Source organism: Vibrio gallicus, assembly GCF_024346875.1.
In the GTDB taxonomy this organism is placed as follows: Bacteria; Pseudomonadota; Gammaproteobacteria; order Enterobacterales; family Vibrionaceae; genus Vibrio; species Vibrio gallicus.
This window is the reverse complement of the sequence record NZ_AP024871.1, coordinates 2,479,869-2,528,163: the sequence shown is the minus strand read 5'-3', so window position 1 is coordinate 2,528,163 and position 48,295 is coordinate 2,479,869. Positions and strand designations below refer to the sequence as shown.

General features: G+C 44.5%; 49 protein-coding genes (1 of these 49 running past the window's edge). 31 read left to right on the top strand and 18 right to left on the bottom strand.

Going from position 1 to position 48,295, the window contains the following annotated elements:
* Positions 1-337 precede the first annotated feature (337 nt).
* From OCU28_RS11855 to glmU, 23 genes are all read left to right on the top strand, one after another.
* Entirely contained in the window at positions 338-1,096 is a 759-nt protein-coding gene (locus tag OCU28_RS11855; RefSeq protein ID WP_261816348.1) for an amino acid ABC transporter substrate-binding protein, read from the top strand.
* Positions 1,097-1,233: 137 nt separating this feature from the next.
* Positions 1,234-1,905, top strand: a complete 672-nt coding sequence (locus tag OCU28_RS11850) for an amino acid ABC transporter permease (RefSeq protein WP_261816347.1) — start codon at positions 1,234-1,236, stop codon at positions 1,903-1,905.
* On the top strand, positions 1,902-2,639 hold the full coding sequence (locus OCU28_RS11845) for an amino acid ABC transporter ATP-binding protein (RefSeq protein ID WP_261816346.1): 738 nt from the start codon (positions 1,902-1,904) through the stop codon (positions 2,637-2,639). Before OCU28_RS11850 ends, OCU28_RS11845 begins: the two co-directional genes overlap by 4 nt.
* A gap of 245 nt (positions 2,640-2,884) precedes the next feature.
* A complete protein-coding gene (gene rpmH, locus OCU28_RS11840) occupies positions 2,885-3,019 on the top strand; it encodes a 50S ribosomal protein L34 (protein WP_261816345.1) in 135 nt (44 codons plus the stop codon).
* Positions 3,020-3,064: 45 nt separating this feature from the next.
* Positions 3,065-3,379, top strand: a complete 315-nt coding sequence (gene rnpA, locus OCU28_RS11835; RefSeq protein WP_261817490.1) for a ribonuclease P protein component — start codon at positions 3,065-3,067, stop codon at positions 3,377-3,379.
* Positions 3,355-3,615: a membrane protein insertion efficiency factor YidD gene (gene yidD / locus OCU28_RS11830; protein WP_261816344.1), complete on the top strand. Its 261-nt coding sequence runs from the start codon at positions 3,355-3,357 to the stop codon at positions 3,613-3,615. Before rnpA ends, yidD begins: the two co-directional genes overlap by 25 nt.
* A gap of 2 nt (positions 3,616-3,617) precedes the next feature.
* Positions 3,618-5,243, top strand: a complete 1,626-nt coding sequence (gene yidC, locus OCU28_RS11825) for a membrane protein insertase YidC (protein ID WP_261816343.1) — start codon at positions 3,618-3,620, stop codon at positions 5,241-5,243.
* Between the two features lie 125 nt (positions 5,244-5,368).
* Positions 5,369-6,730 (top strand): tRNA uridine-5-carboxymethylaminomethyl(34) synthesis GTPase MnmE, encoded by a 1,362-nt coding sequence (mnmE, locus tag OCU28_RS11820; RefSeq protein WP_261816342.1) that lies wholly within the window; start codon positions 5,369-5,371, stop codon positions 6,728-6,730.
* 9 nt (positions 6,731-6,739) lie between these two features.
* Positions 6,740-7,174 (top strand): FMN-binding protein MioC, encoded by a 435-nt coding sequence (mioC, locus tag OCU28_RS11815; protein ID WP_261816341.1) that lies wholly within the window; start codon positions 6,740-6,742, stop codon positions 7,172-7,174.
* A gap of 452 nt (positions 7,175-7,626) precedes the next feature.
* The gene (gene mnmG, locus OCU28_RS11810; protein ID WP_261816340.1) at positions 7,627-9,525 is read left to right on the top strand and encodes a tRNA uridine-5-carboxymethylaminomethyl(34) synthesis enzyme MnmG; all 1,899 of its coding nucleotides are present in this window, start codon (positions 7,627-7,629) and stop codon (positions 9,523-9,525) included.
* On the top strand, positions 9,525-10,166 hold the full coding sequence (rsmG, locus tag OCU28_RS11805) for a 16S rRNA (guanine(527)-N(7))-methyltransferase RsmG (RefSeq protein WP_390623780.1): 642 nt from the start codon (positions 9,525-9,527) through the stop codon (positions 10,164-10,166). The genes mnmG and rsmG overlap by 1 nt, the downstream gene beginning before the upstream one ends.
* 2 nt (positions 10,167-10,168) lie before the next feature.
* On the top strand, positions 10,169-10,942 hold the full coding sequence (locus tag OCU28_RS11800; RefSeq protein WP_261816339.1) for a ParA family protein: 774 nt from the start codon (positions 10,169-10,171) through the stop codon (positions 10,940-10,942).
* Between the two features lie 25 nt (positions 10,943-10,967).
* Entirely contained in the window at positions 10,968-11,858 is an 891-nt protein-coding gene (locus OCU28_RS11795; protein WP_261816338.1) for a ParB/RepB/Spo0J family partition protein, read from the top strand.
* A gap of 143 nt (positions 11,859-12,001) precedes the next feature.
* Positions 12,002-12,391: a F0F1 ATP synthase subunit I gene (locus OCU28_RS11790; protein WP_261816337.1), complete on the top strand. Its 390-nt coding sequence runs from the start codon at positions 12,002-12,004 to the stop codon at positions 12,389-12,391.
* 8 nt (positions 12,392-12,399) lie between these two features.
* Positions 12,400-13,203 carry a F0F1 ATP synthase subunit A gene (atpB, locus tag OCU28_RS11785; protein ID WP_261816336.1) on the top strand — a complete coding sequence of 268 codons (804 nt, stop codon included), beginning with the start codon at positions 12,400-12,402 and terminating at the stop codon, positions 13,201-13,203.
* 50 nt (positions 13,204-13,253) lie between these two features.
* On the top strand, positions 13,254-13,511 hold the full coding sequence (gene atpE / locus OCU28_RS11780) for a F0F1 ATP synthase subunit C (RefSeq protein ID WP_261816335.1): 258 nt from the start codon (positions 13,254-13,256) through the stop codon (positions 13,509-13,511).
* Between the two features lie 50 nt (positions 13,512-13,561).
* Positions 13,562-14,032 (top strand): F0F1 ATP synthase subunit B, encoded by a 471-nt coding sequence (gene atpF / locus OCU28_RS11775; protein ID WP_261816334.1) that lies wholly within the window; start codon positions 13,562-13,564, stop codon positions 14,030-14,032.
* Positions 14,033-14,046: 14 nt separating this feature from the next.
* Positions 14,047-14,580: a F0F1 ATP synthase subunit delta gene (gene atpH, locus OCU28_RS11770; RefSeq protein ID WP_261816333.1), complete on the top strand. Its 534-nt coding sequence runs from the start codon at positions 14,047-14,049 to the stop codon at positions 14,578-14,580.
* A 13-nt stretch (positions 14,581-14,593) separates the two neighbouring features.
* The gene (gene atpA, locus OCU28_RS11765; RefSeq protein ID WP_261816332.1) at positions 14,594-16,135 is read left to right on the top strand and encodes a F0F1 ATP synthase subunit alpha; all 1,542 of its coding nucleotides are present in this window, start codon (positions 14,594-14,596) and stop codon (positions 16,133-16,135) included.
* A 44-nt stretch (positions 16,136-16,179) separates the two neighbouring features.
* Entirely contained in the window at positions 16,180-17,046 is an 867-nt protein-coding gene (gene atpG, locus OCU28_RS11760) for a F0F1 ATP synthase subunit gamma (protein WP_261816331.1), read from the top strand.
* A gap of 35 nt (positions 17,047-17,081) precedes the next feature.
* Entirely contained in the window at positions 17,082-18,485 is a 1,404-nt protein-coding gene (gene atpD, locus OCU28_RS11755) for a F0F1 ATP synthase subunit beta (protein WP_261816330.1), read from the top strand.
* 18 nt (positions 18,486-18,503) lie between these two features.
* Entirely contained in the window at positions 18,504-18,926 is a 423-nt protein-coding gene (locus OCU28_RS11750) for a F0F1 ATP synthase subunit epsilon (RefSeq protein ID WP_261816329.1), read from the top strand.
* Between the two features lie 132 nt (positions 18,927-19,058).
* The gene (glmU, locus tag OCU28_RS11745) at positions 19,059-20,423 is read left to right on the top strand and encodes a bifunctional UDP-N-acetylglucosamine diphosphorylase/glucosamine-1-phosphate N-acetyltransferase GlmU (protein WP_261816328.1); all 1,365 of its coding nucleotides are present in this window, start codon (positions 19,059-19,061) and stop codon (positions 20,421-20,423) included.
* A gap of 47 nt (positions 20,424-20,470) precedes the next feature.
* Here the strand turns inward: glmU and OCU28_RS11740 are convergent, their stop codons facing one another.
* Complete coding sequence (locus OCU28_RS11740) at positions 20,471-21,214, bottom strand: amino acid ABC transporter permease (protein ID WP_261816327.1); 744 nt, start codon at positions 21,212-21,214, stop codon at positions 20,471-20,473.
* Between the two features lie 91 nt (positions 21,215-21,305).
* Between OCU28_RS11740 and OCU28_RS11735 the strand changes: the two genes are divergently transcribed.
* On the top strand, positions 21,306-22,082 hold the full coding sequence (locus OCU28_RS11735; RefSeq protein ID WP_261817488.1) for a transporter substrate-binding domain-containing protein: 777 nt from the start codon (positions 21,306-21,308) through the stop codon (positions 22,080-22,082).
* A 53-nt stretch (positions 22,083-22,135) separates the two neighbouring features.
* Here the strand turns inward: OCU28_RS11735 and punC are convergent, their stop codons facing one another.
* Positions 22,136-23,314 (bottom strand): purine nucleoside transporter PunC, encoded by a 1,179-nt coding sequence (gene punC, locus OCU28_RS11730; protein ID WP_261816326.1) that lies wholly within the window; start codon positions 23,312-23,314, stop codon positions 22,136-22,138.
* A gap of 106 nt (positions 23,315-23,420) precedes the next feature.
* On the opposite strand from punC, the gene punR reads away from it, so the two are divergent.
* Positions 23,421-24,326 (top strand): DNA-binding transcriptional activator PunR, encoded by a 906-nt coding sequence (gene punR / locus OCU28_RS11725; RefSeq protein ID WP_261816325.1) that lies wholly within the window; start codon positions 23,421-23,423, stop codon positions 24,324-24,326.
* 56 nt (positions 24,327-24,382) lie between these two features.
* Here the strand turns inward: punR and ilvA are convergent, their stop codons facing one another.
* The 5 genes from ilvA to ilvG are packed head-to-tail and all read right to left on the bottom strand — an operon-like array spanning position 24,383 to position 30,670.
* On the bottom strand, positions 24,383-25,915 hold the full coding sequence (gene ilvA, locus OCU28_RS11720; RefSeq protein ID WP_261816324.1) for a threonine ammonia-lyase, biosynthetic: 1,533 nt from the start codon (positions 25,913-25,915) through the stop codon (positions 24,383-24,385).
* Positions 25,916-25,919: 4 nt separating this feature from the next.
* Positions 25,920-27,761, bottom strand: coding sequence for a dihydroxy-acid dehydratase (gene ilvD, locus OCU28_RS11715; RefSeq protein ID WP_261816323.1), 1,842 nt, complete (start codon positions 27,759-27,761; stop codon positions 25,920-25,922).
* A gap of 9 nt (positions 27,762-27,770) precedes the next feature.
* A complete protein-coding gene (gene ilvE / locus OCU28_RS11710) occupies positions 27,771-28,715 on the bottom strand; it encodes a branched-chain-amino-acid transaminase (RefSeq protein WP_261816322.1) in 945 nt (314 codons plus the stop codon).
* Positions 28,716-28,727: 12 nt separating this feature from the next.
* A complete protein-coding gene (gene ilvM / locus OCU28_RS11705; protein WP_261816321.1) occupies positions 28,728-29,012 on the bottom strand; it encodes an acetolactate synthase 2 small subunit in 285 nt (94 codons plus the stop codon).
* Positions 29,013-29,023: 11 nt separating this feature from the next.
* On the bottom strand, positions 29,024-30,670 hold the full coding sequence (gene ilvG / locus OCU28_RS11700) for an acetolactate synthase 2 catalytic subunit (RefSeq protein ID WP_261816320.1): 1,647 nt from the start codon (positions 30,668-30,670) through the stop codon (positions 29,024-29,026).
* Between the two features lie 421 nt (positions 30,671-31,091).
* Here ilvG and OCU28_RS11695 point away from each other — a divergent pair, with 421 nt between their 5' ends.
* A complete protein-coding gene (locus OCU28_RS11695) occupies positions 31,092-32,618 on the top strand; it encodes a YifB family Mg chelatase-like AAA ATPase (protein WP_261816319.1) in 1,527 nt (508 codons plus the stop codon).
* Between the two features lie 42 nt (positions 32,619-32,660).
* Here the strand turns inward: OCU28_RS11695 and OCU28_RS11690 are convergent, their stop codons facing one another.
* The 4 genes from OCU28_RS11690 to OCU28_RS11675 all read right to left on the bottom strand — a co-directional run bounded on the left by OCU28_RS11690 (position 32,661) and on the right by OCU28_RS11675 (position 36,285).
* On the bottom strand, positions 32,661-33,263 hold the full coding sequence (locus tag OCU28_RS11690; RefSeq protein ID WP_261816318.1) for a thiol:disulfide interchange protein DsbA/DsbL: 603 nt from the start codon (positions 33,261-33,263) through the stop codon (positions 32,661-32,663).
* 61 nt (positions 33,264-33,324) lie between these two features.
* Entirely contained in the window at positions 33,325-34,311 is a 987-nt protein-coding gene (locus tag OCU28_RS11685; RefSeq protein ID WP_261816317.1) for a serine/threonine protein kinase, read from the bottom strand.
* Positions 34,312-34,446: 135 nt separating this feature from the next.
* On the bottom strand, positions 34,447-35,856 hold the full coding sequence (gene ccoG, locus OCU28_RS11680) for a cytochrome c oxidase accessory protein CcoG (RefSeq protein ID WP_261816316.1): 1,410 nt from the start codon (positions 35,854-35,856) through the stop codon (positions 34,447-34,449).
* 162 nt (positions 35,857-36,018) lie between these two features.
* Positions 36,019-36,285 (bottom strand): YihD family protein, encoded by a 267-nt coding sequence (locus tag OCU28_RS11675; RefSeq protein WP_261816315.1) that lies wholly within the window; start codon positions 36,283-36,285, stop codon positions 36,019-36,021.
* A gap of 484 nt (positions 36,286-36,769) precedes the next feature.
* Between OCU28_RS11675 and OCU28_RS11670 the strand changes: the two genes are divergently transcribed.
* Complete coding sequence (locus tag OCU28_RS11670; RefSeq protein ID WP_261816314.1) at positions 36,770-37,591, top strand: sporulation protein; 822 nt, start codon at positions 36,770-36,772, stop codon at positions 37,589-37,591.
* On the opposite strand, the gene OCU28_RS11665 is transcribed toward OCU28_RS11670, so the two are convergent.
* The gene (locus tag OCU28_RS11665) at positions 37,572-38,471 is read right to left on the bottom strand and encodes a DMT family transporter (RefSeq protein ID WP_261816313.1); all 900 of its coding nucleotides are present in this window, start codon (positions 38,469-38,471) and stop codon (positions 37,572-37,574) included. The two genes, OCU28_RS11670 and OCU28_RS11665, sit on opposite strands and share 20 nt — an antisense overlap.
* Before the next feature lie 261 nt (positions 38,472-38,732).
* On the opposite strand from OCU28_RS11665, the gene OCU28_RS11660 reads away from it, so the two are divergent.
* The gene (locus tag OCU28_RS11660) at positions 38,733-39,215 is read left to right on the top strand and encodes a MarR family winged helix-turn-helix transcriptional regulator (protein ID WP_261816312.1); all 483 of its coding nucleotides are present in this window, start codon (positions 38,733-38,735) and stop codon (positions 39,213-39,215) included.
* Positions 39,216-39,253: 38 nt separating this feature from the next.
* Here the strand turns inward: OCU28_RS11660 and OCU28_RS11655 are convergent, their stop codons facing one another.
* The 5 genes from OCU28_RS11655 to def are packed head-to-tail and all read right to left on the bottom strand — an operon-like array spanning position 39,254 to position 44,944.
* Positions 39,254-40,699 carry a TrkH family potassium uptake protein gene (locus OCU28_RS11655; RefSeq protein ID WP_261816311.1) on the bottom strand — a complete coding sequence of 482 codons (1,446 nt, stop codon included), beginning with the start codon at positions 40,697-40,699 and terminating at the stop codon, positions 39,254-39,256.
* 12 nt (positions 40,700-40,711) lie between these two features.
* Positions 40,712-42,088, bottom strand: a complete 1,377-nt coding sequence (trkA, locus tag OCU28_RS11650) for a Trk system potassium transporter TrkA (protein ID WP_261816310.1) — start codon at positions 42,086-42,088, stop codon at positions 40,712-40,714.
* 26 nt (positions 42,089-42,114) lie between these two features.
* The gene (gene rsmB, locus OCU28_RS11645; RefSeq protein WP_261816309.1) at positions 42,115-43,404 is read right to left on the bottom strand and encodes a 16S rRNA (cytosine(967)-C(5))-methyltransferase RsmB; all 1,290 of its coding nucleotides are present in this window, start codon (positions 43,402-43,404) and stop codon (positions 42,115-42,117) included.
* Between the two features lie 55 nt (positions 43,405-43,459).
* Positions 43,460-44,416 (bottom strand): methionyl-tRNA formyltransferase, encoded by a 957-nt coding sequence (gene fmt / locus OCU28_RS11640; protein ID WP_261816308.1) that lies wholly within the window; start codon positions 44,414-44,416, stop codon positions 43,460-43,462.
* An 18-nt stretch (positions 44,417-44,434) separates the two neighbouring features.
* The gene (gene def / locus OCU28_RS11635; protein WP_261816307.1) at positions 44,435-44,944 is read right to left on the bottom strand and encodes a peptide deformylase; all 510 of its coding nucleotides are present in this window, start codon (positions 44,942-44,944) and stop codon (positions 44,435-44,437) included.
* 108 nt (positions 44,945-45,052) lie between these two features.
* Here def and dprA point away from each other — a divergent pair, with 108 nt between their 5' ends.
* The 3 genes from dprA to OCU28_RS11620 are packed head-to-tail and all read left to right on the top strand — an operon-like array spanning position 45,053 to position 47,184.
* Positions 45,053-46,165 (top strand): DNA-processing protein DprA, encoded by a 1,113-nt coding sequence (gene dprA / locus OCU28_RS11630; RefSeq protein WP_261816306.1) that lies wholly within the window; start codon positions 45,053-45,055, stop codon positions 46,163-46,165.
* A 2-nt stretch (positions 46,166-46,167) separates the two neighbouring features.
* Positions 46,168-46,641 carry a DUF494 family protein gene (locus OCU28_RS11625; protein ID WP_261816305.1) on the top strand — a complete coding sequence of 158 codons (474 nt, stop codon included), beginning with the start codon at positions 46,168-46,170 and terminating at the stop codon, positions 46,639-46,641.
* A gap of 3 nt (positions 46,642-46,644) precedes the next feature.
* Positions 46,645-47,184: a DNA topoisomerase family protein gene (locus OCU28_RS11620; RefSeq protein ID WP_261816304.1), complete on the top strand. Its 540-nt coding sequence runs from the start codon at positions 46,645-46,647 to the stop codon at positions 47,182-47,184.
* Positions 47,185-47,224: 40 nt separating this feature from the next.
* On the opposite strand, the gene OCU28_RS11615 is transcribed toward OCU28_RS11620, so the two are convergent.
* Positions 47,225-48,295 carry the 3' portion of a 5-(carboxyamino)imidazole ribonucleotide synthase gene (locus OCU28_RS11615; RefSeq protein WP_261816303.1) on the bottom strand. Its footprint extends 45 nt past the window's final position, so 1,071 of the gene's 1,116 nt are visible here — the last part of the coding sequence; the start codon falls outside the window, past its right edge; the stop codon is at positions 47,225-47,227.

Genomic DNA, 48,295 nt, shown 5'->3' with positions numbered 1-48,295 from the left:
GACGACCCCACAGTGCATTTTAGAAAAATAAGAGAGTAATTTTACCCCCAGTTTATCAAGATCGCTAGCAAATGATCGCAGATCCAGTGCATAAGATCTAAGTTATTCACAATTTCACTCGTTTTTTACCTAGGATCGATGATATTACCCACAGAAATATCCCCTACAGTGAGATCAACAACTATAATCCCGCATTTATCCCCACAGTTTTTCACAGCCTAAAGCGCAAATAGTAACCATTATGCATATGAATAGTTATTAGTAATAACACTTAGTTATTAAGAGGCCGCAACAGTTCGCTGTACTATTCGCAGAATAATAATTAGGAGTTATTTTTATGAAAAACTGGATAAAAGGTTTGGTATGCGCTACTGCACTAATTGCTAGCCTAGGCCAAGCAGCTCAAGCTGCAACTGAAGTCAAAGTTGGAATGTCAGGCCGCTACTTCCCATTTACCTTTGTTGAAAAGGACAAACTTCAGGGGTTTGAGGTAGACATTTGGGACGAAATTGCCAAACGTAATGACTACGATGTCAAATTTGTAACTTCTAACTTCTCTGGTTTGTTCGGCATGTTAGAAACAGGTCGCATCGATACCATCTCAAACCAAGTTACCGTTACAGAAACTCGCAAAGCAAAATTCTTATTTTCTGATGCTTATGTAGTGGATGGCGCACAGATTACTGTTCGCAAAGGCAATGACTCAATCAAAAGCTTTGAAGACCTAAAAGGCAAAACCGTTGCGGTTAACCTAGGTTCGAACTTTGAGCAACTATTGCGCAGCCGCGATAAAGACAATCAAATCGATATCAAGACCTATGACACAGGTATTGAACACGATGTAGCGCTAGGCCGTGCTGATGCATTTGTTATGGATCGCCTTTCAGCTCTAGAGCTAATTAAAAAAACAGGTCTGCCTCTACAGTTAGCAGGGACTCCATTTGAAACAATAGAAAATGCGATGCCTTTCGTTAATAACGAGAAAGGTCAAAAGCTGCAAAAAGAGGTCAATACCGCTCTTTCTCAGATGCGTGAAGATGGCACCTTGGCTAAGATTTCGCAAAAGTGGTTTGAAGCCGATATAACTAAGAAATAGAGTGTGAGAATAGTCTTAGGTCACAGTGTACAGACTTAACCCTGTACGTGAATAAGTCTGCCTTAGACTAGAGATATAAAATTAACTCACTATTTCTAATGAAGTAGTGGGTTTGTTGTTTTTATAAGAGATGCATTATGGGCTTTGATTTTAATTACATGCTTGAGTTGCTGCCAATTCTGTTCAAGTACCTCAGTATAACCATGGAAATGGCTCTTTTAGGCGGGGTGTTTGCCCTAGTTTTGGCGGTAATCTTCGCCAATATTCGAGTTTTTGAAATACCAGTACTAAACCAGATAACACAGCTATACATTAGCTTCTTTCGTGGCACTCCACTACTGGTTCAATTGTTCTTGCTTTACTATGGCCTACCGCAAATTTTTCCTATCATGGTTGGTATTGATGCCTTCTCAGCCGCCGTCATCGGGTTAACATTGCACTTTGCTTCCTATATGACCGAAAGTATTCGAGCTGCAATTATCGGTATTGATCGCAGCCAAATGGAAGCAAGCGTTTCTATTGGTATGACAAAGCGCCAAGCTATGCAGCGAATCATTTTGCCACAAGCAACTCGTGTCGCCCTGCCTTCATTGATGAACTATTTCATAGATATGATCAAATCGACATCTCTTGCATTTACACTTGGCGTTGCCGAAATCATGGCAAAGGCACAAATGGAGGCGTCGTCAAGCTTTCGCTTCTTTGAGGCATTCTTAGCTGTAGCTCTTATTTATTGGGGAGTTGTTGTCATTCTTACTCGCATTCAAATAATTGCTGAGAACCGTCTAAATAAGGCTTACCAACGATGATTAAACTACAGAATATTCATAAACGATTCGGCGACTCAGAGATTCTCAAAGGCATTGATATTGAGATCGAAAAAGGCGAGATAATCGTCATTATCGGCTCTAGTGGAACAGGAAAATCAACCCTATTACGCTGTGTCAACTTCCTAGAGCACGCAGAGCAAGGCCAAATAGTAATAGATGATGCTAGTGTAGATTGTAGCAACCACACCAATAAAGAAGCGTTAGCTCTTAGACGAAAAACTGGCTTTGTATTTCAAAATTATGCCCTGTTTTCACATATGACTGCTCGGCAAAACATAGCTGAAGGGCTAATTACAGTTCGAGGCTGGAAAAAAGATAAAGCCCTTAGTAAGGCGCAGCAGATCCTAGATGACATCGGACTACAAGACAAGGGTGACAGCTATCCTGCAGCCCTTTCTGGTGGTCAACAACAACGTGTGGGTATAGGACGAGCCATGGCCCTTCAACCCGAGCTATTATTATTTGATGAACCTACCTCAGCCCTTGATCCAGAGTGGGTTGGCGAAGTGCTAAGCCTGATGAAAAAACTGGCTACGCAGCATCAGACTATGCTGGTGGTTACCCATGAAATGCAGTTTGCTAGAGAAGTCGCCGATAGAGTGATCTTCATGGCTGAAGGCAACATTGTAGAACAGGGAAAACCTGAGGATATCTTTGGAAACCCTCAAGATCCTCGCCTGAAAAAGTTCTTAAATCAGGTTGGGATCGAATAAGATCCTTGAGATTTTATAAACAAACCGTATAATCCGTCGACCGGAATTTAAGGTATTGCTTTTTATTTATTATAAAAGTCCTTACCTAGCTTAAACCAATCATTGACTAATTATGAGTCAATGATTACAATTCCGCCTCTTTGTTGAGAGACGTCGGATTTTCTCTCTATAAAGGAGAGAGAAACTAAAATCCACGTCGGGTTTAACAAGACCTAGAAAACTACTGATCAGTAAAGGTAAATACCATGAAACGCACTTTTCAACCTTCAGTTCTAAAGCGTAAACGTAGTCACGGCTTCCGTGCTCGTATGTCTACTAAGAACGGTCGTAAAGTAATTAACGCTCGTCGTGCTAAAGGCCGTGCTCGCCTTTCAAAATAATTCGCGATTATTTTGACTAAGTACGCGTTCTATCGGGAGTTACGTCTGTTAACTCCCGAACATTATCAAAATGTCTTTGAGAAAGCTCACCGAGCTGGCTCCCCTCACTTCACAATCATTGCTCGCAAAAATACTCTCCAACACCCACGCCTTGGGTTAGCCGTTCCAAAGAAACAGATTAAAACAGCAGTTGCTCGTAATCGTTTTAAACGAATAGCAAGAGAAAGCTTTCGCATTAATCAGCATAAACTCCCTAACAAAGATTTCGTTGTTATTGCAAAGAAAAGCGCACAAGACTTAAGCAATGATGATATGTTTAAACTCTTCGATAAATTATGGCAAAGACTTTCTCGCCGCTAGCGTGGATCGCCATAGGCCTAGTTTACTTTTATAGAGTAGGCATAAGTCCTCTTATTGGGCCGAGATGTCGCTATACTCCAACCTGTTCAGAATATGCGATCCATGCATTAAAAATACATGGATTTGTAAAAGGTTGTTGGTTATCCGGCAAACGTCTATTAAAATGCCACCCTTTGAATGATGGCGGTTACGACCCCGTACCACCTAAACATAACACGACAAACAGAGATAAATAACGATGGGTTCTCAACGTAATATCTTGGTTATTGCTCTAGCTATGGTTTCTTTTCTACTGTTCCAACAGTGGCAAAATCATAAGAATCCACAAGCTCCAGCAGCAACTCAAGCACAATCTAACAACGCATTGCCTGCGCCTACGTTTGCAGATGAAATGGCTGAAAATACCGCCACTCAAGCAAACAAGAATGCAAGCCTTGTAAACGTTAAAACGGATGTTCTCACTCTATCTATCGATGCTTTCGGTGGTGATGTGGTGTCTGCAGAACTAAACAAGTACGCAGCTGAGTACGGCTCAGAGCAGCATTTTGTTTTACTTGATAAAAAAGGCAGCGAGCAATATATCGCTCAGAGTGGTTTGATTGGTCCTCAAGGGATCGACTTGAGCAGTACTTCTCGCCCTAACTATCAGGTTTCAGCTGATTCATTCCAACTTGCTGACGGTCAAGATGAACTTCGTGTACCAATGACCTATAAAGCAAACGGTATTACATATACTAAGACCTTTATCTTAAAACGCGGTAGCTATGCTATTGACGTTGTATATGATGTAGCGAATAACTCAGCTAGCAATGCAACAGTAGGTATGTATGCCCACCTTCGCCAAAACCTGAAAAAATCAGGTGGCAGCTTAACTAAGCCAACTTATCGTGGCGGTGCGTATTCTTCAGAAGATACTCGTTATAAGAAATACACCTTCGATGACATGCAAGATCGCAACCTGCAAGTTAACCTACCAAATGGTAATGGTTGGGCGGGTATGCTTGAGCACTACTTTGCATCAGCATGGATTCCACGTGACGCACAAGGTTCTAGCATCTACACCCGTGTTGTGGGTGGCCTAGGTGATATTGGTGTTCGCTTACCAAACCAAACCATTGCTGCTGGACAATCAACTCAACTAAAAGCAACTCTATGGGTCGGTCCTAAGCTTCAAGACCAAATGGCGACAGTAGCTCCTAACCTAGACCTTTCTGTTGACTACGGTTGGTTATGGTTTATTGCTAAACCTCTACACGGATTACTTTCTATAATCCAAGGTATTACTATCAACTGGGGTCTAGCAATTATTGTACTTACCTTTATTGTTCGTGGTGCTATGTATCCACTAACTAAGGCTCAGTACACCTCAATGGCAAAAATGCGCATGCTTCAGCCTAAGCTACAAGCAATGCGTGAGCGTATTGGCGATGATCGTCAACGCATGAGCCAAGAAATGATGGAGCTATACAAGAAAGAGAAAGTAAACCCACTAGGTGGCTGTTTACCGCTCGTTCTACAAATGCCTATCTTCATTGCATTATACTGGGCATTGATGGAATCAGTTGAGCTTCGTCACTCACCATTCTTTGGTTGGATCACTGACCTTTCGGCTCAAGACCCGTACTACGTCCTTCCGCTATTGATGGGTGCAAGTATGTTCTTGATTCAAAGAATGAGCCCAACAACGGTTACAGATCCAATGCAACAGAAGATCATGACCTTCATGCCGGTTATGTTTACTTTCTTCTTCCTTTGGTTCCCATCTGGTCTAGTTCTATACTGGTTGGTATCGAACATCGTTACGCTGATTCAGCAAACGTTGATCTACAAAGGTCTAGAGAAAAAAGGCTTACACTCTAAATAGAGCTTAAGTTAGCCAATGTTAATAAAAGAAGGCGACCTTAGGGTCGCCTTTTTATTTTCTATAATTTGAGCAACTTACTGTTGTTTAAGTATACAATTTACCTAATTATCCCAATTGAGACCAACATGACTAACGATACTATTGTGGCCCAAGCCACAGCGCCAGGACGTGGCGGAGTAGGCATAATTCGAGTTTCAGGCCCGCAAGCAGATGACGTAGCCAAACACCTCGTCGGCAAGAGTTTGGCAGCACGCAAAGCCGAGTATCTTCCCTTTCTTGCAAGCGATGGTACACAGATAGATCAAGGCATTGCCCTATTCTTCCCTAACCCACATTCTTTTACTGGTGAAGATGTATTAGAGCTCCAAGGACACGGTGGTCCGGTAGTAATGGATATGTTGATTAAGCGTATTCTAGAATTGCCAAACATACGCCCAGCACAACCTGGAGAGTTCTCTGAGCGCGCATTCCTCAACGACAAGATGGATCTAACCCAAGCTGAGGCCATCGCTGACTTAATAGAAGCCTCCTCAGAACAAGCTGCGAAATCAGCACTCAAGTCATTACAGGGTGAATTTTCCAGCAAGATCGCAACCTTAGTCGAGTCGCTAATCCACCTGCGTATCTATGTTGAAGCCGCCATTGACTTCCCAGAAGAAGAAATCGATTTCCTTGCCGATGGAAAAGTCGGTGGTGATCTACAAACCATTATCGACAACTTGGAAGCAGTGCGTCTTGAAGCCAATCAAGGTGCAATCATGCGTGAAGGTATGAAAGTCGTAATCGCTGGTCGACCAAATGCCGGTAAATCAAGCTTGCTGAATGCCCTATCAGGTAAGCAAACTGCGATTGTGACAGAGATAGCAGGAACCACTCGTGACGTATTACGTGAGCACATCCATATCGATGGTATGCCGTTACATATCATAGACACAGCAGGCCTTAGAGAGGCCTCTGATGAGGTAGAAAGAATCGGTATAGAGAGAGCATGGGAAGAAATAGCTCACGCTGACCGTGTATTATTTATGGTCGATGGAACCACCACTACCGCAACTAACCCTCACGATATCTGGCCAGATTTTGTTGATCGATTACCACAAAACATCGGTATTACGGTCATTCGCAATAAAGCAGACCAAACTCAAGAGGCGCTGGGTATCTGTCATGTAAATGACCCTACATTAATTCGTCTAAGCGCTAAAACCGGCGAAGGCATTGAATCACTGCGCACTCACCTAAAGCAGTGTATGGGTTATGCGGGCAACAATGAAGGGGGCTTTATGGCTCGCCGTCGCCACCTAGAGGCGTTAAACAAAGCCGCTGAGCATCTACAAACTGGCCAGCAGCAACTTGAAGGCTTCATGGCTGGTGAGATCCTAGCTGAAGAACTGAGGATCACCCAACAATACCTAAATGAAATCACCGGTGAGTTTAGTTCAGACGATCTTCTAGGTCGTATATTCTCGTCATTCTGTATTGGCAAATAGAGGTAAATAATGATCCACTTAATTACAGGAAGTACCCTTGGTGGGGCTGAGTATGTAGCTGACCATTTGAGCGACCTTTTACAGCAAAACCAACGACAATCTGAGATTCACAATCAACCAAACCTAGCGGATATTCCAACCGAAGGCACTTGGTTAGTGGTCACCTCCACTCATGGAGCGGGTGACTATCCAGACAACATAAAAAGCTTTATCAGACAGCTACAACAGACCCCACCGAACACTCAAAAGCTAAGGTTTGTGGTCATCGCTATTGGGGATTCAAGCTATGACACCTTCTGCGCAGCTGGTCGTCACTGCCATGAACTACTGACAGATATAGGCGCAACTCCACTTAGTGAATGCTTTACTATCGATGTATTAAATCACTCAGTCCCAGAAGAAGCTGCTGAAGCTTGGTTCGAAGAACATAAACACCTTTTTTAATCTCTCATATGGTCGCTCGGTTGATTTATTAACTGGCGACCTTCTCTCTATTTGTTCATAATTTAGGCATTCAAACACTTTTTTTTTGTGGATAACTACAGGCTTTTCCAGTGATCAACTTATAGTTATTCAAGGATAACTTATTATGATCTTACCCCCTGTGTATAACTAGGCATTTAGATCCCAGCTAATACAGAGTTAGATCCTGTATAGATCACAGCAATTGATCGTCCCAAACCACTTGATCTTGTTGATCATTTATTAGTTATCCACACAAGATCGTCTCCTTAATAATAGATCTAATAAAAGATCTATATAAAGATCTTATATATATAAAGGAGCTCTCTAAATGTGGAAAAGATTTAAAAGCAATTTTCTAATGATCAGAAAGAAGGTAGAATACGCGTCCTTTTTGTTCACTTGTTTCACGATAGATAATTCGAGGCCAACTCATGCTTTATCACGAAAAATTTGATGTCATCGTCGTTGGCGGTGGTCATGCTGGCACGGAAGCAGCTCTTTCAGCAGCTAGAACAGGTCAAAAAACGTTATTGTTAACGCACAATATCGATACTTTAGGCCAGATGTCATGTAACCCAGCAATTGGTGGTATTGGTAAAGGTCATCTTGTGAAAGAAGTGGATGCTATGGGTGGTTTAATGGCTAGAGCTATTGATCACGCTGGTATTCAGTTTAGAACTCTAAACGCATCTAAAGGCCCAGCAGTTAGAGCGACACGCGCACAAGCAGATCGGGCTTTGTACAAAGCTTACGTACGCAACGAACTGGAAAATACACCCAATCTAACCCTGTTTCAGCAATCGGTAGATGATCTTATCGTTGAACAAGATCAAGTTCGTGGCGTTATTACCCAGATGGGGCTCAAATTCGAAGCCCGTGCGGTCGTATTGACCGTTGGCACCTTTTTAGGTGGCAAGATCCACATTGGTATGGAAAGTGCAGCAGGAGGCCGCGCAGGCGATCCTCCATCGATCTCTTTAGCGCATCGTTTACGAGAATTACCATTTAGGGTTGATCGTTTAAAAACAGGGACTCCTCCGCGAATCGATGCACGAAGCGTCGATTTTAGTCAGTTAGACGTACAGCACGGTGATAATCCGACGCCGGTATTCTCATTTATGGGCAGTCGTAGCCAGCATCCACAACAGGTGCCTTGTTATATCACCCACACCAATGAACAAACCCATGATGTTATTCGAAATAACCTCGATCGCAGCCCTATGTATGCCGGCGTTATTGAAGGGATTGGTCCTCGCTATTGCCCATCTATCGAAGATAAAGTGATGCGATTTGCGGACAAAAACAGCCATCAAATCTTTATTGAACCAGAAGGGCTAAGCACCCATGAGCTATACCCTAACGGTATATCAACCAGCTTGCCGTTCGATGTTCAAGTTCAGATTGTTCGTTCGATGAAAGGGTTTGAGAACGCGCATATCGTTCGTCCTGGCTATGCAATTGAATATGATTTCTTCGACCCACGCGACCTTAAGCAAACCTATGAGACCAAATTTATCCAAGGGCTATTTTTAGCTGGACAAATCAATGGTACAACAGGCTATGAAGAAGCTGCCGCTCAAGGCCTGATGGCGGGTTTGAACGCGAGTCTATACTCTCAAGATAAAGACGGTTGGTCTCCGCGTCGGGATCAAGCATACATGGGCGTATTAATTGATGATCTTTCAACAATTGGTACGAAAGAACCTTATCGTATGTTTACTTCACGTGCAGAATATCGATTGTTATTACGTGAAGACAATGCTGATATTCGATTGACTGAAAAGGCGCATGAATTAGGCTTAATTGATGAAGCTCGCTGGACGCGATTTAATCAAAAGTTAGAAGGCATAGCGAATGAGCGCCAGCGTTTAGCTGGGGCTTGGATAAACCCTAAATCTGAAGGGGTAAATGAGCTCAATCAGTTACTAAAAACACCACTTACTCGTGAAGCGAGTGGGGAAGATCTGCTACGTCGCCCAGAATTAACTTATGATAAATTAACTGAGTTGGTTAATTTTGCTCCGGCTATCGATGACCTTCAGGCTGCAGAGCAAGTTGAGATACAGGTTAAGTACGAAGGATATATTCAGCGCCAACAAGATGAGATATCTAAGTCCCTTCGTCATGAAAATACGAAATTACCAGCAGAGTTGGATTACACTGAAGTCTCCGGATTATCGAATGAGGTTGTCGCTAAGCTCACCGAAGCCAAGCCTGAAACCCTTGGTATCGCATCACGAATTTCAGGTATAACACCAGCAGCGATTAGTATTTTACTGGTGCATTTGAAGAAAAAAGGTTTACTAAAAAAGGGTGAGGAAGCCGCATAATGAGCTTACATCAACAGCTATCGGCCCTCGTTGCCAAGACTGAATTACAGGTTAATGAAACCCAATTAAATCAGCTTGTAGGTTATGTTGAGTTGTTACATAAATGGAACAAAGCGTATAACTTAACTTCGGTACGCAATCCTAGTGATATGCTAATTAAGCATATCATGGATAGCATCGTTGTTTCGCCACACCTACAAGGCTCACGTTTTATTGATGTTGGCACGGGACCGGGTCTACCGGGCATTCCATTAGCTATCATGAATCCAGATTGTGAGTTTGTATTGCTTGATAGTCTTGGTAAACGAATCCGTTTTATCAAACAAGTGTTGCACGAACTAAAAATCGATAATGTTTTGCCAATGCAGAGCCGTGTTGAAGAATTTCAACCGCAACAAAAATTTGATGCTGTTTTGAGCCGGGCATTTGCATCCATGACTGATATGGTTAATTGGTGCCGACACCTACCAAACAACGAGCAAGGTGTATTCTTAGCTCTCAAGGGACAGGTTTCTCAACAAGAGATAAATGAGCTTCCAAGCTGGTGTAGCGTGATCCAAGTCAAAGCTTTGACGGTTCCTGAGCTTGAAGGTGAAAGACATCTTGTAATCTTACAAGACCAAGATCAGGGAAGAGATTAAACGTGGGAAAAATAATATCGATAGCCAACCAGAAAGGTGGTGTGGGTAAGACGACTACATGTGTCAATCTTGCAGCATCAATGGCCGCAACTAAGCGTAATGTACTTGTTATTGACCTCGATCCGCAGGGCAATGCAACTATGGCCAGTGGGGTTGATAAATATCAGATAGAAACCACTGCCTATGATCTTTTAGTTGAAGAGGCTCCCTTTTCTGAGGTTGTTGTACCTTCACCAACTGGAGGTTATGACCTTATCGCTGCCAATGGAGATGTCACGGCTGCAGAAATTAAATTGATGGAAGTCTTCGCTAGAGAGGTTCGCTTAAAGAATGCCCTAGCGAGTGTAAAAGATGATTACGATTTTATCTTTATTGATTGTCCACCGTCTCTTAATCTACTTACCATCAATGCTATGGCGGCATCTGACTCTGTTTTAGTGCCGATGCAGTGTGAGTATTTTGCGCTTGAAGGCTTAACAGCACTCATGGATACCATCAGTAAACTAGCTGCGGTCGTCAACGAAAACCTTAAAATTGAAGGGTTGCTGCGAACTATGTTTGACCCTCGAAATCGTCTTTCAAATGAGGTTTCAGAGCAGTTGAAAAAGCACTTTGGGAGTAAGGTATATCGTACTGTTATCCCTCGTAACGTGCGTTTGGCTGAAGCTCCGAGTCACGGTAAACCTGCTATGTATTATGACAAAAACTCTACTGGCGCTAAGGCATACTTAGCTCTGGCTGGAGAGATGCTTCGTCGTGAAGAAATAACCGCTTAATTATAAATCTGTAAGGAAAATATCAATGTCAAAGCGTGGTTTAGGTAAAGGACTTGATGCACTACTTTCAACTAGTGCGATGGCAAGAGATAAACAGACGCCTTCTCAGGTTACCTCAGCTCCTAAATCAGAGAATGGTGAGCTAAAAGATATTGCTATTGATTGCTTACAGCCAGGTATCTATCAACCGCGTAAGGAGATGGATGCGGATGCCCTTAGCGAACTTAGTGCCTCAATTGAATCGCAAGGCATCATACAACCTATTGTTGTACGCCAACTATCGTCTAGTAGCTATGAAATCATAGCGGGCGAGCGTCGCTGGCGTGCAGCGACACAAGCGGGCCTTAAGAAGGTTCCTTGTGTTGTTAAAAAAGTTCAGGATAAAGCCGCTATTGCTATGGCGCTTATTGAAAATATTCAGCGAGAGAACCTGAACGCTGTAGAAGAAGCTCAAGCCCTTGAGCGCTTGCAGGCTGAATTTGAACTTACCCACCAACAGATTGCCGATGTTATCGGTAAATCCCGCACTGCAGTCAGTAATTTATTGCGTCTTAATCTGCTTCAAAGTGAAGTTAAAAAACTTGTCGAGCAACAAAAATTAGAGATGGGTCATGCCCGAGCTCTACTTAGTTTGCAAGATGAACAGCAAGTTGAGGTCGCAAATGAAGTCGCCAAACGTGGCTTAACCGTTCGTCAAACCGAACAATTAGTAAAAAAAGCACTGACTCCTACCGCAAAAATCGAACAAAAAAACAACGATCAGCAAGCTGAAATTTGGTCTGAAAAGCTGTCAAAAAGCCTTGGAAATTCAGTTTCATTGACCAGAAACAAGAACGGGTCCGCTAAATTGACAATTAGTGTTGATGAACCTCACAAATTAGAACAGCTTATCGCTAAGTTAGAGCACATCGTGTGATAATTTGAGTTGTCTAAATAACACGCATATAGGCACTTAGTTGCTTGTGTTTTTAGTGCAAGTTTGCGCATAATGCGTGACGATAAATATAAAATTCGAAATTTTAACATCAAGTTAAAATTGTATTTCGAGGTAATGAATACATGGTAACAGCGCTGGCAAAACCTGGGCGAGAACTCGCAGGGCGATTGCTTATGATGGAGCTAAGCGTGGTTATTTTCATGGCTGTTGGAATGAGCATTACGTTCAATCCAAGTTGGGGGGTATCAGCACTCATCGGTGGTGGCATTTTTGTCATCGCAAATGCCGTGTTCTCTATGTTTGCTTTCATGTATGTAGGAGCAAGAGCGATCAAATTGGTCACTTTTTCATTCTACTTCGGAGAAGTTCTCAAGATCCTTCTAACGGTTGTATTGTTCTCAATAGCCTACGTGTATATGGAGTTGGAACTTGTTCCGCTCAAACTAACCTATTTGCTGGTATTACTCATAAATATGTTTGGACCAGTGTTTTTAATTAACAAAAGAAAATAGGAAAAGTTATGGCTACGCCTGGTGAAGCGTTGACATCTTCCAGTTATATTGACCATCACTTACAACATCTATCTTTAGCTAAGTTAGGTATTGTAGCTGAAGGCAGTTTCTGGAATGTGCATATCGATAGCCTGTTCTTTTCTATGCTAACTGGGGTGTTATTCCTTTGGGTATTTCGCTCTGTAGCAAAGAAAGCAACTACTGGTGTACCAAGCCGATTGCAATGTTTTGTTGAAATGGTAATTGAGTTCGTTGGTGAGAACGTTCGCGATACATTCCATGGACGCAATCCATTGATTGCACCATTGGCATTGACCATTTTCGTATGGATTATCTTAATGAACTTGATGGACCTTGTGCCTATCGATTTCCTTCCGTATCCAGCCGAATTAATGGGTATTCCTTATCTGAAAGTTGTCCCAACTGCAGATGTGAATATCACAATGTCCATGGCACTAGGTGTGTTTGCCTTGATGATTTACTACAGCATCAAGGTCAAAGGCATCGGTGGTTTTGCAAAGGAGTTAGCATTACATCCATTTAATCATCCGTTGATGATTCCGTTTAACCTGTGCTTAGAAATTATTTCGCTACTCGCGAAGCCAGTTTCTTTAGGTATGCGTCTATTCGGTAACATGTTTGCGGGTGAGGTTGTTTTCATTCTTTGTGCTGCAATGCTGCCTTGGTACTTACAGTGGGTAGGTTCCCTACCATGGGCTATCTTCCACATTTTGGTTATTTTGATTCAAGCCTTTGTATTTATGATGCTAACAATTGTGTATCTATCAATGGCTCATGAAGACAATCATTAATAATAAAAATTTTTAACCTAACTCTAAAATAAAATTGGAGAAATCTAAAAATGGAAACTGTTCTAAGTTTTTCTGCTATTGCTGTTGCCATCATTGTAGGTCTATGTGCAGTAGGTACTGCTATCGGCTTCGCAATCCTTGGTGGTAAATTCCTTGAGGGCGCTGCTCGTCAACCTGAAATGGCTCCTATGCTTCAAGTTAAGATGTTTATCATCGCTGGTCTACTTGATGCAATCCCAATGATCGGCATCGTTGTCGCTCTGCTATTCACATTCGCAAACCCATTTGTTGGCCAACTAGCTGGTTAATCGATAGATCAATCTAAAACTTTATTGATTAACTAAGAGGGGTAGCTGTTGTGGAAATGAACGCAACTCTGCTGGGTCAAGCAATAAGCTTCGCAATGTTTGTGTGGTTCTGCATGAAATATGTATGGCCACCAGTGTTGCAAGCTATTGAAGAACGTCAGAAAAAAATTGCTGACGGTCTAGTTGCCGCTGAACGCGCAACTAAAGACTTGAACCTGGCACAAGCCAACGCTTCTGACCAAATGAAAGAAGCGAAGCGCACAGCAACTGAGATCATCGATCAGGCTAATAAGCGTAAAGCTCAAATTCTTGATGAAGCTCGTGAGGATGCACAGGCAGAACGCCAAAAAATCCTTACTCAAGCTGAAGCAGAAGTTGAAGCTGAACGTAGCCGTGCACGCGATGAACTGCGCAAACAAGTTGCTACTCTGGCTATTGCTGGTGCCGAGAAAATCCTGGAGCGCTCTGTCGATAAAGACGCGCAAAAAGATATTCTTGATAACATTACTGCAAAACTTTAATACAAGGGGCGCTTATGTCTGATTTGGTAACAATCGCACGCCCCTATGCTAAAGCAGCTTTCGATTATGCGGTGGAAAAGAACGCGTTAGACCAATGGGGTCAAATGCTGGCTTTTACTGCTGAAGTAGCAAAGCACGATAAAATTTCTGACATTCTTGATGGCTCTGTAACTGCCAGCAAGCTCTCTGAAATCTTTATTGCGGTTTGTGGCGAACAACTTGATGAGCATGGTCAAAACCTGCTCAAGGTAATGGCAGCGAATGGTCGCCTTAAGGCACTGCCTGCTGTATTTGCTGAATTCGTGGTTCTTAAACAAGAGCACGATAAAACTGTTGATGTAGAGGTTGTTTCTGCAACTGAACTGAGCCAGCAGCAAATAGACAACATTACCAGCAAGCTTGAATCGCGTTTTGAACGCAAAGTGAAGCTGAATTGCAGTATAGATGAGACCCTTCTAGCAGGGGTTATTATTCGAGCCGGAGACCTTGTCATCGATAACTCAGCACGTGGTCGTTTGAACCGCCTGAGCGATGCATTACAGTCTTAATGGGGATTGGAGCATGCAACTTAATTCCACGGAAATTAGCGATCTAATTAAACAACGCATCGAGTCTTTCGAGGTTGTTAATGAAGCTCGCAACGAAGGTACTATCGTTTCGGTAAGCGATGGTATTATCCGTATCCACGGCCTTGCAGATGTTATGCAAGGCGAAATGATCGAACTACCGAGTGGCCGTTTTGCACTCGCACTTAACCTTGAGCGTGACTCGGTTGGTGCAGTAGTAATGGGCCCATATGCTGACCTTCAAGAAGGCATGAAAGTAATAGGTACTGGTCGTATCCTTGAGGTACCAGTAGGTCCAGAAATGCTAGGTCGTGTTGTAAACACCCTAGGTGAACCTATTGATGGTAAAGGACCAATTGATGCGAAAATTACTTCTCCAGTAGAAGTTATCGCACCAGGTGTAATCGACCGTAAATCGGTAGATCAGCCAGTACAAACAGGCTATAAGTCAGTTGACTCAATGGTCCCTATCGGTCGTGGTCAGCGTGAACTTATCATCGGTGACCGTCAGACTGGTAAAACAGCGATGGCAATCGATGCCATCATTAACCAGAAAGATTCTGGTATCTACTCTATCTATGTAGCTATTGGTCAGAAAGCATCTACTATCGCAAACGTGGTACGTAAGCTTGAAGAGCACGGTGCGTTGGCAAATACCATCGTAGTTGTGGCTTCTGCTTCTGAATCAGCAGCACTGCAATACCTTGCTCCATACGCAGGTTGTGCAATGGGTGAGTACTTCCGCGACCGTGGTGAAGACGCACTAATCGTCTATGATGATTTGTCTAAGCAAGCGGTAGCGTACCGTCAAATCTCTCTACTACTGAAACGTCCACCAGGCCGTGAAGCATTCCCTGGTGACGTATTCTACCTTCACTCTCGTCTACTAGAGCGTGCAGCTCGCGTAAGCGAAGAGTATGTAGAGCGTTTCACTAACGGTGAAGTGAAAGGAAAGACGGGTTCTTTGACCGCGCTTCCTATCATCGAAACCCAAGCGGGTGACGTTTCAGCGTTCGTACCGACTAACGTAATCTCGATTACAGATGGTCAGATCTTCCTACAAGTTGAACTGTTCAACGCCGGTGTTCGTCCAGCGGTTGACCCAGGTATCTCAGTATCTCGTGTAGGTGGCGCAGCGCAAACCAAGATTATTAAGAAACTGTCCGGTGGTATTCGTACCGCATTGGCGCAGTATCGTGAATTGGCAGCATTTGCTCAGTTCTCTTCTGATCTTGATGATGCGACTAAGAAGCAGCTTGACCACGGTGCCAAGGTTACTGAACTGATGAAACAGAAGCAGTACGCTCCTATGTCAGTATTCGACCAAGCATTGGTAATTTTCTCTGCTGAGCGTGGCTACTTAGAAGATATTGAAATCAATAAACTTCTAGATTTTGAAGCTGCGTTACTGTCGTACGCTCACGGTCAATTTGCTGATTTAGCAAACGAGATCGACCAGACGGGTGCTTTCAATGATGAGATTGAAGCAAAGCTAAATCAAATCTTAACTGATTTTAAAGCAACCCAAACTTGGTAATAGGTCGGTGACTTGAGAGAGTCACCTTCTAATGGAGAGTAACGATGGCCGGCGCAAAAGAAATACGTAATAAAATCGGTAGTGTTAAAAGCACACAGAAGATTACGAAAGCAATGGAAATGGTAGCCGCTTCAAAAATGCGTCGTTCGCAAGATGCGATGCGAGCGTCTCGTCCATATGCAGAAACAATGCGTAAGGTGATCGGTCATTTGGCTAGCGGTAGCCTAGAGTACAAACATCCGTACCTAGAAGAACGCGAAGCCAAGCGTGTTGGTTACATCATAGTTTCAACAGATCGTGGTCTGTGTGGTGGTTTGAACATCAACCTGTTCAAGAAATCCATTCAAGATATGCAGCAATGGTCTGAAAGTGGTGTAGAGGTTGAGTTAGCGATTATCGGTAACAAGGCAACTGCATTCTTTAATAACAGTGGCGCAAAAGTAGCTGCTCAAGTATCTGGATTGGGAGATAACCCTAGCCTAGAAGATTTGATTGGTTCAGTTGGCGTAATGCTGAAGAAATATGATGAAGGTGAGTTGGATCGCCTGTACATAGTATTCAATAAGTTTGTGAATACCATGATTCAAGAACCAACGATCGATCAATTACTGCCTTTACCTAAATCAGACAGCGAAGATATGCAGCGCGATCATCAATGGGACTACATTTATGAGCCTGAGCCGAAACCACTGCTAGACGCACTACTGGTTCGTTATATCGAATCAAGTGTGTATCAAGGTGTGGTAGAGAACCTTGCTTGTGAGCAAGCGGCTCGAATGATCGCAATGAAAGCAGCAACGGATAACGCAACTAACTTGATTGATGACCTAGAGCTTGTATACAACAAGGCTCGTCAGTCGGCGATTACCCAAGAGCTATCAGAAATTGTTTCTGGTGCAGCTGCGGTTTAGTTTTAGGCAAAACGAATTAGTTTAGAGGATTAACAATGGCTACAGGTAAGATCGTAGAGATCATCGGTGCGGTAGTCGACGTAGAGTTTTCACAAGGCGATGTACCTCGTGTATACGACGCACTAAACGTAGTTGAAGCTAAAGAACGCCTAGTTCTTGAGGTTCAGCAGCAACTAGGTGGCGGCGTAGTTCGTACTATCGTAATGGGTAGCTCAGACGGTTTACGTCGTGGACTAGAAGTTGTAAATACTGGCGCGCCTATCACGGTTCCGGTAGGTACAAAAACTCTTGGTCGTATCATGAACGTCCTTGGTGACGCGATTGATGAATGTGGTGAGATTGATGCTGAAGAACAGTATGCAATTCACCGTGAGGCACCAAGCTATGAAGAGCAGTCAAGTGCGACTGAGCTTCTAGAGACTGGTGTTAAGGTTATCGACTTGGTTTGCCCATTCGCTAAGGGTGGTAAAATCGGTCTATTTGGTGGTGCAGGTGTAGGTAAGACCGTTAACATGATGGAACTTATCAACAACATCGCACTACAACACTCAGGTCTATCTGTATTTGCAGGTGTTGGTGAGCGTACTCGTGAAGGTAACGACTTCTACTTTGAGATGCAGGAAGCGGGTGTTGTAAACATCGAAAATCCTGAAGAATCAAAAGTAGCAATGGTTTACGGTCAGATGAACGAGCCACCAGGAAACCGTCTACGTGTTGCGCTTACGGGCCTAACAATGGCTGAGCGTTTCCGTGATGAAGGCCGTGATGTACTACTGTTTATCGATAACATCTATCGTTATACCCTTGCGGGAACAGAGGTATCAGCACTACTAGGTCGTATGCCATCAGCGGTAGGTTACCAGCCAACTCTTGCAGAAGAGATGGGTGTACTTCAGGAACGTATTACATCAACTAGAACTGGTTCTATTACATCGGTTCAAGCGGTATACGTACCTGCGGATGACTTGACGGATCCATCTCCAGCAACAACATTTGCTCACTTGGATGCAACTGTTGTACTTAACCGTAATATCGCTGCTATGGGTTTATACCCAGCGATCGACCCATTGGATTCGACGTCACGTCAGCTTGATCCATTGGTAGTAGGTCAAGAGCACTACGATACTGCTTCTGGTGTTCAAACTACGCTACAGCGTTATAAAGAACTAAAAGATATCATCGCTATCCTAGGTATGGATGAGCTTTCTGAAGAAGATAAGCAAGTCGTATCTCGTGCACGTAAGATTGAGAAGTTCCTAACTCAGCCTTACCACGTAGCGGAAGTATTTACCGGTGACCCAGGTGTTTACGTACCTCTTAAAGAGACTCTACGTGGATTCAAAGGCCTATTAAACGGTGACTACGATGATATCCCTGAGCAAGCGTTTATGTACTGCGGTACCATTGACCAAGCTTTAGAGAACGCTAAGAAGCTATAAGTCTGATTAGGAGGCAATATGGCAGCAATGACCTTTCACCTTGACGTAGTAAGCGCAGAGAAACACCTTTTCTCTGGTCGTGTGGAAACGTTTCAGGTGACCGGTAGCGAAGGTGAGCTAGGTATTTTTTACGGGCACACCCCGCTGTTGACAGCTATTACTCCTGGTATGCTTCGTATCGTTAAACAACACGGCCATGAAGAGTTCATTTATGTCTCTGGTGGTATGGTCGAGGTTCAGCCAGGTACAGCAACTGTACTGGCTGACACAGCGATTCGTGGTGAAGATATCGATGCGTCTAAAGCAGAAGAAGCCAAACGCAAAGCTGAAGAAAATATTAAGAATCAGCATGGCGATATGGACTTTGCTCAGGCAGCCAGTGAATTGGTTAAAGCGATCGCTCAAATCCGAGTTGCAGAACTTACGAGAAAGCGTCGCTAATCGTATTAGTCGTAGCGTATAAAAAAGGTGGCCTTAGGGTCACCTTTTTGTTTTTGGGGCTAACTACTTATCTTGGCAGTGATGGGTTAAAATAGACCGATAAATTAAGAACATCTGTTTAAGGATTAAGCAATGAACAACTTTAGTGCCGTCATTCTTGCCGCCGGTAAAGGCACCCGAATGTATTCTCATAAACCTAAGGTGCTGCATACGTTGGCTGGAAAACCAATGGCAAAACATGTCATTGATACTTGTGTTGGCTTAGGGGCTAATAATATTCATTTAGTGTTTGGTCATGGCAGTGATCAGATGAAAGCAACCCTAGGTAATGAACCTGTAAATTGGGTTGAACAAAAAGAGCAACTAGGTACTGGGCATGCTGTCGATCAGGCGTCTTCTCAATATGCCGATGATGAAAAGGTCTTAGTGCTTTATGGTGATGTTCCTCTTATTACCAGTGAGACCCTAGAGGCGCTTCTTGATGCTCAGCCCGAAGGTGGTGTTGGTTTGCTTACAGTCGTGCTTGATAACCCTATGGGCTATGGTCGTATTGTTCGCGAAAATGGCTCTGTTGTAGCTATCGTTGAACAAAAAGATGCCTCTGAACAACAAAAGTTGATTCAAGAAATTAATACCGGTGTATTAGTTGCAGATGGTAAAGACCTTAAGCGTTGGCTGAGTAACCTAAGTAATGACAACGCTCAGGGTGAATATTACTTAACCGACGTAATTGCAGCGGCACATGCCGATGGTCGTGCTATTGAGGCGGTACACCCAGCTAACCCAATAGAGGTTGAAGGGGTTAACGATCGTCGCCAACTAGCGAAACTTGAGCGTGCACATCAGCTTATACAAGCTGAAAAGCTGTTAGAGCAAGGGGTTATGCTTCGCGATCCCAACCGCTTTGATCTTCGCGGAACCCTGCAGTGTGGTATGGATGTTGAAATCGATGCCAACGTGATTATTCAAGGTAATGTCACCATAGGTGATAACGTGACTATCGGCGCTGGTTGTGTGCTTATTGATTGTGAGATTGATGACAACACATTGGTACGCCCATATTCAATCATTGAGAGTGCAACGGTTGCTGAAGATTGTACAGTTGGCCCATTTACGCGCCTGCGTCCCGGTGCTGAATTGCGTAATGACTCGCATGTAGGGAACTTTGTTGAGGTGAAAAATGCTCGCCTAGGTGAAGGATCTAAAGCCAATCACTTGACCTACATTGGAGACGCTGAGATTGGTCAACGTGTGAATGTTGGAGCGGGTGTGATTACGTGTAACTATGACGGTGCGAACAAGTTTAAAACCATAATTGGCGATGATGTGTTTGTTGGTTCAGACAGCCAGTTGATTGCGCCAGTAACCATAGCTGATGGTGCTACCATTGGTGCTGGTACGACGCTAACCAAAGATGTTGCTGAAAATGAGTTAGTGATAACTCGAGCAAAAGAGCGACGCGTCGCTAATTGGCAGCGCCCAGTTAAGAACAAGTAAGCTTTTTATCTCGTATAAACCCCGCTAAATTGCGGGGTTTATTGTTTTTAGTGATTCGGAATAGCGTAGCGTCTTTCCAGCCATCGAACCGCTTGTGATACAGCTAAGATAAGGATCAGGTATTCCAGTACCAAGAAGGTGTATATCTCCAGTGGAAGGTATTCGTTTACGACTAACTCATTAGCGCGTCGAGTTAGGTCAGATAAGCCAATAACACTTACTAGTGATGACATCTTCAGGATATATACAAATTGATTGCCCAGTGGTGGCAGAATTTGACGCAATGCCTGTGGGAAGATAACTAAACGCATCGTCTTCCAGTAGCTTAACCCCAGAGCATGAGATGCTTCGTGCTGTCCACGGTTGATAGCTTGAATACCACCACGGAATACTTCTGCCATAAAGGCGCTTTCCGCTATTGATAAGGCAATAACTCCAGCCCAAAAGTGATTCAGACTTACATCGAGTAGAGTGGGAAGTCCATAGTAGACCCAAAGCAATAACACGAGAACGGGAATGGCCCGAATAATCTCCACATAAATACGGTTGATGGAGCGAATCCAAGGGTTGGACGACAGTGCGGGAAGAGCAATCAGAAAACCAATTAGCATGGCAAAAAACATACTAAGTAAAGACACGTAAATCGTGCTACTAAAGCCATCAGTCAGAAATCTTAGGTTTATCTGACCTTGCTCTGTCGTTGGGTTAAGTACATACCAACCCCATTCATAATTTGAGCAACCTGTGAGCAAGCCACAACAGGTTATTACAACTAGAGCGTTTAATTTCAAAACATGCCATCCTTAAGCACCATTTTTCATATATAACTGGTATGGTAACAGTACCCATGAGGGAGTGTTACTGATTTTAAAGGGAATTATGATGAAGACATTTATTATTGCTTTGGGGATTTTACTGCTTTCTACGGCACAAGCGATGGCGGATACGAGTCGTTTACAACAGATTCTAAGCTCTGGTGTATTAAAGGTAGGCACAACCGGTGATTGGAACCCAATGACCATGAAAAACCCAGCAGACAACAGCTACCGTGGCTTTGATATTGATGTAACCACGGAGCTGGCAAAAGATTTAGGTGTGAAGGTGGAGTATGTAGCCACTGACTGGAAAACTTTGGTTAACGGCATAACAGCCAACAAGTACGATATTACCGGTAGCGCATCACTGAATATGTCTCGCGCGAAAGTAGCAGGCTACAGCCAACCCTATTTCTATTTGGCATTCGTACCAGTGGTTCCGAAAAAAGACCTAGATAAGTATTCTGATTGGGCTGATTTCAACAAGCCTGACATCAAGGTCGCGGCAACGCTAGGTACGGTACAAGAGAAGATGGTAAAAGAGTTCTTCCCTGAAGCACAACACATCGTTATTGAAGCGCCAGCTCGTGATTTTCAAGAGTTATTGGCACGAAGAGCCAATGTATCCGTAACTTCAAATGTTGAAGCCGCAACGCTGGTGGAGAAGTTTAAGCAATTGGCTGTAGTTCCGGTTGCAGAACCAAAGAACCCAACGCCGATCTCTATGCTATTGCCACAAAACGATCAGGTATGGATTAACTATGTGAACCATTGGGTTGAGTTGAAAACGACCCAAGGCTTTTTTGACAAAACCGCTAAGAAATGGGGCTTAACCAGCCTGTAGTGGATTCATTTTGAATAAACGAAGGGAGCGATGATTCGCTCCCTTTTTTGATCTTAATGAGCGGTTGCTTCAACTAAATCATTCTTTTGACGTGTCAGCAGGATTCCGCCCGCCAGACCGACAAGACAGAAGATCATCGTCCAGCCAGTGGCAACGAGTGCTTGCTGAGCAAAGAAAGCCACCAGCATGCTTGCCATACTACTAACACAGATCTGTATGCTGTTTTGCAGTCCAGCCGCTGTTGCAGGGCTATTTTGCGCACTCGATAGCGCACGGTTAACCACGATAGGGTAAAGCGCACCATTGGCCACTGCCACAAAACAAAATGGCAAAAGAACCGGCCAGATAGAGGTCAAGGTGCTTTGGCTTGCAACGAATACCGCGACAACAGCCACCGTAAACAGCATTAGAAGTACTGGCAATACCTTGCTGTCACCATAGCGCTCTACAGATTTCTTCCCGAAATAACCACCCACCATAAAGGCGATAGTTTGAGGTATAAAGCTCATGCCAATGTCTTTTGCTGAGTAACCCAGCTGAGTCATGATCTCTGGCATACCGGTTAAGTAGGCAAAGAATACCGCAGAGGTCATTGAGAATATGATGACATTGCCGATAAAGGTGCGGTTTTTGGTAAGAGATACCAGATCAGATTTCAGAGAAACGCTCTTAACTGGATTAGCTTCTTTTGGCTGTCTAGCGGTAACGAACAGCAATACTGCACCAATCATTGCCAACACAACGAAGATGCTTTCCCAGCCTAATGTGGTGTTTAAAAGCACACCTAGCTGAGGTGCAAGAGCGGGCGATAAAGCCACTAGAGGCATAATAGACGCGAAGATGCGCTGGCGGTCATCGGCGCTGTAGCGCTGAATCACCATAGCTTGCCAAATAACCGTGGGTGCACACACGCCAATCGCTTGGATAAACCTAAATACCAACAGTTGAGAAACGGTGAAGCTTAAGCTAATACCGATTGAAGCAACCGTAAAGATCGCTAGGCCTAACGCAAGAGTGCTTCGTAGACCAAATCGGTCAGAAAGGATACCCCATGCCAATTGGCCAACCGCTAGACCAACCAAAAAGATGCTTAGAGACAGTGCAATAGGTTCAGGGCCTGTGGCAAAGTCGGCTTGCAGAGTTTGGAATGTAGGTAGGTACATATCGGTAGCGATAAAACCAAGCATAGAGAGTAGGGCTAGGTAACCCATTTGTAGTTTGCTGACGGACATTAGAAACCATTTCAGAGAATTAATTTGTTGTCGGGCATTCTAAATTGGCTTAAACAACAAATTAAGCGCTAAAATATGTGGTTATCTATCAAAAAATTTGAAAGCTATGTTATCTCAGAAGAACTTTGAATTATTGGATGTGGTTGCTCGTCTTGGTAGTTTCTCCGCTGCTGCTGAGTATCTACACAAGGTGCCATCAGCAGTGAGCTATTCGGTGAGGCAAATAGAGCTTGAGCTTGATGTGCTGTTGTTTCGGCGCTTGCCTCGCAGAGTTGAGCTGACGCCAGCAGGGGAGATCTTCTTAGAACAAGTACGATCTATGCTGCGTCAAATTGAAGAGGCTAAAGCGCAGGCCAAGCGCACTGCGCAAGGTTGGCAACAAACCCTGAAGATCACGCTCGATAACATAGTGAAACTGGATAACCTGCAACACCTTATCGATGATTTTTATAAGCAATTTGATTTTGCAGAGCTGCAGATCAACATGGAGGTATTTAATGGTTCGTGGGAAGCCATAGCCCAAGAACGTGCGGATATTGTTCTTGGAGCAACCTCTGCTATTCCAGTGAGTGGCGATTTCGGTATCAAGGATATGGGGAAGATGAATTGGGTATTCGTGTGCTCTCCGCTGCATCCGTTGACCCAGAAATCCAGCCTTAAGGTTGAAGAGGTGGCCGCTTTTCCTAGTGTAATCCTCGATGATACCTCTAGAGTGCTCCCTAAGCGGCACCAGACGCTGCTTACTAATCAAAGGAGACTTCTTGCACCTAATTGGCATACCGCCATACGATGCATTAAAGAGGGCGTTGGTGTTGGGTTTATACCTGAGCACATTGCCAAGGCCTTAGTCAGTAACAAGGAGCTGGTTACGCTCAGCATTGATTTTCAGGCTCCGCCGAGTGAGTGTTGCATGGTGTGGCGAAAAGACAGCAGCAATAAGCTGATTGAGTGGATGCTCAATTATCTGGGTGATGAGGATAAACTTCATCAAGACTGGCTCAAAAGCGAATAAAAAAGCAGCCCGTAGGCTGCTTTGGTAATAGCGTTGCTGTAGGTCTTGGCTAACCGTTAGCTAAGAAAGAAGCGATAGGATGGATTATCCGACTCGTCTTTATAGCCATAGCCTAGCTCTTCTAAGTGGCTACCGAAGCGTTCAATATCATCTTCTGTCAGCTCAAATCCACACAACACACGGCCGTAATCGGCACCGTGGTTACGGTAGTTGAATAGGCTGATATTCCAATGAGTACCTAGCGTACTTAAGAACTTAACCAGCGCGCCTGGGTATTCCGGGAACTCAAAGCTGTATAAGCGCTCTTGCAGTGGTTTTTTCGGCTTACCACCGACCATATAACGCACGTGCAGTTTCGCCATCTCATCATCGGACAAATCAACAACCGGGTATCCACCCTCTTGCAGATCGGCGATGATGCTATCAAGTTCAGCCTGCCCTTCAAGTAAGCGTACACCGACAAAGATATTCGCTTGCTCGTCATCGTTATAGCGGTAATTAAACTCAGTCACCGCGCGACCACCGATCAGGTTGCAGAACTCAAAGAATGCCCCCTGACGCTCTGGGATAGTCACCGCCAGTAAGCCCTCACGTTTTTCACCCAGTTCACAGCGCTCAGAAACATAACGCAAGCCATGGAAGTTGGTGTTTGCACCCGACAAAACCGTGGCAAGCTTGTTGTTCTTCAGCTCATTTTGCTCTGCGAATTTCTTCAATCCAGCCAGAGCTAACGCACCTGAAGGCTCGGCAATAGCGCGAGTATCTTCGAAGATATCTTTAACTGCGGCGCAGATTTCATCACTAGACACAGTAATGTGTCCGTCGATATTCTCGTTACACAGACGGAAGGTTTCGCTACCGATCTGCTTAACAGCCACACCATCGGCGAACATGCTTACTTGATCTAAGGTAACGGGTTGTCCAGCGTCTAATGCCGCTTTCAAACACGCAGAGTCTTCCGGCTCAACCGCAATAACCTTGATGTTTGGCATGAGTTGCTTAACCAATACCGATACACCTGCGGCCAAACCGCCGCCGCCCACAGGGACAAAGATGTAATCCAAGTGACCGTTTTGCTGGATCATCTCCATGCCTATCGTGCCTTGACCTGCAATCACTAGCGGGTGATCAAAGGGAGGCACAAAGGTATAGCCGTGCAGTTCAGACAATCGCACAGCCTCAGCCTTAGCCTCATCAAAGTTACTGCCATGCAGTACAACCGTGCCGCCGAAAGCTCGAACGGCATCAACCTTGATATCGGGCGTCGTTTTTGGCATCACGATAGTGGTGTTGATGCCAAGCTTAGTGCCAGAGTACGCCATACCTTGAGCATGGTTTCCTGCTGATGCTGCGATGACGCCTGCCTGCTTTTGCTCTTCAGTTAGGCTGGCGACCATGTTGTAGGCACCGCGCAATTTGAAGGAGTGAACCGGCTGGCGATCTTCTCGTTTTATCTGAATATCATTGTGTAATCGCTCCGATAAACGAGGCATATCTTGCAACTGAGTTACTGTTGCTACCTCATAAATTGGTGCACGCAGGATTTGGCGCAGATAATCTGCGCCAGACAGTGGGGTAGTAAGACTCATAGTCTTACTCCTCAAACTTAGACTTATCTCTTACCGCGCCTTTGTCTGCACTGGTAGCCATGCTTGCGTAGGCTTTAAGAGCAAACGAAACAGAGCGCTCACGAGACACAGGTTTCCAACCCAGCTTATCTTGAGCTTCACGGCGATCAGCCAGTTCTGCTTCAGAAACAAGTAGCTCGATGGTGCGGTTAGGAATATCGATAGCAACTTGGTCGCCAGAATTTACTAGACCGATAATGCCACCAGCGGCCGCTTCTGGAGAAGCATGACCAATAGACAGACCCGCAGTACCGCCAGAGAAACGACCATCGGTAAGCAGAGCACACTCTTTGCCAAGCCCCATAGACTTAAGGTAAGTCGTTGGGTACAGCATTTCTTGCATGCCTGGACCACCTTTAGGGCCCTCGTAGCGAATAATAACTACATCACCAGACTTCACCTTGCCACCCAAGATGCCGTCTACGGCGTCTTCTTGGCTTTCAAACACAACAGCGGGGCCGGTGAATGTAAGAATGCTTTCATCTACGCCAGCGGTTTTTACGATACAACCATCCATCGCGATGTTGCCCTTAAGAACGGCTAGGCCACCGTCTTGGCTATACGCATTTTCTTTGCTGCGGATACAGCCTGCTTCGCGGTCGTCATCCAGAGATTCCCAGCGACAATCTTGAGAGAAGGCTTTAGTGGTACGAATGCCAGCTGGACCTGCACGGAAGAAGGATTTCACATCCTCAGATTCCGTTTGCATGATGTCGTACTGAGCAAGCTGCTCATCCATTGAAAGGTCAAGAACAGTGCGCGCTTGGTTGTTTAGCAAGCCAGCACGGTTTAGCTCACCTAAAATGGCCATTACGCCACCTGCACGGTGCACATCTTCCATGTGATACAGCGGAGTGGATGGTGCGACTTTACATAGGTTTGGTACGCGGCGAGACATCGCATCGATATCTTCCATGGTAAAGTCGACGTCACCTTCTTGAGCTGCAGCAATAAGGTGCAATACAGTGTTGGTTGAGCCGCCCATGGCAATATCTAGAGCAATGGCATTTTCAAATGCTTTCTTAGTTGCAATATTGCGAGGAAGTGCCGACTCATCGTCCTGCTCATAGTAGCGCTTGGTCAACTCAACAATACGTTTACCGGCATTGATGAACAGGTTTTCACGGTCTGCGTGGGTTGCCAGCATAGAGCCGTTACCCGGCTGAGAAAGACCTAGCGCTTCAGTTAGGCAGTTCATTGAGTTTGCGGTGAACATACCAGAACAAGAGCCACATGTTGGACATGCGCTACGTTCAACTTGCTCGCTTTGCTCGTCAGATACCGTTGGATCGGCACTTTGCATCATGGCATCAACAAGGTCTAGCTTGATTAGCTGATCTGAAAGCTTGGTTTTACCCGCTTCCATTGGACCACCAGAGACAAAGATGACAGGGATGTTTAGGCGCATAGAGGCCATTAGCATTCCCGGAGTAATTTTGTCACAGTTTGAGATACATACCATCGCATCGGCACAGTGAGCATTCACCATGTACTCTACTGAGTCTGCGATAAGCTCGCGTGAGGGTAGAGAGTACAGCATGCCGCCGTGACCCATAGCGATACCATCATCAACAGCAATGGTATTAAATTCTTTAGCGATACCACCGGCTTGCTCGATTTCTCTCGCAACCAGCTGACCCATGTCTTTAAGGTGAACGTGTCCGGGTACGAACTGAGTAAACGAGTTTACGACAGCAATAATCGGCTTACCGAAATCTTCGTCTTTTACTCCAGTTGCGCGCCATAGTGCGCGTGCGCCAGCCATGTTTCGGCCGTGAGTCGTTGTTGCGCTACGATAGATTGGCATAATTGTTCCTTATTTCTCTGCGTCAGCTGGGTAAACGTAGTCTAACCAGCCCCACTTATCTTCAGTTGTGCCATTAAATAGGCCAAAGTATGTTTCTTGTAGATCTTTCGTGATTGGACCGCGCTTACCTTCGCCTACGACAATTTGGTCGACAGAGCGAACTGGAACGATCTCAGCGGCAGTGCCGGTCATGAAGATCTCATCAGCTAGGTACAAGGCTTCGCGAGCAATGTTCGATTCAACAATCTCGTAGCCTTTATCGCGTGCCAGAACCATGATGGAATCACGAGTGATACCCGGTAGGATTGCTGCTGTTGCTGGTGGAGTAATGATAACGCCATCTTTAACCACAAAGATGTTCTCGCCAGCACCTTCAGACAGGTAACCATCAACACTTAGCGCAATACCTTCATCGTAACCGTGACGACGAGCTTCACCACCCACAAGTAGCGATGATAGGTAGTTACCGCCAGCTTTAGCCGCAGTAGGGATAGTGTTTGGTGCTGCGCGATTCCAGCTAGAGATCATAGCGTCAACGCCACTTTCTAGTGCTTCTTCGCCTAGGTATGAACCCCATGGGAAGGCTGCGATGATCAGTTCCATCTCTGAATCCACAGGAGGACAAACACCTAGGCCAACATTACCTACAAAACCCAATGGGCGAATGTAGGCACTTTCTAGTTTGTTTACGCGAATGGTTTCGCGAGTGGCTTCCATGATTTCCTCAATCGTGTAAGGGATTGGGAAGCGATAAATTTTTGCTGAGTTCTTAAGGCGCTTTGCGTGTTCTGGATGACGGAAAACAATTGGGCCTTTAGGCGTGTTGTAACAACGAACACCTTCGAATACTGAAGTACCGTAATGCATTGCATGAGTGAGCACGTGTACGTTGGCTTCTGCCCACGGAACCATTTCACCGTTAAACCAAATAAAATCTGCTGTTCTCTTAGTCATTTAATGCCTTCCTTACGCGCTTACTTTATGTTGTAAATTATTATTTGGGAGCTCATCGTTGTTAATTTTAGTGACGTCGACACTGATAACATCCCATAACTTTTCAATTTGGTTAGTTAAAAATGTAATCGGACGCTCACTATCAACAATGATCTCGACACTAGCTATCTTACTGTGGTGGTTTTGGGTACCAGCAACTTGTCTAACGATAAAGCCTCTATGACGCACTACTCTTAGTACGCGTTCTAGTAATACTGGCTTATCATCTGCTTTAATATCAAGTAAATACCTTTCCATGAGGGCCTCTATTAAGTGTTCTCTAACATTTCTTCGTTGGATGCACCTGGTGGAACCAAAGGCCATACATTTTCTTCTTCATCAATCAGTACATGAAGCAGGAATGATGTCTCGCTTTCAAGCATCTCTTTGAGTGCTGGCTCGACCTCAGCTTTGGTTGTAATCGTTTTGCCTGGTATATCAAAGGCCTTCGCTAACATTACAAAATCAGGGTTATCGTCCAAGATGGTTTCACTATGACGGCCATCGAAGAACAGTGATTGCCACTGACGAACCATACCGAGACGCTGATTGTTAATTAGGACCATTTTTACCGGAATCTGGCGGCGTTTTAAGGTGCCAAGTTCTTGTACGTTCATCATAAATGAGCCGTCACCAGAGATCAGGATTGATTGATCATCTGGGCGAGCTACTGCGGCACCCATAGCGGCAGGTAAGCCAAAACCCATAGTACCTAAGCCAGATGAAGTTATAAAATTCTGTGGTGCTCGGGGTTGAATATGTTGCGCCGCCCACATTTGATGCTGACCAACATCTGTTGATACTACAGCACTATCAGGCATAAGGTCAGACAGCTGCTTTAACAGCAACGGGGCATAGATGGCTTCACCCGGATGGTCGTAGCGCCACTTAAACCCACTACGTAAACTTTCACAATGATGAACCCAAGGGGAGATGTCATTCTCTAAATGAATCTGAGGCAAAATATCATTGATATCACCACGCAATGTTGCATGAGCATGCCTTAGCTTATTAAATTCTGCTTTATCAATATCAAGATGAATAATCTGTGCATTTGGTGCGAAAGTTTCTAACTTTCCAGTTACTCGGTCATCAAAGCGAGCGCCAACTACGATTAGTAAATCTGACTCTTGAACGATTAGGTTGGCCGCTTTAGTTCCATGCATACCAAGCATGCCCAAGTAATAAGGGTTGTGGCGGTCAATGGTCCCTAAGCCTTTCAGTGTGCTTACGGAAGGCATAGGGTGGTCACTTAGGAATTGGCGAACAGTTTCTGTTGCGTTAGCTAATTGCACACCACCACCAACATATAGAACTGGTCTGTGACTTTCTTTTATCAGTGCCTGCGCTAGACGATACTCTTCCGGTTGTGGTACCGGCATCATTGGCGCTTCAAACTTGGGAAGTACACTTGTCGGTGCTTCAGCCAACTGAACATCTTTTGCAATATCAACTAATACTGGACCTGGACGACCATTCTTTGCTACTTCAAATGCTTCGGCAAGGGTAGGCGCTAGGTCATTAATATCGGTAACCAAATAACTATGCTTAGTACAAGATAAGGACATACCAATAACATCCATTTCTTGGAATGCGTCCGTACCGATAAGTGGGCTTGCTACCTGACCTGTGATCGCGACGATAGGAACGGAATCGAGAAATGCATCTGCAAGTCCCGTCACTAAGTTAGTCGCACCTGGGCCTGAGGTTGCCATGCATACGGCAACTTCTTGGGTTGAGCGTGCCATACCAATGGCCGCCATCGCAGCGCCTTGCTCATGACGACATAAGATATGTTCTACGTCACCATCATAGAGAGCGTCATAGATTGGCATTATTGCTCCACCAGGGTATCCAAATATGGTTTTAATCCCTTGCTGGCTAAGTGCCTCGACGACGAGTTGAGCACCGTTCATTGGCAATCCCCTTTTATTAACATGGTGTTTGGTTGTGTTGTGAATTTCATTTCAACGCACATCATGTGCTCCAAGTCCTTTTGTGTGCCAGTTTGGCTATAAACTAAAAAAAGCCCCCGAACTTTTCAGTGCGAGGGCTTAAAATTTTTACTGTACTAATTTGCGCCTACTCGCCCTCGCGCGGGTTTAATAATCACCACGACGATCAGGTTTACCAGAGCTAGTAGGTTAAGTGTTTTAAGCATCATCAAGAGTAGTCGTCTACTTAGAAAAATTCCGCAATAACTTTGCACAGTGTTTGTTCTACTAGTGGTAACACATAATATTGTGATCTGACAAGGAAAACCGCATTCTTTTTTCATTTTCCTTTACTCTGTGACAGAACTAGAACCAATGATGAGGACAATAAATTGGAGTCATCATGGGGTTAGCTATCATCCAAAGTAGGGCGTGTATGGGGATAAATGCCCCTGAAGTCTTGGTCGAGGTTCATATTGGGCCAGGTATGCCTGGGTTTCATTTAGTCGGCTTGGCAGAAACAAGTGTAAAGGAGTCTAAGGATAGGGTTCGAAGTGCGATACTCAATTCAAAATTTATTTTTCCGAGTAGGAAGATAACTGTCAATTTAGCGCCTGCTGATTTACCTAAGGACGGTGGGCGTTTCGATTTACCAATAGCCATCGGGATATTGGTGGCGAGTGAACAGTTGTCTACCGAGAAAATAAAGCAGGTTGAACTCTTGGGTGAGCTCGCGCTGTCAGGAGAGTTGAGGGCCGTGAGTGGTGCTATCGTAGCATCATTGGCATGTATACAGAGCCATCGTGTCCTGATTTCACCAATTGATAATGGCCCTGAGGTTGCTCTAGTTGATACCAAGCAGAACTTGACGGCAAGTTGTTTGGTTGAGGTTGGTGCCTATTTAAATGGGCAACAAAGCCTAGAACTAAATCATCAGCCCATCACCAACCATGAACAGACTATTGAAAGGGACTTGCAAGATATCTTGGGACAACAGCAGGGTAAGCGTGCTCTAGAGGTCGCGGCGGCGGGAGGACATAACTTATTATTTTTAGGCCCACCGGGAACAGGAAAAACCATGCTTGCGACACGTTTGGTTGATCTGCTTCCTAATCTCAACATAGAAGAAGCCCTACAAGTTGCGGCGCTTAATTCCTTGGTTGGCTCGTTTAGCCTGCAAACTAATTGGTTTAAAAGGCCCTATCGCGCTCCACATCACTCCAGTTCGATGGCGGCCTTGGTTGGAGGCGGTTCTCGTCCTAAGCCTGGCGAGATATCTCTGGCTCACAATGGGGTTTTATTTCTAGATGAGTTACCTGAGTTTGAACGGCGGGTGTTGGATTCGCTTCGTGAACCAATAGAGGCCGGTGAAGTGGTTATCTCTCGAGCGGCGGGTAAGAGTACTTTTCCTGCTTGTTTTCAATTAGTAGCGGCTTTAAATCCTAGCCCGAGTGGGCATTATAACTCCGGACAGATAAGGGCGAATCCTCAGGCCATGTTGCGCTATTTAAGTAAGATATCAGGCCCTTTCTTAGATAGGTTTGATATGTCATTGGAGATCCCTTTGCTGCCGATAGCTAGCTTGCAGCAATCAGGTATGCGTGGGGAAAGCACAGCGGTGGTTCGAGAACGGGTTATTGAGGCAAGAAAGGTAATGGAACATCGTGTCTCAAAAGCTAATGCACAGTTAGATAGCAAGGAGATTGAGCAGTTTTGTTGCTTATCGAGCAGTGATGAGAAATTCTTAGATAACGCCATTACTTGTCTTGGACTGTCTATTCGGGCTTATCATCGGATATTGAGGGTATCTCGGACTATTGCAGACTTAGAAGGAAGCCAATCGATAACGAAGCAGCATCTTGCTGAGGCTTTAGGATATAGAGCGATGGATAAGTTATTAATTGAGTTGAATCAGCAAGTGTCACTGTAAAGGGCAATTTAAAAGGGGAAGCCAAGTGGCTTCCCCTTAATATTATTTTTTCTTCAATAGGTAGTTGATTAGGTCTGTAAGTTCTTTTGTTGATTGAATAGAACCTACTTCAACTAGGTATTTGCCATTGACCACAATACCCGGTACGCCTTTTAGCTTGGCATTGGTGAATTGTTTATCAAAACGACGCTGCATTGAATCAACAGCAAAGCCATTGAAGGCCGCATCAAATTTCTTGGCATCGATACCTTCATCTAAGAAAATTTGACGAAGTTCAGCATCATCTTTTGGCGGAGTATTGAGGTTGTGGATTCGGTTAAACATAACGGGAACCATTTTGTCCTCGACTTCTAAAGCAACCATAGTCGCATAAGCCTTACTCATGGATACGCCCATTTTTCCGCCCATAAAAGAGACGTGGGTTTTCTGGAATTTTGCTGTTTTAGGTAGTGATTTCTTTACCTGCTGGATAATCGGTTCAAAGTGATTACAGTGCGGGCAATAGAATGAAAAGAATTCATTTACTGTTGGGCTAGATGTTGCTGGAAGATCGAGAACCGTATAGTTGGTTCCTTCGGTAAATTGCGCAGCATGAGCTGTAAGCGTGATGAACATTGTTGCCATCAGGGCGATCAGCTTTTTCATTGAGATACTCCTTTACGGTTTTGTTGTGGCTTCCTAATTCGGCTGCCTAGTATGTTTGGTGTTACCACATGGGTGTCAGTGAGAGTGGCGGCTCTGCTAATGCAGAGAGTTGCTCTTTAATGACCAGAACCTGTCCTTCCCAGTATTTTGCATCATTGAACCATGGAAAAGCTACTGGGAAAGCGGGGTCTTGCCATCTTTTTGCTAGCCATGCCATATAGTGTACTAGACGTAGACCGCGCAATGGCTCGATCAGTTTCAATTCAGTGCTATTAAAATCACAAAACTCTTGATAGCCCTCAAGCAAAATATCCAGCTGCAGTAGTTTTTCTTGGCGATCACCATGCAATAACATCCATAGATCTTGTACCGCTGGCCCATTTCGGGAATCATCTAGATCGACAAAAGTAGGGCCATCCCGCCATAGAATGTTTCCCGGGTGGCAATCCCCGTGCAGGCGTATGCTTTGATAGTTACTATCCCAGCGTTGCTCGACCTCTGCTATTAAAAGGTCGAGATCGTTATAGAACGCCTTCTCTAGATGAGACGGAATAAAGTGGCTGTTTTGCAATAATTCTCTTGGTTGATACAGGTATTCATCAAGGCTAATGCTAGGCCGGTGTTGATAAGGGGCAAGGTCTTGACTGACTTTGTGTATTCGACCTAGAAAGCGTCCAACCATCTCTAGTTGGTTATAGTTATCAACTTCGAATTGGCGTCCACCAACACTGTTGTACAACGCAAACAGGTAACCACCATAAAAATGCAGTGTTTGTTGCCCAAGAGTTACAGGAACTGCTAATGGTATCTCTTGCGCATCCAGACAAGCCATAAATTCGTGCTCTTCAGCTATCTGTGCTTCACTCCAACGCTGAGGGCGGTAGAACTTAACAACGTAGCGCTGCTTCTCTTCATCTATGAATTGGTAAACTCGATTTTCATAGCTATTAAGAGCCAAGAAGCCTGATTCAGCGCGGATACCGATACTTTCAAGGGCATACCACATGAGGTCGGGAGTGAGTGAATCGAAATTAAAGGGTGAGGTCATTACCTAGGCTGATATTTGATAAATGCAGAGTACAGTATCTCGGAAACTTCAAACAAAACAAGCCTGAGCTTAATATTAAGCCCAGACTTGTTGTGGTACAGCTTATTTTATCCCGATGGTAAGCGTTAGGCTAAGTTAGAGTTGCTTGATGAAGCGGCTCTCAGTTACCGTGCTAAAGCCCTGCGCGTCATTTAATATAAACTCTATATGAGTGACAGAGGAGCTTAGTTCATCGGGGTTAACTCCAAGGCTAATCGGCAAGCTAAATACCTCTCCAGGGGCAACATTTATTGTTTGTCGGCCATACCATTTTTCTTTGTTTAGCCCCTCAACCGATAACGTGTACTGCTGAGGCTGCTGGGTTTTATTGATTACCTTTAAGGTATAGGTGTTTTCTATATAGCCATCACTGTTGGAGCGATAGAGTTGGCTTCTATCTCTAAGGACGGTTAAGCCTGCGGGATCAACACTGGCTATCTGCGCCAAAAAGCCACCTAACATCAGGATCATGATTAACCCATATCCGATAAGCTTAGGCCGCATAATCTTGGTATGTGTGCCTTCTAGTTTGTGTTCAGTGGTGTAGCTAATCAGTCCCTTGTCGTAGTTCATGCGCTGCATTGTGGTATCACAGGCATCAATACAAGCGCCACAGTTGATACATTCGTACTGCAATCCGTCACGAATATCAATTCCAGTAGGGCAGACCTGAACACAGAGATTACAGTCGATACAATCCCCAAGCCCAAGCTGCTTTGGGTCTGCCTTACGTGAGCGTGGACCACGACTTTCACCACGCTTGGTGTCATAGCCGACAATAAAGGTATCTTTATCAAACATCGCAGATTGAAAGCGAGCGTAAGGACACATGTGAATGCATACGATAGAACGCATCCAGCCTGCATTAGCATAGGTGCAGCCCGCAAAAAATAGAACCCAGAAATAGGCCCAAAAGCTGGCGTTGAGGGTAAAGAAATCAACCCACAGTTCGGTGGATGGAATAAAGTATCCAACAAAGGTTAAGCCGGTCACTATAGCGATTCCTATCCAAGCAAGATGCTTGAGGGTTTTGCGTAGTAGCAGGTTTGAGGCGAGCTTTTGTGAGTCTTGTTTACGTCTTTTGTTTGCCGAGCCTTCTAGCTTTTCTTCAAACCAGATATACATGAAGGTCCAAACGGTTTGTGGGCAGAGATAGCCACACCAGACGCGACCTAAAAATGTGGTGAGAAAGAATAGAGCGAAGGCTGCGATCATAAACAGCAGTGCTAAAAGGGTAAGGTCTTGTGGGTAAAGCGTGGTACCAAAGAAGTTAAACTGTTGTTGCCCAATATCCAGCAGGATCGCTTGTCGCTCTCCATATGGAACCCATGGGGTTAATGCAAATAGGGCGAGTAATATCCAAGCACCATAGCGACGTAATTTTTGATACATACCACTACTGGCACGTACATAGATACGATTGCTAGGGTTAAACCTATCTTCTCGTTGAGAGGGTGGTGCTTGCTTTGGCGTAACGTCTTTGACGTTAATACGGTCCTTATCCATATTGGGTCCTAGATTCGAAATATCAGGTCAGTATATCTAAGTAAGGTAAAGCAAGTTGTTAAATCAGTTGCAGATTAGATGAATGAATTAAATACAGGGTGCGAGTTGGTCGTGTTTTTAAAAAGCCTCATAGCAGTTTCGCTTATTGAGGCTTTTATTAGATTACTTAATGATGCCTCTAGCGCGAAGTAGGGCTGTTTTAAAGTCATCTTCTTTGTCTTTAGCAAGACCTGGGATCTCTTCTTGCTTATCGCTATTACGCATTTTTAGATGGTAGATCAGTACATCATCTGTAAGGTCTTCAAGGTTGCCATTGAAACCCGCTTCTTTGGATAGCTTGATAATAAATTCGATGAGGTTTAGGTCTGGATCCTTTTGCCATTCTGGGTGTAATAGCTCGATCAGTTCATTAACGCGATGACACTTCATTGTTTTCTCCAAAATCCTTAGTGAGGTTATTGAGAGTAAAGTATCAAAAATTACCTAGCTTGAAAGCTTTTGCGGTAAAAAAGACAAGAAAAAAGCGCCAAGCATAAGCTGTAGCGCTTTTTTTTATACAGCAGGTAAGGGCTTGAGCCCAAGTAGATCAATTAATCTTAAGCTTTTGGAGCTTCTGCTGTTTTGTTTGTTTTAGGCACCTTCGCAAAACCGGTTCTGCGATGTGTCACTCGCCCAGAAGGACGAGAAAACCTGACGGTTGTTGGAAACATACTTCACCAAATAAGTCAGGCATATCCTTTGCCGTTATAACAGAATCATTAAACAATTCATGGCAGATATTAAATCAATATCAATATAAAAATAGCATTATTTTTTAGGCATCAATTAAAAATAGGTCGCAAACTTATATACCAGCTTGTTTAGAGTGTATGTTTAAAGGGTTATTGAGCAATGTAATTGCAGAGGGATATGTATGTCTTTGTTTAAAAAAACACTGGCCAGCTTAGGGGTAGGTTCGGCTAAAGTGGATTCGATATTGCAACAAGAAGTATTGGTACCTGGAGATAAGGTTGGGGTTGTAATCCACGCTTATGGTGGTGCAAGCGCGCAACACATCGAGCATATCGACCTTAAATTATGTTGTCGCTATATTGCAGAGCGGCAACAAAGACATCCAAATGATGATCGACAAGATGTAAGCAAAAGGCGGGTTGCCGTTAATCATGTTTTAGACTCTTGGCAGCTTCCTTATTCTTTTACGATTAAGCCTGGTGAGGAGCGTACCTTTGAGGTTGAACTCGATGTTCCGTTGAACACACCGCTAACCCTAGGCAGTTCCGAGGTTTGGCTTGAAACCGCGCTTGATATTGATATGGCGATAGACCCAAGTGATAAGGATATGCTGACTGTTCGCCCTGATAGCGTACTTGATAAAATATTCTTTGAACTGGAAGAGTTAGGACTGAGAATTAGACAGGCACAGTGCGAAGAAGCACACGGTTTTGCTTTGCCATTTGTTCAAGAGTTTGAGTTTGTCCCTACCACAGGTCCCTTTCATGGTAGCTGGAGAGAGCTAGAGATCGTTGTTTATAGAGATAAACAAGAGCTAAAGCTTTGGTTTGAGGTAGACCGCCAAAAATCCGGGCTGGGTGGGCTTTTATCTAGTCTAATTGGCAGCAAAGATCTGCAATCTCAATTATCCCTATCTAATCAGCTTACCGCCGATCAAAGCGCACAACAGGTTGTAGAATTTCTGACGAAGCTATTTAATGACGCTAACGGTGATAATCCATAAGGGCTTGCTCTGGGGGGAGCTTTTTACGGTATTCATAGAGCTGTGCTATAAGGTTGGTAAGCACCATTAGGCCCATTATCGATATCTGTAAGTAGCTAAAAGATTCACCTAGTAATGTTGCACCTAGTACCATAGCTAAGACTGGGTTTAGGGTTCCAAAAAAGCTCAGCTCCGTGGTTGTAATCATAGGTATGGTATAAATATACGCGCCATAGGCAAGTGAGGTTAAGCCGATAGTTAACCAAAGCATAGCCTCCCATTGCACCGCTGTAGTTGGTATTGGTGTGACATAACCCTTTCCACTAAGCGATACCTCCCAGTAAGCAAGGGGCAATAGAATTATCCCACCAAGAATCAACTTCCATGTTAAAAGTTTCCACCAGTTGATTTTGACCATGACCTGCTTAGCAATAACGCTACCAATAATTAGAACAGTCATTGACGCTATTAAAAATAGTACTGCTTTGAGGCTTATTGGTGTGACGCTGGTGCTAAACAAATAAATACAGCTAAGCACCAGTATTGAGGAGGACGCTACCTGAATAATGGAGGGTTTTGTTTTATCTATAAGCCCTATTACCGCTAGTCCAATAACAGGTAGAGCAATCAGACCCACTCCAACCAAGGTGCTAGGAAGGTGCAGTGCTGCTGCAAATAAAAGCCCAAAAAAGAGTGCGATATTAAGAAAGCCAACGAGAAGCAAAGCGGGCAGTTCATGCCACTTAGGCCATGTAGGTTTCAGGATAAGTAATAGCAACCCTGCCGGTAGTGCTCTCCAGACTGCCAATGCAAATGGTGACCACCCTGAAAATTGTGAGGAGACTACTGCATAGGTTGTTCCCCATAACAGAGGGGCGAGTATTGCGAGAATTATTTTCATATGCAGGCCTGCGTTTAATTAAAGTAAGTTTAAATAAACACAAATTAAAAGTAAAGGTTCAATGTAGCAACCAATTGAGCAGTGGACAGAAGATAAATGCTTACAACGATGCTTTTTTTTGGGGCGGTGGTTGCAGAGTGACATGCTCTGCTCTCGTCCTTTGGGCATGATAGAATAGTATTTATATGGTGGTATGTGGTCAGTGAAAGGAAGGCTAAGGTGTTACTATTCCTGTACTGAGGTGAATTGTGGAGTTACTTTTTGAAAGATAAAACAAAGGATGAGTTGGTTGCGAGCGAATGGTTAAGCGTTAACCCTGAGTTATCAAAGACCTCAATTGAACTGGTTACTCAATTTGTTCGTTTCAGTAATCAGATATCGAGTGCTCGACACGACTTCTGTAAGCAATACTCGTTAAATCCGTCAGAATTTGATGTGTTGGCAACTTTATTTCGTGCTGGGCTACCACATGAATTGTCAGCAAAAGAGCTTAAAGATCGCACGCTTCTACCTTCTTCTGGGGCACTATCAAATAGAATTGATCGCCTAGAAAATAAAGGGTTAGTAGTAAGGCGACATGATTTAGTTGATAAGAGAGGCGTAAAAATACGGCTGTCTGAACAGGGCATTTCTATGGTTGAAAAGGTTTCACCACTGTTTTTTAGTGTTATGTCTGATCACTTCATTGGCTTAGAGAATGAAGAGCAAGAGCAATTAAAGGCATTAATGCAGAAATTGCTATAAATAAGGGCGCGAAATGCGCCCTTATTATGATTAGGAATTTATCTCTTCCAGAACCCAGGAATAAATAACACCAGAACGGTTAATATCTCTAGGCGCCCCAACAGCATTCCAAGGCTTAACATCCATTTTGCGGCATCAGGGAGTGGTGCAAAATTGCCTTTAGGGCCAATGATGTGCCCCATCCCCGGCCCGACGTTAGCCACGGCGGTAATTGAACCAGATAAACTGGTTGCTGCATCAAGCCCCAAAGCACTAAGACCGGCAGCAATAATGAGTATGGTGGCAAAGAAGGTGAGGCTAAACGCAACAACAGAGCGGATGATCTCATCGTTTACAGTACGTTTGTTGTAGCGCTGAACAAATACTCCGGATGGATGTATTAATTTGAGCATCTGAATCTTAAGTAAGGTGTTCGCTATCTGAAAGCGAAACACCTTAATACCACCAGCGGTCGAACCAGAGCACGCACCTATCATTAAGAGGAAAGCAAATAATACCGTTGTTAGCGTACCCCAAGCTGTGAAATCATCGAGGCCAAAACCGGTGGTGGTTAGTACCGAAACCACGTTGAACATCGATACACGCAGTGCATCCATTACATGGTATTGATCGCGATATACCAGCCATGCAGTAATGGCTAAGCTGGATACCAAAAACAGCTTTAGAAAACCCAATACTTGAGCATCTCTGGTTAATGCTGCAAGGGATTTCTTTTTCACTACCGCAACAAAAAGCAGAAACGGTAGCCCACCTAAAAACATAAACAAAGTTGAAAACCATTGCGCCGAGTGGGAGAAATGATTCATTGACCCATCAGAGGTGCTGTACCCGCCAGTAGAGAGGGTGGTAAAGGCGTGATTGATAGCTTCAAATAGATTCATGCCTGAAAACATATAAGCCAAGATGCAAGCAACAGTCAAAGATACATAAACGGCTACAATACCTTTAGCGACGTTTTTAACCCTAGGGTCACTCTTATCTGACCAATCAGAGGACTCCGTTTGGAACAGACGCATACCACCGACATTAAGCATTGGTAGAATTGCCACCCCCATAACAATAAAGCCAATACCACCTAGCCATTGTAATGATGAGCGCCATAACAGAATACTGTGCGACATATTGTCCAAGCCGCTCAGTACCGTTGAACCCGTTGTCGTAATTCCAGACATTGTTTCAAAGAAAGCATCAGTAAAGCTGATGTGATTGATGAAAACAAAAGGAAGCGCGCCAAATCCAGTACATACAACCCAAACTAGGGTGGTAACAAGGAACACATCTCGCACGTTAAGCCTAAAGTGCTCAGAGCGTCCATAGGTTAAGCATATGAATGATGCCAAATGGGTAATTGCGACAGCTTTAGCGAATTCAACAAAGCCGCTGCCTGGATTAAACAGTGCTAGGATTGTTGGCGGGTACATAAATAGCGCCAGTTTTGATAGAACTAGCCCTAGAACAAATATGATGGGTCTTATGTTTACCATGTCAGCCGAGCCTTACAGGTAGAAAGGGCTTGGTTGGAAAAGTGCTTCAACATTGGTGATGTACTTTTTATCAACGAGGAACATAACGATATGGTCGTCTTGTTCAATGACGGTACGGTCATGAGCAATCAGTACCTCCTCCCCACGAACTATAGCACCAATGGTTGTACCTGGCGGTAGCTTGAGGTTTGCAATAGCTCTGCCAACGACCTTGGAGGTATTTTGGTCACCACTAGCAATAACCTCAATAGCTTCAGCAGCCCCACGACGTAGTGAAGATACGTTGACGATACCACCACGACGAACATGGGTTAAAAGCTCAGAGATGGTAGCTTGTTGTGGTGAGATAGCCACATCGATATCTCCGCCCTGCACAAGGTCAACATATGCCCCGCGCTGAATGAGAACCATAGCCTTTCGAGCGTTGAGGCTCTTGGCTAGCATCGCCGACATAATGTTGGTTTCATCTTCATTCGTCAGGGCGATATAGGCGTCCATTTCTTCTATATTTTCTTCGTATAGAAGTTCACGGTCGGCAGCATCCCCGCATAGAACCATGGTGTTTTCGAGCTCTTCTGATAAGAAGGTCGCACGCTCAAGGTTTTTTTCAATTAGCTTAACGGAGTAGTTGCGCTCTAAGCGTTTAGCAAGGCTTGCACCTATGTTACCACCGCCAACAATCATAAGTTTGCGATAAGGCTTTTCGAGTCGTTGTAGCTCGCTCATTACCGAGCGAATGTCGTTGCTGGCCGCCACAAAGAACACCTCATCATCTGCTTCAATGATGGTCGTACCTTGTGGTCTTATTGCTCTACCTTGTCGAAAGATAGCAGCAACTCGAGTATCGATGTGTGGCATGTGCTCCCTAAGCGCAGAGATGGCATTCCCGACTAACGGACCACCGTAATAGGCTTTAACTGCAACCAAACTGACTTTTTCATCGGCAAAGCTAACCACCTGAAGTGCACCTGGGTATTGGATTAGCCTTTCAATGTAGCCGGTTACCAACTCTTCTGGTGCGATCAGGTGATCTACTGGTATTGCACCAGATTTAAACAAGGTTTCTTTTTGTGCTAAATATTCGCGAGAGCGAATACGAGCAATCCTGTTAGGGGTGTTGAATAGAGTAAAGGCTATCTGACATGCGACCATATTAGTCTCATCAGCATTGGTTACTGCTACCAACATATCCGCGTCTTGAGCACCGGCTTCTTTCAAGGTGTCAGGGTGGCTAGCCTCACCATTTACAACGCGTAGGTCATATTTGTTTTGTAGCTCACTTAAACGACGACTGTCGGTATCGACGATCGTAATATCATTATTTTCACCCACTAGGTTTTCAGCTAGAGTTCCCCCTACCTGACCTGCACCTAAGATTATGATTTTCATGCCTTAGTTCTCTATTACTACACTACCTAACTTACTTTAGTAGCCTTTTCTAAAACCGCATAGAAGAAGCCATCCATATCGTGCTCACCGGGTAAAATTTGTCGCCCAGGGCTTGCAGGATCACTATCGATGAGCGTTACATCATCGGTACGTGCCAAGAATGCCTTTATTTGCTCTCTGTTTTCAATCGGTGCGATAGAGCAGGTAGCGTAAACTAAGGTTCCACCTGGCTTCAATTGTTGCCACATAGCATCTAAGATTTCGCTTTGTAGCTGGGCTAAAGCGGTAAGGTCATCCGCTCTACGTAACCATTTGATATCTGGATGACGACGAATGACTCCTGTAGCAGAGCAAGGAGCATCGAGTAGGATGCGGTCGAATTTATCGCCTTGCCACCATTGCTCAGGGAAGCGAGCATCACCATGAATAACCTCTGCATCCAGGTTGAGGCGCTCTAGGTTCTGATGTACTCGCAGCAGGCGTTGCTCGTCTGCATCAATAGCAACGACATGTCCACCTTGAGTGTTCTCTAAGATATGCGCTGTTTTTCCTCCTGGGGCACAACAGCAATCGAGTATTAATTCGTTGTCTTTGGGTTGCAAATATTCAAAGGAAAGCTGAGCCGCCGCATCTTGCACTGAAGCCCAGCCAAGATCGAATCCTGGTAGTTTATTTACATCGCATGGGCGCTCTAGCTTTAGGGCATGTTGAGCCTGTGGGTGAAGCGTAGCTTCTATGCCTTCAGCTTCAAGTAGCGTCAAATATTCCGCTGTTGTTTTGTGCTGGTTGTTTACCCTCAGCCACATTGGAGCTTTAGTGTTATTGGCTTCAATAATTTGCTGCCACTGGTCAGGGTATGACTCTTTGAGTAACTTTAGCAGCCAACTAGGGTGTCCATATTTCCCAGCGTCGGTGCTGAGTGCTTTTTTATCTAGGTCCTCTTTTTGGCGCTGATAGCTACGCAAAATAGCATTGATCAACCCTTTAAGCTTTGGGCCCTTGAGTGATTTTGTTGCTTCAACGGTCTCAGCTACCGCAGCATGGTCTGCGGTGCGCATAAAGCCTAGTTGATATACACCCACTAACAGCAGGTGGTGGAAGACACGCTGCTTCCCTTTTAGGGGTTTATCCATTAGTTGGTTAATTACAGCCTCTAGACGAGGTAGATAGCGTAAAACGCCATAACATATTTCTTGAAGCAGGGCGTGGTCTTTCGGATTTAGATCTGCTTGCGCTTTTGGCAAGGCACTGGATAGTGACTGCCCTTTATCAACAACTTGAAATAGTACGGTAGCGGCTGCTGCACGAACGTTCATAGGTTTTTCCCTAAAAGAGTAAGGCTTGAGAAACTCAAGCCTTAGTGTAGTTAGCTTATTGATTTTCTGTTAATTGAGTGCCGGGTATAAACCACTCCGCACGCGAATTAAGTACGTCAGATGCAGCCATGGCTTTTTTGCCGGGAACCTGTATCTGCTCAAGAACTAAAGCGTTATTGCCCGTAGCAACCTTGATACCTGATTTGTCAGCACTAATGATAGTGCCAGGTTCAAGGCTGGTTGTGTTTGGTTCTACATGAGACTTCCAAACCTTAATGTTTTTATCTTCGATAGAGAAGTAGCTAATAGGCCACGGGTTAAACGCTCTAATTTCACGTTCAAGCTCAATAGCGTCTTTACTCCAATCAATGCGAGCTTCATCTTTACTCAGCTTCTTAGCGTAGTTCGCTTGGCTGTCATCTTGTTTAGTCGCCTTAGCGGTATTGTTAGCAATATCTTCTAAGCAGTTGATTAGGGCTTTAGGGCCAAGCTGTGCAAGGTTGTTGTACAGATCAGCGCTGGTGTCTGTATCTTGGATATCGAGGGTCTCTATATGTAGCATATCGCCGGTATCTAGGCCTTCGTCCATCTGCATTATGGTCACACCCGTTTGCTTGTCTCCAGCCCAAATAGAGCGTTGAATCGGAGCTGCTCCACGCCAACGAGGTAGGATAGAACCATGCACGTTGATACAACCAAGACGTGGCATCTCTAGAACCGATTTTGGCAATAAAAGCCCGTAAGCAACAACGACCATAATGTCAGCATTAAGCTTGGCAAGTTCCTGTTTTGCTTCGTCAGTCTTGAAGTTCACTGGCTGATACACAGCAATGTCGTGCTCAACAGCTAGCGCTTTTACTGGGCTAGCGGTAAGTTTCTTACCTCGACCAGCAGGACGATCTGGTTGAGAGTAAACAGCAATAACCTCATGCTCTGAAGATAACAACGCCGCCAAATGGTCGGCGGCGAAATCAGGAGTACCGGCAAAAATGATTTTCAATTTTTCGCTCAAGGTAGAGCTCCTTAATTATTATGCTTTTTCATTGAAGCGTTTAATTTTCTCTAGCTTATCCTTGATACGACGGCGCTTAAGAGGCGAAAGATAATCTACAAATAGCTTGCCCTCTAGGTGGTCTAACTCGTGCTGTACACAGATAGCCAATAGGTCTTCTGCATCGAAAGTAAATTCGTTGCCTTGTCGATCTAATGCTTTTACTGAGACCTCATGAGCTCTAGCAACCAATGCTCGTGCTCCGGGAACAGACAGGCAACCTTCTTCAATCCCATCTTCACCGCGCTTTTCGGTGATTTCAGGGTTAATCAATACCATGGCTTGGTCGCGTGTCTCAGAGATATCAATCACCACGATGCGTTGATGAACATCTACCTGAGTTGAAGCTAAGCCAATACCTTCTTCTGCATACATGGTTTCGATCATGTCATCGATATGTTGTTGCAGTTCTGGCGTGAACTCTTGCACTGGTTTAGCAACAGTACGAAGGCGGTCATCTGGAAAAGTTAAAACTTGTAATATGGACATAGTTTCTCAAATACATTGAAGTGTGCCGAAGTTTTATCGGCGGATTGTGACAATTTTAGTCATTTTGGTCTTCAAATAACAGCACCAATATTAGTCGGTGCCTATGAAATGATAGAAGCTCAAAAAATAGCATGGTTAACCTTACACACAATCCCGCGCTTAAGTGGTGTTAAAGCACAAAAAATCCTAGAGAATATAACGCCAGAGGAGTTACTTTGTTGCTCACAGAAAAATTTATTAGATATTGGGTTTAAGCCAAACCAAGCCGCGTATATCTGTGACAAAGGAGGGGTGACGGTTGAAAACTGTTTGAGGTGGGCAGAAAAAGAGAGTCATCATCTGCTTATGCTTCCTGATGATACGTACCCAGACCAACTAAGGCAAATCAGTAGTGCGCCACCTGTTCTATTTGTCAAAGGCAAGCCTAGCGTATTGCAGGAACAACAGATAGGCATTGTCGGTAGTCGCTCAGCTTCGATTGAGGGTCTTAATACCGCGTGTGATTTTGCGCGGCAGTTCGCGAAGAGAGGAATAGCGGTTACCAGTGGCATGGCTCTTGGCGTCGATGGACGTGCTCACCAGTCTTGCTTGGATGCAGGAGGAGAAACGGTGGCGGTATTAGGTTGCGGCTTTGAGCATTGTTACCCCAAGTCGCATAGGGCTTTGATGAATAGAATCTTGGTAAGTGGGGCTTTGGTAACTGAATTCCTGCCATCGACGCCTCCTAAAGCGAGCAATTTCCCTCGTCGAAACCGGATCATTAGTGGGCTCTGTCGAGGAGTGGTTGTCATAGAGGCTAGTTTAAAGAGTGGTACTTTAATCACTGCGCGATTTGCCATAGAGCAAGGACGGGAAGTATTTGCTGTTCCGGGCTCGTTATATAACCCAGCGGCTCAAGGTTCTCACCGCTTAATTCAGGATGGAGCAACGTTAGTGACTTGTGCGGACGATGTATTGAGCGAAATCCTTGGTGTAAGCGCATATAAGGGTGTAATTGATGATGTAATTGAACAAAAACAGAGCGTTACAGAAAAGGCCAACCTTTCTCAAGCTGAGGCATTGCTGTTAGAACAATTTGGCGACAGCTTATTGTCGGTTGATTTTTTAGCAGAAAGGACCCATTTACCAGTAAATAAGGTTATGATGCACCTATTAGAGTTGGAGCTCAAAGGATTGGTAGCTTCAGCCAGTGGTGGTTTTATTAGATTGAGGGGACGTTAGCTATGATGGATATTCTTATGTATCTATTTGAGACATATGTTCATAGTGATAGTGATTTAGATATTGATCAAGGTGAACTTGAGCAAGAACTGCTTCGTGCCGGTTTCCATCAGCAAGAGATTTACAAGGCACTCAATTGGCTAGAAGGTTTAGCCGCACTGCAAGATGAAGGTGCGAGCCAAAGTATTGCTATGAGCGCTGCAACCTCTATGCGAATTTACTCATCTCGTGAGCAGCAAAGGTTGGACACCCGTTGCCGTGGCTTTCTTTTATTCTTGGAGCAAATCAATGTATTAACTCCTGAATCGAGAGAGATGGTTATCGACCGTGTGATGGGGCTTGAAACATTAGATCTTCAGTTAGATGACTTGAAGTGGATTATCCTGATGGTGCTGTTTAATGTACCGGGAAATGAGAGCGCCTATACCACTATGGAAGAGTTGCTCTACACTACCGACCACGGTGTGTTGCACTAATTCATGAATAGCCACATTGATAAAAAACTGTTTTCTTCCCAAGGACAAGCGCTCGAACAACATTGTCCTGATTGTGGTGCAGAGTTACAGGTACGTCACGGCAAGCATGGCGCTTTCTTGGGCTGTATGAACTACCCTGAATGCGATTTTATTAAGCCGTTACATCAACCTACAGGTCAGATTATCAAAGCGCTCGGTGTGCCTTGTCCAGAATGTGCCAGTGAATTGGTATTACGACAGGGTCGCTATGGGATGTTTATTGGGTGTGAGTCTTATCCAGCGTGCCACTATATTGCACATACCGAGCATGAAAGCGCGCAACAATTGTTTAGTTGCCCGGTCTGCAATAAAGGAAGTTTGGTTGAGAGAGTCTCTCGTTATGGCAAGCAATTCTATGCATGTGATAGCTATCCAAAATGTGATTACGCCTTAAATTCAGAGCCTATTGCTGGTGAATGCAAGCAATGCGGATTTAAGCTGTTAACCAAAAAGAAGAATACGGTCGTGTGCGCTGATAGAAAGTGCCAGGCTTTGCAAGAATAAAAAGGCAGCTCACAAGCTGCCTTTTTATTTATGGGTACTGTTATTTTTGACTTAATGCGGGATAAGCTTTTGGGTCTAGAAGCTTAGTAATAGCTTCTAATTGAGCCTTCCTATCAGCCTCATCTTTACCGCTGACATTGATGTGCCCCATCTTGCGTCCAGGACGCTTATCTTTACCATACCAATGTACATGAGCTTGGCTCATAGCGAGTACAGTCTGAGGCAGGCAATCTTCACCTAAAATGTTGATCATACTCGTTGGACGAAGCATCTCAGTACTACCTAGTGGCAGTCCGCACACTGCTCGCATATGGTTCTCAAACTGGCAGGTTTCTGCTCCTTGTTGAGTCCAGTGGCCAGAGTTATGCACTCGAGGTGCGATCTCATTGACCATCAGCTTGCCTTGCACATCAAAGAACTCAAGTGCCAGCACTCCAACATAATCTAAGCACTCGGCAACAGCGGTAAACATCTGTTTTGCTTGCCCTTGAAGTGCTTTATCTTCAATTGCGGTTGAGAGGCTTAAGACGCCATTGGTGTGTACATTTTCAGCAAGTGGGTAAACCACAATCTCGCCTTTGCTATTTCTAGCTCCGACTAGAGATACTTCTCTGTCAAAGGCGACAAACTCTTCAGCAATGATCGCTTGAGAATCTTGTGCGCTGATACAGGCTTCCATTTCTAGCCATGTCGTCTCAACTTGTTGTGTTGAGGTTAAGCGCCACTGCCCTTTGCCATCGTAGCCACCTAAGGTGCTCTTAAGAACCATAGGTAAGCCAACATATTCAATAGCAGCTTTAAAGTCATCTTGATTGCGAATCAGTGCATATTTAGCATTTGCAACCTGCGCTCTATCTAGAAGTGCTTTTTCAATACGGCGGTCACCACCGGTCTTAATTGCCTCTGCACTCGGTAGTAATTTACCACTGGCTTGACAGGCATCTAATACGGGGTGAGGAACGTGCTCAAATTCAGCAGTAATAACATCGGCTTGCTCAATCGCAAACTCTAGGCCTTGCCCAAGTTTTGTTTGGGTTAATGGCTCAACAATTGCTTCGCTGTTGACATCAAAAGCAATGGTTTTAATGTTCAAAGGAGCAGCTGCTAGTGC

Bases quoted from the DNA above. Each gene is read 5' to 3' on its own strand.
- atpB (WP_261816336.1), top strand. From the start codon at position 12,400: ATGGCTACGCCTGGTGAAGCGTTGACATCTTCCAGTTATATTGACCAT.
- ilvG (WP_261816320.1), bottom strand. From the start codon at position 30,670: ATGAACGGTGCTCAACTCGTCGTCGAGGCACTTAGCCAGCAAGGGATT.
- OCU28_RS11655 (WP_261816311.1), bottom strand. From the start codon at position 40,699: ATGGTAAACATAAGACCCATCATATTTGTTCTAGGGCTAGTTCTATCA.
- atpA (WP_261816332.1), top strand. From the start codon at position 14,594: ATGCAACTTAATTCCACGGAAATTAGCGATCTAATTAAACAACGCATC.
- OCU28_RS11850 (WP_261816347.1), top strand. From the start codon at position 1,234: ATGGGCTTTGATTTTAATTACATGCTTGAGTTGCTGCCAATTCTGTTC.
- OCU28_RS11795 (WP_261816338.1), top strand. From the start codon at position 10,968: ATGTCAAAGCGTGGTTTAGGTAAAGGACTTGATGCACTACTTTCAACT.
- mioC (WP_261816341.1), top strand. From the start codon at position 6,740: ATGATCCACTTAATTACAGGAAGTACCCTTGGTGGGGCTGAGTATGTA.
- OCU28_RS11675 (WP_261816315.1), bottom strand. From the start codon at position 36,285: ATGAAGTGTCATCGCGTTAATGAACTGATCGAGCTATTACACCCAGAA.
- atpG (WP_261816331.1), top strand. From the start codon at position 16,180: ATGGCCGGCGCAAAAGAAATACGTAATAAAATCGGTAGTGTTAAAAGC.
- ilvA (WP_261816324.1), bottom strand. From the start codon at position 25,915: ATGAGTCTTACTACCCCACTGTCTGGCGCAGATTATCTGCGCCAAATC.
- atpE (WP_261816335.1), top strand. From the start codon at position 13,254: ATGGAAACTGTTCTAAGTTTTTCTGCTATTGCTGTTGCCATCATTGTA.
- OCU28_RS11855 (WP_261816348.1), top strand. From the start codon at position 338: ATGAAAAACTGGATAAAAGGTTTGGTATGCGCTACTGCACTAATTGCT.
- ilvE (WP_261816322.1), bottom strand. From the start codon at position 28,715: ATGACTAAGAGAACAGCAGATTTTATTTGGTTTAACGGTGAAATGGTT.
- mnmG (WP_261816340.1), top strand. From the start codon at position 7,627: ATGCTTTATCACGAAAAATTTGATGTCATCGTCGTTGGCGGTGGTCAT.
- ilvD (WP_261816323.1), bottom strand. From the start codon at position 27,761: ATGCCAATCTATCGTAGCGCAACAACGACTCACGGCCGAAACATGGCT.
- OCU28_RS11735 (WP_261817488.1), top strand. From the start codon at position 21,306: ATGAAGACATTTATTATTGCTTTGGGGATTTTACTGCTTTCTACGGCA.
- OCU28_RS11685 (WP_261816317.1), bottom strand. From the start codon at position 34,311: ATGACCTCACCCTTTAATTTCGATTCACTCACTCCCGACCTCATGTGG.
- OCU28_RS11625 (WP_261816305.1), top strand. From the start codon at position 46,168: ATGATGGATATTCTTATGTATCTATTTGAGACATATGTTCATAGTGAT.
- yidD (WP_261816344.1), top strand. From the start codon at position 3,355: ATGGCAAAGACTTTCTCGCCGCTAGCGTGGATCGCCATAGGCCTAGTT.
- ccoG (WP_261816316.1), bottom strand. From the start codon at position 35,856: ATGGATAAGGACCGTATTAACGTCAAAGACGTTACGCCAAAGCAAGCA.
- def (WP_261816307.1), bottom strand. From the start codon at position 44,944: ATGTCCATATTACAAGTTTTAACTTTTCCAGATGACCGCCTTCGTACT.
- rsmB (WP_261816309.1), bottom strand. From the start codon at position 43,404: ATGAACGTTCGTGCAGCAGCCGCTACCGTACTATTTCAAGTTGTTGAT.
- OCU28_RS11750 (WP_261816329.1), top strand. From the start codon at position 18,504: ATGGCAGCAATGACCTTTCACCTTGACGTAGTAAGCGCAGAGAAACAC.
- punC (WP_261816326.1), bottom strand. From the start codon at position 23,314: ATGTCCGTCAGCAAACTACAAATGGGTTACCTAGCCCTACTCTCTATG.
- punR (WP_261816325.1), top strand. From the start codon at position 23,421: ATGTTATCTCAGAAGAACTTTGAATTATTGGATGTGGTTGCTCGTCTT.
- OCU28_RS11845 (WP_261816346.1), top strand. From the start codon at position 1,902: ATGATTAAACTACAGAATATTCATAAACGATTCGGCGACTCAGAGATT.
- OCU28_RS11670 (WP_261816314.1), top strand. From the start codon at position 36,770: ATGTCTTTGTTTAAAAAAACACTGGCCAGCTTAGGGGTAGGTTCGGCT.
- trkA (WP_261816310.1), bottom strand. From the start codon at position 42,088: ATGAAAATCATAATCTTAGGTGCAGGTCAGGTAGGGGGAACTCTAGCT.
- atpD (WP_261816330.1), top strand. From the start codon at position 17,082: ATGGCTACAGGTAAGATCGTAGAGATCATCGGTGCGGTAGTCGACGTA.
- rpmH (WP_261816345.1), top strand. From the start codon at position 2,885: ATGAAACGCACTTTTCAACCTTCAGTTCTAAAGCGTAAACGTAGTCAC.
- OCU28_RS11665 (WP_261816313.1), bottom strand. From the start codon at position 38,471: ATGAAAATAATTCTCGCAATACTCGCCCCTCTGTTATGGGGAACAACC.
- yidC (WP_261816343.1), top strand. From the start codon at position 3,618: ATGGGTTCTCAACGTAATATCTTGGTTATTGCTCTAGCTATGGTTTCT.
- dprA (WP_261816306.1), top strand. From the start codon at position 45,053: ATGATAGAAGCTCAAAAAATAGCATGGTTAACCTTACACACAATCCCG.
- ilvM (WP_261816321.1), bottom strand. From the start codon at position 29,012: ATGGAAAGGTATTTACTTGATATTAAAGCAGATGATAAGCCAGTATTA.
- OCU28_RS11620 (WP_261816304.1), top strand. From the start codon at position 46,645: ATGAATAGCCACATTGATAAAAAACTGTTTTCTTCCCAAGGACAAGCG.
- atpH (WP_261816333.1), top strand. From the start codon at position 14,047: ATGTCTGATTTGGTAACAATCGCACGCCCCTATGCTAAAGCAGCTTTC.
- glmU (WP_261816328.1), top strand. From the start codon at position 19,059: ATGAACAACTTTAGTGCCGTCATTCTTGCCGCCGGTAAAGGCACCCGA.
- OCU28_RS11695 (WP_261816319.1), top strand. From the start codon at position 31,092: ATGGGGTTAGCTATCATCCAAAGTAGGGCGTGTATGGGGATAAATGCC.
- mnmE (WP_261816342.1), top strand. From the start codon at position 5,369: ATGACTAACGATACTATTGTGGCCCAAGCCACAGCGCCAGGACGTGGC.
- OCU28_RS11790 (WP_261816337.1), top strand. From the start codon at position 12,002: ATGGTAACAGCGCTGGCAAAACCTGGGCGAGAACTCGCAGGGCGATTG.
- OCU28_RS11690 (WP_261816318.1), bottom strand. From the start codon at position 33,263: ATGAAAAAGCTGATCGCCCTGATGGCAACAATGTTCATCACGCTTACA.
- rsmG (WP_390623780.1), top strand. From the start codon at position 9,525: ATGAGCTTACATCAACAGCTATCGGCCCTCGTTGCCAAGACTGAATTA.